Origin of the sequence: Paenibacillus sp. N3.4, from assembly GCF_008017805.1 — a bacterium.
In the GTDB taxonomy this organism is placed as follows: domain Bacteria; phylum Bacillota; class Bacilli; order Paenibacillales; family NBRC-103111; genus Paenibacillus_E.
The window spans coordinates 1-57,671 of the sequence record NZ_VRTT01000014.1 but is presented as its reverse complement, the minus strand read 5'-3'; the positions used below and the strand labels follow the sequence as shown (position 1 = coordinate 57,671).

Sequence of the window (57,671 nt, the reverse complement as noted above, 5' to 3'; positions counted from 1 at the left end):
TCTTATGAAAACGGCGTTCGAAGCGATTCCGGATGCTTTGGAGGAGTCGGCCAAGATGGATGGGGCGAACGACTTTGTCATTTTGTTCCGGATTATTTTACCGTTATCCATGCCCGTTATTGCCGTTATGTTATTGTATTACGGCGTTAGCCATTGGAACTCATGGTTTAATGCCATGATTTTCTTGCAGGATCGGTCACTGTATCCGCTGCAGCTTGTGCTGCGCGAAATTTTACTTCAAGGGGAAGCAAGCTCGAACTTAGGTGCCTCCGACGGTGCCTCTGCGATGCTCTCGGCTACTTTGAAGTACGCGACCATCATTGTGGCAACGGTGCCGATTCTGCTCGTTTATCCGTTCCTTCAGAAATATTTCGTCAAAGGTGCGCTTATCGGAGCGATTAAGGGTTAGAGGAAGGTGCTTGTTATGCACGACATGGAGACAGCGCGAATGGTGCTCAATGTGGAATGGGAACGTTTCATGGCAGAAAATGATATGGAATGGGTCGTCAAGCCAGTCAGTTGGGATGAAGGTGCCTTCATTGGCAATGGTTCGATCGGTTCGATGATATACGGGGAGGAAAATGCAAAGAAGCGGCATGTGCTGCGCTTTGTTGCGGGACGCACAGATGTGACGGCAAGCCGGACTGACCGACCGGGCTTCCCCCCACGCGTGCCGATTGGTGAGCTTGACCTGGAGATGGAAGGTATGATTTATCACCCGACGAGTATGCGAGTTGACTTATGGAACGCTGAACTTCGCGCCAATCTGACGACGACACGCGGTGAGGTTAATCTCCGTTCTATTGTTCATAGCGAGGTACCGGTCATGGCCGTCGAGATCGAGACATCGGAAGGAGAGAACGGCACACAATTTTCGTGGTATCCCTATCCAGAAGTCGATCACGTGCTGAAAAATGCCGACGGATTCAATTTAAATCAGTTTATACCTGCTACCGAAGTGGAAAAAGCGGATAAAGATGGCGTGAGCTTTTGCATTCAGCGATATTCTTCGGAGGAAGGGTGTGTAACAGCCTGGAGGGAAATTCAAACGTCTCCGAATTGTCGGGTATTCTTTATGACGATTATCAAAGGGCATGACGAAGCTGCAATGATAGAGGCTGTGGACGCGGTTAATCAAGCTTCTAATATGGACTTCGACGAATGGGTGCGAGCTCATCGCCAGTGGTGGCATCGTTATTATCGGAAAAGCTTCGTTTCGATTCCCGACGGGCGGCTCCAAAGCTTTTACTGGATTCAAATGTACAAATTGGCTTCGGCTACGAGAGCCGATCAACTGTTGATTGATAATCAAGGCCCATGGCTTACTTCGACACCATGGCCAGGCGTTTGGTTCAATATGAATGTACAAATGAGTTATTCCCCCGTCTATACGGCCAATCGACTGGACATCGGGGCCTCACTTGTTCGAACTTTAGAAGAAAACAAGGAAAATCTAATCAATAACGTTCCCGAGCCCTTCCGACACGACTCCGCTGGACTTGGCCGCAGCTGCAGCTACGATCTACGGGCAGAGGTGGATGATGAAATTGGGAATTTGAATTGGATTTGCCATAACGTTTGGCGGCAGTATCGGTATTCCATGGATGATGAGATGCTGAAAACCATCTTATTCCCCCTATTGCGCAGAAGTGTGAATTATTATCTTCACATCTTGGAAGAAGGCGACGACGGCTGGCTTCATCTTCCGCCAACCATTTCACCCGAGTATGGCTCATTTATGCGAACTAAGGTACGTGACTGCCATTACGATCTCGCTTTGCTGCGTTGGGGCTGCGAAACACTTCTGGAGATTTGTGATCGATTGACGGAGGAAGATCCGCTCCGCGTGAAATGGAAGGAAGTTCTGGAAAAGCTGACTCCTCTACCTGTAGATGAAACTGGTTTTATGATCGGGCAAGACACACCGCTCGCATACGGACACCGGCATTTCAGTCATCTTCTCGCCATTTTCCCGCTGCATTTGATTGGCTGCGAGCGTGAGGAGGACCGGGAACTGATTGCCACCTCACTTCGCCATTGGATCGGGAAGGAAGGCGACTTGCGCGGCTTCAGTATGACAGGCGCTGCTTCTATCGCTGCCACACTCGGCTGGGGCAATGAGGCTTTGCGGTATTTACAATCGCTGCTGATGATCATTAAACCGAATACGATGTATAAGGAAGCGGGTCCGGTTATCGAAACGCCGCTCGCCGGCGCCGAAGCGATCCACGATATGCTGCTTCAAAGTTGGGGTGGCAAGATACGGGTATTCCCGGCGGTGCCAGACGAGTGGCGAGAGACGGCATTTCATGATCTGCGGACTGAAGGTGCCTTCTTAGTCAGCGCGATGCGCCGAGATGGTGAAACCCAGTTTATCCGGGTGAAGAGCTTGGCCGGAGAGCCGTGCGTAATCAAGACGGGCTGGAACGGTATTGTTGGTTGGAAGATAATGCGTACTAACGTTATCGAGCACACCGTAGATTTGAAAGATGGTGAAGACGAAATCATATTGGATTTGGGTAAAGGGGAAGAAGCGATTCTGTACCCGGGCGAAGAGGTACCCGATCTGAAAATTCATGCTGTGGAATCGCACAGAAAGGTTGCCCGCTTTTTCGGAGGACACAAGCCTTGGCGTCTTTATGGATTGTAACGAGTGAGTATGCAGAGCTGGAATTGTTTAAGAGGGATTGGATTGGGGCTAACGCAATCTTGTGGGGTAAGGGTTTACGTGGCGAGTAATCCAAATCCGTTAAATTGACATGTATATGGTGCTGGCGAAGAATAGGTTTTCATAAGGCTTCGCCAGCACCACAATACGATTACACTTTTTAGTATCTCGTTAAGTTGATTTCAGGATGACTCTCCTGAATTTCTTTCAGTTTATTTTCATTTATTCCCTTTAAATTTTTATCAAAGAAGCCAAGTGCCATTTCATTAATCAATTGAAAAATCGAGTTTACATCTGCCTCGGGTTCATTAATAATGGGTGAAATAGCTGCTAAGTCCGTAAAACTGCCATGATTGGTTTTAGGAATTATAGTTGTATAAACACCAGGTCTTTCAATTGTCTTATTTCTCAAATAGGATTCTACAAATAATTCATCTCTATTTCCTGGTTCCCCGCCATACGCCTCCTTCATGAACTTAATAGAAGCCTCGGCATTCATCAACATAAATGGCTTTCCAGGTCCAGCTTCCGGCATAGGGTCACCATACAATCCGCCATCCATATCAATTGCTGCTTTTATTCTATCATCCTTTACCAACATTTGAGCTGAAGTAGCACCGCCAAAAGAATGACCTAACATACCGATATGGTCATAGTCTATTAATTTAGCAATTGGATTAAAGGTATGATCAAAATCAGCTTTGGTTACTTCATCTAAAACAAAAGCAGCATCCTGTTCCCAAAGCTTAATCCGATTGTTTAAAAAAGTAATTGTGTTTTCAATGGGTGTAAAATTAACTTGCTTCCCATCTGGGAAGACTGTTGTTGCCGCGTCACCGGTAAAGTTAAGTGCAACGATTACATAACCGTGACTCGCCAACTCCTCCAACTGGAAGGTGTTTTGTTGACTATACAGGCTCATGCCATGTGCAAATAAAAGAAGTGGAAACTTTTTAGATGCTTGTAAGGGTGTGGCATCTTTATAGGAATGTGTCTTTGTCAATCCTAAATGAGTTGTTGCGATATAGGGGAATCCTTGTGTAGCCGATAATTGTTGAGTTAATGCATGGATATTCTCAGAATAAGGGGCAGGTGTGCCTGTTCCTTTTTCAGCTGGATAATAAACCTGTACCATCAATTCACGATATACTTGACTATTTGGAACGACAAATTCTTTTCGATTGTGATCAACAAGATGAAAGGCTTGAGTACCTACCGCATACTCTCCCGTAGTCTTTGGAAATGTGAGTATGGGAAAAAGTGTTGGTACTGTTATCATGGCAATAGCTGCTACAGCAATACCTGCTCCTGCTGATAGTTGTACTCCCCATTTTTTGGATACATTGGTGTTGCGCGGTTTGATAAAAACCTGCAGTGTTAAAAGCACTGTTACGATATAAGCAGGTATCAAGCGCCAATTTGCCCCGATTGTAATAAGAGTTGATAATAAAAATAAATAGTTCAACGATAAATGATGATCGTATACTTTGTTAAACCACGTTGTTTAAAAACCATTAAAATGCTTGATAGTATCAGTATGACTACAAAAATAATCTCTATGTTTCTCATAATAGAAGCTCCATTCCATATACATACAATTGAATGTATGTGCGTAAATTTTTTTTTTTACATTCAAATGAATGTAAATTAACAAAATAATAAACTACCTAAAGTAGTCTATTGTTCCTGCGCGTTATCAAACAACTTCAGAAATACACCTTTCAATTCTTCATTGATAATTGGCATGCCAATTCCCTCAAACATTAAGCCGATATGCGCAATTTTTTGAACAAATTCTTCTCGGCTGACATGAAAGATTCCTGGATTCATCCAGATATCAAAAAGCATCGTAAAGATTTCTGCTGTTTGCTTTGGGTAAGCAACTTGGATTGAACCGTCTTTATTACCTTCTTCAATGATTTTGTGAATACCTGGCGCAACAACCCTCGTACCTTCTGTGATGCGGCTAAAAACAAATTCAGCTGAATTCATTTTGCGAGAAACGGTTGATAGGTCTTCGTTTTTGATACTTTGTAGAATCGAGTACGAAATTCCTTGTCGTAAACGATCTAGGGCATTCAAGTTTTCTAAATCATGGATATCTTTGAAAACATTTTGTTCGATCAACATCTCTTTGGTGATGGACTGAATGATATCTGAGATTGATTTGAAATGATGGTAGAAAGCACCTCGAGTAATGTCTCCTACATCATCTACAATATCTTGAATCGATACATTGTTCCAGCCATTCAGCGTAAAAAGTTTAACAGCAGACTCCATAATTCTCTTTCTTGTAATTTCCGGAAATTTGTTTCTGGCCATTTTAGTTCTCCTACACTTACATTTAAATGTATCTAAAATGATAAATGAAGCCATAAGATTAGTCAACACGGGCCCACCTACAAGAAGCTCTCAGGGACAAGAATGTCCTAGAGAGCTTTTATTTTGGATAAAAGATACGGGCTTAACCCACGGTTACCCAGTAAATTCCTGAACCCATTCACTGTTGTAATAAGCAATGCCGATATGGGTATAGCTGCTATTAAGTATATTTGCTTTGTGCCCTGGGCTATTCATCCAATCGTTCATAACCTGGGTAGGGGTGCTTTGCCCTTTTGCGATGTTTTCTCCCGCTGAGTTGTAGGTGATTCCGAACTCATTCATCATATCGAAAGGGGATCCATGTGTTGGAGAATTATGATCAAAGTAATTATTGTTGGACATGTCCTTCGCCTTGACCATAGCCATTTTTGACAATTCTCCACTCATACTGAGCGAACTTAATCCTGCTTTAGAGCGTTCTTGATTGACTAAGTCCAGAACCTGTTGCGCGAATTGGGTTGAACCTTGGTTACCTTGCTGTGCCTGTCCTGCTGGTTTTGTCGGTGCCTTTCCTTTAGGACTCCCGGTCGGCGCTTGATTTGCTGGATTTCCAGTCGGTGCTTGAACTGCTGGGTTTCCGGTCGGTGCTTGATTTGCTGGATTTCCGGTTGGTGCTTGATTTGCTGGATTTCCAGTCGGTACTTGAATTGCTGGATTTCCAGTCGGTACTTGAATTGCTGGATTTCCAGTCGGTGCCTGATATGCTGGATTTCCAGCTGGTGTTTGAATCAAATCCCACACATTCGAAGGAATTCCGTTTGGTGCTTCTTTTATTGTAATAGATTCTTTCCCTGTACGCGATGTAGCAGTTGATGATGCCTGTGTTAGGTTAGGTGTTGGTGCAGCAGTGTGAGCCTGAGTTGAACTTTGTGTTTGCTTAGGAGTCACTTGCTTTTCCGTCATTTTGTTATTGGCCGTACAGCCTGACACCATCACTAAAACTGCTAACAAGATAAACTTTACCATTAGTCAACCTCCTTGGTCCGTCAAATTAATGAAGTTACTGGATTTAAGGTTTCCGTTATGCCCCTTATTTATTCCTAAATCGTTTTAGCGCCATTTGGGCCAAAAGCATGATTCCCTTCCACTTTGTGGGGGTATTTGGAAGGGAATGAATCCCGGTCCCACAATTTCTTCTGTTATGTGCAGTATTTATAAAGTTTAAGGGGGGGATAGTGGAAAAGGGGGGTGCTATAATGGCGTTACCAATACAAAGAAGGGGGTCATACCCATGAATACTAGCGTGAAGCATTGGAGTTCCTCGTTGCTGCTGCGAGGCCTTCTGCCTGCAGATGGAGTAAAAGGAGGACAGAAGGGATGACTGATTTATCCGTAAAGTCTGACATCACTCCGGCTGTAAGTGTGAGAGCCCTAAACCCCTTTCGACTCTTTTGGAGAAAGTATGGCGCAGCTTACCTCATGCTGCTGATTCCTGTTTGCTTTTTTGTTCTTTTTTCCTTATACCCGATAGCTTGGGCGGTTAAATACGTTTTTTATTACTATGATGGGGTTAGACCGGAACGGTTTACAGGGCTGGCTAATTTCCGCAGACTAATGGATGATCAAATCTACTGGTCAAGTCTCTGGAAGCAGGCGCTGTTCTCCCTGAAAATTATCCTTGAGCTGCCTCTAGCCTTTATGCTGGCCTTGCTCCTCAGCTCGCAATTGAGAGGGAAAAATGCGTTTCGGGCTATGTTTGTTATGCCTTATATTTTGCCGGCCTCAACGATGGCCTTGGTGGTTTATATCCTGTTGAACCCGTACAATGGGGGGCTCAATCAACTGTTGCTCGCTCTAAACCTGATCGATCAACCCATTGCCTTCCTGTCAGGCGGGTGGACAGCTTTTGTTAGCGGGATGGTGTTAGACGCCTGGCAGAATTTTGGGATCAATATGCTGCTTTTACTTGTAGGTCTGACCAGCATTCCGAAGGATGTCTATGAAAGCGCTGATATCGATGGCGCTACAGGGTGGACCAGGGTGCGTTATATCTCCCTTCCGATGATGGGCCGGATTCTGCAGATGATTTTGTTCCTGTCTATTCTAGGAACCCTCAAGTCGATGGGACCCTTTCTCGTCCTAACAGATGGTGGACCGAACAACGCTACCGAGCTGACCTTCCTGTATATTTTTCATCAGTTTTTTGGAGGAGATGCTGGCACCAATTATGGCTATGGGGCGACGGTGGCGGTGTTTACCGCACTTATCCTGGTCGTGATATCGATAGGTTACTTTAAGTTAACCAAGAAAATGGATTATCATAATTAAGGAGGACAGCAAGGTGAAATATCTGTTAAAGTGGTTAAAGTATGTAATTTTGTCTGTCGTCGCTATCCTAACATTGATTCCGGTGCTTTACGTCTTGTTTTATTCCTTCAAATCCAATCAGGAGCTGATTACGGGTGGCGGCTTGCTACCCCGGAAGTGGGTATTCTCCAACTATTCGGAGGTATGGAAAGAGCTGAATTTCTCCCTGTATTTCTATAATTCGGTGATATTTGCTACGGTCAGCTCTGGGCTGAGTGTGTTTATGGGAGCGATGTCTGGGTATGTTTTTGCCAGAACCCAATTCCCCGGCAAACGGCTGCTCTCTCTGTTGATTATCGGGGTGATGTTCGTTAGCCTGGGTCCGATGACCTTGTTTCCCAAGTTCAAGCTCGCTGTGGATTGGGGGTTGACGAACAGTATTTTTACGATCCCTCTTGCTGCCTTGTATGGTTTGGGAGCTAGTGTTTTCCTATACGAAGGTTTCGTTAAATCACTCGGCAAGGAGATGGATGAGGCGGCAATTGTTGATGGAGCCTCCTATTTCAAGCGTTTTTACCGACTGACACTGCCGTTGATGGCTCCGATTACCGCTACTTTTTTCCTGTTGGAATTTATTGCGGAATGGAACAATTATATTTTCCCTTTAGTCATGAGTATCGGCAATCCGGATACCAAAACACTGACTGTAGGCGTGGTTGAACTGCGGAATATGGGTTCAGGAGCAGCAGCCTGGAATTTGCTGCTGGCGGGTTCGATGATTTCTGTCATTCCCGTACTCGTTGTATTTATTGTATTAAACCGGCAAATTGTAGGTGGACTTGCGCAAGGTGCTGTGAAGGGTTGACAGATCGGAGGATGCAGCATGTATAAAGTGTTGATTGTGGATGATGAGCATTTTATTCGGGAAAGACTAGTCACAATTATTCCTTGGGAAGAATACGATCTCGTTGTTGCCAGTGTAGCAGAGGATGGAGAGAGCGCACTCGAACAAATCCGGGCGGTATCGCCGGATATCGTCATCACGGACATCAGGATGCCGGATATGACAGGCCTAGAGATGATAGCCCGGGCTGAGGCTTATCGGCCGAATACCCAATTCATCATTCTCAGTGCTTACAGTGAATTCGATTATGCCCGCAGGGCACTCCAATTGGGTGTGACCGATTATCTGCTCAAGCCAACGAAGCCGGAAGAGTTGCTGCAGGTTCTTCTTAAGCAGGTGGACAGGCTGGAGCAGCTTAAGGTGTTAAGAAAACGTGACCGTCGCAATCGATATTACGAGGAATCCATCCGCTCCCAGTACATTCAGGAGCTCATATTAGGAGATCAACCTAGCTATGAGTGGAAAGAGGAATGTGTTCAGGTAGGGCTCAAATGGCTGCTGGAAGGCGAGTTGAGGCTGCACTTGATTACGTTGGATGGGGCTGATCAGCATGGTCATATGGAGTCTGCCAAAATTGACCAATTCGCCGTGCAGAATGTTATGTTCGAGCTTATAGCCGAATACGAGGCTATTTGCCCGATTCGCCTTTCCTTCGGCAAATGGCTGTTGGTTACAGGAGGCATATCCTCCCAAGAGGAACTCCTCAACTTTGCCCGGCGACTATATGACTCTATAGAACGGTTTACCAAGAAGAAAGTACATATTATGATTTCAGAGCCTGGACAAAGTCCGCTTCAGCTGTCTGGATTGTTCTGGGAAACAGAGAAAATGATGGAATATATGGGAGCGAATCCGGAAGATCCGGTTCGCTTTCTTTTGCCGTCCCGTGACGAAATGGCTTACATGCAATGGACGAAGCCTATGGGGGAGCTCATTGGTTGGATGCTGCAGGGAGATACAGACCGAGTGATCGAGTGGCTGAACCAATTGGCTCCTGCCTTCTTGGAATGGGAGCTGAAAGCCGCTGAACGCTGGTGTTTTGAATGGCTGTCCACAATACGGGAGCATGCTCAGGCCCAGGGTGAAGGTCTCTTGCCGAATACAGATGACCTCCGAATGCGCATCTCCGGACATACGAAAATCAAGGAGCTTCTGTATTTCTTTACCCATGAAATCCATCATTTGCTCCGTCAACGGCATGGCAAAGGAATCCATCGCTTGATTCGGCTTGCCCTGGAGCGGATTGGCAAGGAATACGAACAGGATCTCCAATTGACCACCATCGCCGAGGATTTGGGCCTTTCTCCCGTTTATTTGAGTGAGCTGTTCAAGCAGCAAACGGGGGTCACGTTCCGTGTTCACTTGCTTCGGGCCCGCATGGGCGCAGCGATCAGGCTGCTGAAGGATCCCACGCTTAAGGTGTATGAGGTTTCCTATAAAGTGGGGTACAACAAGGTAGAGCATTTTGTAAAGTTGTTCAAAAGGGAATATGGCATGACGCCTTCCGAGTATCGGGGGGCTCTTGTATGAAGCAGCGCCGCCCTCCTTTCCGCCGGTTTCACCAAAAGCTGTTCTTGCTTATGCTCGCTTTGGCCCTCCTGCCGCTTCTGGCTGTTGGCCTTGTTAATATTCTTGTGACCTCGAACTTATTTACCCGACAATTGGAAGAAAGTGCAGACTTAATCCTATCCCGCACAGCTGCCCCTCTGGGGCAGCTGTATCAGGAATTCCAAACAGCAGAGGGGCTGTTTCTTCAGGATGAAGAGCTGATGCAGGCATTTGCCAATCCGCAAGCCCCTATTCTCAGGCAGATAGAGGTGGCCAACCGGCTATCTCAGTACCTGACCAATATCAAGTATATTAACGCGGATTTTCGCGTTTCCTTTCTCTTGCCCCGAAATCACTATCTTTCCAGCTACGGACTTCCCGTAAAAGAAGATGCTGCACGTATTGAGAGCTTTTCCCTGGACAAACGAACGCTTGAACACGCTTATTGGCTGTCTGACGATAAAACAACGGGTGAATTCACATGGATCGTTCCTCTAGGCAGTGTTGCCGCTCAGCAATTGCACGGTTGTCTGTTGATTACCGTCCCTTACAGCTCCATGAGCGCGATGCTGGAGGAGCCACAGCATCTAGGTCAAAGCCAGTATCTCATTGTCGATGCCGGGAATGGAAAATTAATCCGTTCTCCAGGAACGGAAAAGAATTCGGAGCTCCAGTCGAGAATCCTTCGTCTTCCTAAAGAGAAGAGTCTCTACAAGCCGGAATACAGCTTTACAGAAGGGGATAGCTACTATTCCATACGGACGATTGGGTCGGAATGGATGCTGCTCGGCATTGTGCCACGGCATCAGGTGCTGCTGCCGCTCTACAAGGTTTATCAATGGACCATCGGTCTGGTGGGGCTGCTGCTGTTGGGGATGACGCTGCTCTCCATCCGGCTGGCACGGAATTTCTCACGGCCGATTGAACGGCTAGCCTCGCTCGTTGTTCGCAAGAAAAGCGACGGGGCCAATCTGCACATCCCGCCTTTGATGCGGGCGGATGAAATTGGAGTCCTCTATGACGGGATTCGTGAATTGCTAATGGAAATCCGCCAGGAGCAGGTGCTGAAGAAGGAGTACCGCCTGAGGCTGCTGCAGTATCAGATTAACCCGCATTTTCTCTACAATAGTCTGGATACTATTCAGTGGAAAGCGCTGGAGCACAAGGATCGGGAGCTCACGAGCATGATTGAATATTTAAGCGGCTTTCTTCGAGGGGGCTTGGATCAGGTCGATATCGTGACCGTTGAGCAGGAGCTAAGGCATCTGAATAACTATATTGGCATGCAGCAAATCCGCTACAAGGGGCAGTTTACGATATCCATCCAGATCCCTGAGGAATTCATGCAGCAGGAGATTGTGAAAATCTCGCTTCAGCCGCTGGTGGAGAACGCCATTATGTACGGAATGAGCCGTCAGGCGGGGGGAAGTCTTATCAAGGTTGAAGGCTGGCGTGCTGCAGAGGATGCCTTTTGCATTGGCGTCTTTGATGATGGACAAGTGCTGGACGAGGAGCGGGTACAGCGGCTGCTCAGCGAGCAGGTTCCCGATCCGGATTCCTTTGGCATCCGTAATGTTCATGAGCGGATCCGGCTCTATTTTGGTGAAAATAGCGGCCTGCGGATGAAGAAGCTGGAGCAGGGAAAATGCTTTGAGCTGCTGCTTCCCTTTGTGGAAAAGCTTCCATAATCACGGCTGGTTTGTCAGTAAATACGAGTTTTGAGGGGTTAACTGCGGGTGGATTCCTTTCTATAATGAGGTTGTAATTCAAATCATGGTGAGGGGTTGAAGCAATTGAATAGAAATAAATGGGGAAGCCGCAGTTTGATTACGATAGCTGCTGTGGCGCTGGCTCTGTCTGCCGGATGCTCGTCTGTTGCAAAAAATGGCAAGGATGCCAGCAGTACGCCAGCGGTAGACAATGCAAAGCCTAAGGAAAAAGTGACGATCAAGGTTTGGGCCAACACGCGGCATGATATTGAGATTAGGGAGAGCCTGATCAAAAAATTCAATGAAACGAATCCTGACAATATCCAGATTGACTATAAGGTTTACTCGGACAACTATGACGAGCAGCTGAAGCTTGCACTGAATGCCGGCAAGCTTCCGGATATTGCTTATAATATATCGGCCGATCTGGCCAATGCGGATTATCCACTGGATTTGAATCCCCTGATTACACCGGAAATTCGCAAACGTTTTGATAAATCCGCTCTTACGGCGCCGCCAACCTCCAAGAATGGTGAACTGGACCGTGTTTTTGAGAACGTCACCAATTTAAAATTAGTTTACAATAAGGATTTGTTCAAAGCATCGGGACTTGATCCAGAGAAGCCTCCAACGACTTGGCAGGAAATGCAGCAATATGCGAAACAGATAACAGCCAGTGGAGGCGGTAAGAAGTTCGGTCTTGGTCTGCCGATCAAACAGACCGTATTCTGGAGGTATTATGTCATTTATCCGGCAGCTGTTTCTGGAGACATTTATGGCAGGGAAGGCTGGAATGCCGTAACTGGAAAATTTGACTTTTCGCCTTTTGCTAAGTATGTGAAGTGGTGGATTGATGTGAATAAGGAAGGCAGCGTCTTTCCCGGCGTAGGCAACTATGACAACGATATGATCCGCGCCCAGTTCTCCGAGGGCAATATCGGCATGCTGTCCGCCGCTACGTGGGATATCGGGGTATTCAACGATCAGTTTCCAGCAAAAATCGATTGGGCCGTGGCAGACTTCCCTACCTGGGGAGGAAAAGTGTTGGGTGGTCCTGCCTACGAGACAGCGAGCGGATTCAGCATCAACAAAAAAACGGAGCATCTTAAAGAAGCACAGAAGGTATGGGAATTTTTCATCTCCGATGAAATGTTTGTGACGCTGGCCAAAAAGGGGCTCGGTTCCTTTACAAACCTTGCCGCTCAGGAAAAATCGATTCAACCAGCGGATCGCAAGGGATCAGAAGGTTTTGTCATCAATGGGAAGTCAATGAATTATCCGATGGCGCCACGGCTGGATTATTCTATTGTAAACCCACCGCTTAAAGTGGGCTCCATCGATGTCAAAAAATCAGGCGTTGTCAATGACGTTATGACGGAGCTGTTTATCAAGGGCAAGGAGCTTCCGGAAATTGAGAAGGGACTCCAGGAGCTGGGAGATGCGTTCAATAAACTGACTGCTGCCAATGTGGAAGCGAAAACGGTGGATTTAAACAAGTATCTGCAGCCGAATTTTAAGCCGATGAAGTAACTGCTGATAGCAGCGATTAACGTTTACAGAACTATACTTTGGTAAAATCTTACCTTACACACCCCCACGGTTCGCTTTGCTTAGCAAACAGCTTAGGGGGTGTTATTGAATAATTCAAACGCATGGAGATGTTTTGATGAGAACACACATCATGGAATTGATCAAGAGACATAAACTGATTGCCATTCTGCGCGGCATTGAAGATGAGCGTATTGTGCCCGTTTTGGAGGCGTTACATGACGGCGGGATCAGGTTGGTTGAAATTCCCTTCAACCACCGGCACCCCGAGGGGATAAAGAATACCCAGGCGGTTATTGCCGCGCTTTCCCAACACTTTGGGAGCCGCATGTCCATTGGGGCAGGCACAGTCATGACGGCGGAGCAGGTGGACATCGCCTGTGAGGCAGGAGCCACGTTCATTTTGTCACCAGATACCTGCGAATCGGTCATTGCGAGGACTAAGGAATTAAGCTTGCTGTCAGTTCCGGGAGCTGCGACTCCGACAGAGATCGCGCGGGCTTATCGTTTGGGGGCCGACCTGGTGAAACTTTTCCCCGCTGCAGATTTGGGTACAGGCTACATGAAATCGGTTCTGACACCGCTCGGGCATATTCCCATTCTGGCTGTTGGCGGGATCGATGACAGTAATCTGACCGATTGGCTGCAGGCAGGAGCCGTGGGCATTGGGGTAGGCGGGCAATTGGTGCAGGAGAAGCTGGTAAGGGAAAAACAATATGAAGCGTTGACAGCCTTAGCTGCCAAATACACAAGCCAAATCGACAACATGCATCTGGAGGACCGGAATTGGCAGGGGATTCTTGGAATAGAAAGAGAGGAAGCACAATGAGACCTAATTTTGATCTGGCATTGGAAGGGGCAACGATTCAGTCCGTGAGCGGGGATAGCTATCGAGTTCGTCAGTGGCAAGGAATCCCCGGTATCGAATACGCCCCGGACAACAGGTTGTGGGCGGCCTTCTACAGTGGAGGCACAGGAGAGGGCCCCAGTAATTACGTCGCTCTCGTCAAAAGCGAGGATCGCGGACAGTCGTGGTCGGATCTGCTCTATGTGATCGATCCGCCGGAACAGGTGCGAGCTTTCGATCCTTGCTTATGGAGGGACCCTTCAGGGCGCCTATGGGTATTCTGGTCCCAGAGTTATAGTTGGTACGACGGACGCTGCGGGGTATGGGCTTCAGTCTGTGCGGATCCGGGAGCTGACGCGGTTGTCTGGACGAGTCCAAGACGTATTGCGGATGGTATTATGATGAATAAACCAACCGTGCGGAAGAACGGGGAATGGCTGATGCCGATTGCCGTGTGGGCTTGCCATGAATCACCGCTGAATGAGCTGCCGGAACAAACCTTTTCGAATGTGTACGTTTCGACGGATGAAGGTGAAACCTTTGAGTTGAGAGGATCTGCGGATATCCCGAATCGTCACTTTGACGAGCATATGCTTGTTGAGCGGGGAGATGGAAGTCTATGGATGCTGGTCAGAACCTTCTATGGAATCGGAGAGAGCGTCTCTCTCGATGGCGGGCGCACCTGGTCGCCAGGCAAGCCGACTGTACTTGGCGGCCCCAGCTCTCGTTTCTTCATCCGTAGACTGCAATCCGGCCGCCTGCTGCTGGTTAACCACTATGGGTTCAAAGGGCGGAGTCACCTGACGGCGATGCTGTCCGAGGATGATGGACTTACGTGGAAGGGCAGTCTAATCCTTGATGAAAGAGGAGATATTTCCTACCCGGACGGTGTAGAGGATCGGGAAGGTCATATTTACGTGATCTATGATAGGGAACGGGACAAAGCCAAGGAGATATTAATGGCGGTGTTCACCGAAGAAGATATTGAGGCAGGGACATGCGTGTCCAAGTATGCTGCCTTGCGGCAAATCGTTAATAAGGCTAGCAATTAAGAGGGGCGCTAAAGGAGAAAGACGCTGCTGTTCCCTAATTCAAGGAAATAGGGGCAGCACATCTTCACTGAAGTGAAGACTCAGAATGAGCTGGTTGTTCTGTGTCAGCAATGATGTAAGCGCTTAATAATTTGATATGCGAGTGGGAGGATGGAAAATGAAGGTTTTCGAAAGATTTATTAGTGTATGTATGGCCTTCACTTTATTGTTGAGTGTTATGAGCGTAATACCCGCCGAAGTATCCGCACAAACATCAAATATTCCCGATGTAGATCAGGTATCAGCTTCATGGCCTGTGGTCTTTGAGGATGCTTTTGCCAGCCCCACAGCCAATTGGGATGCTCCTTCGGGTAACTACATGAATTATCAGTATTTAGATGGAAGGTTTGCAGCCAAGGATACAAATTCTAGTTCAAAAGCAAGGATCAAAGAAAAGTCGTGGTCATCATTTCTTTTAACGTTTACTCTGGTGATCCCCGATCTATCGACGGCTGGCTCTTTCTTTAGAGTTGACCTTGGCGACAGCCAAAGCAGCAACAATGATTCTTTGTTAGTGAAACAAAATAAAATATCGTTTTATAAATCAGGCATCGTCGGCGAAACCAAGCTTGCCGATTACGCCATGGAATCGGGGGTCAGTTACGATTTTAGAATACTTGTTGATGGCAACTCGGTCATCGTGCAAATCAAGAAGAAAGACCAAACCGTCTATCAAACCATGGGTATGTATACAAACTTGTTTGAAGCAGTGAAAAGGACGGTAACTTTCGGACATAACCTTTTAAAGCCTAGTCTGGATGATGTAAAGGTCTATTCTCCGACGGCTGATAATCCGCAAATTCCCAATGTAGATCAGTTGACAGCTTCGTGGCCTAATGTCTTTGAGGATACTTTTGGCGTCGCAACAGCCAATTGGGATGCCGCTTCAGGTAATTACATGAATTATCAATATGTGGATGGACGGTTTGTAGCCAAGGACGCAAACTCTGTTTCAAAGGCAAGGATCAAAGGGAAGTCATGGGCGAAATTTCTCTTAACGTTTAATCTCGTTATTCCCGATGTATCCACAGCAGGCTCCTTTTTTAGAGTTGACCTAGGTGACAGCAAAAGCAATAATTATGACTCGCTGTTAGTCAAACAAAATAAAATATCCTTTTACAAATCAGGCATCGTTGGCGAAACCAAGCTTGCAGATTACACTATAGAGTCGGGGGTCAGTTACGATTGTAGATTATTGGTTGATGGCAATTCGGTCATCGTACAAATTAAGAAAAAAGACGAAACAGCTTATCAAACCATGGGTTTATATAGCGGCTTATACACAGCCCAAAAAAGAACGGTGACATTCGGGCATAACTTATTAAAACCGAGTCTGGACGATGTACGGGTGTTTGCTTTAGCGGCAGATAATCCCTATACAGGTCCTATACTTAGCAGCTTGCAGTTTTACAAAACAACGATGAATCTTCGTGTGGGGGACACTGAAAATTTGAGAGTGATCTATGAACCCGATACTGTTGAGTTGGAAGATGATAGTGTTATATGGAGCAGCAGCAACGAACAAATCGTTAAATTAACAGGAAACGCTTCAAAAGCAAGGGCAATAACAGCCGTATCGCCTGGGAATGCCGTGATTAAAGCGATAACAGCAGATAACAAACTTATCGTAACTTGCCAGGTCATAGTAACTCCGGCCGCAGCATTGGAACATAGTACTGCCTCATTTGCCGTGTATGGGGAAAAGCAAGTAATCCCATCTGCCCTTTATGGCATGAATGATCCAAAGCTGAATGATCTGGGCCGAACCGATCAATGGTACAGTCCACGAAACATTTCCTTGATAAAGGATCTGGGCATAGAGCTCTTACGAGTACCTGACGGCACAGCGGCAAATTATTATCTGTATAAGGACGGCTCGCTAGTCAATGCGAATGACCCCCGTTATGCGAATGTGACTACCGGATTCGAGTACACCTCGGTAAACGGGAAAAATAATGGCAAAAAGGGCATTTTCCTAGACGATATATTTAAGAGCCCGAATGAGCTTAATCTGCCAAGCACTTTTGTACTCAATGTTGCCTATCAGTCCGTGGAGGACATCATTGAAGAGGTGAAGCAGATCCGTAGTCTTTCCCAGCAGCCGATTCGCATCGAAATGGGAAATGAATTTTATCTGAATCATTATGGCAATGCTTTTCCGTCGGTTACCGACTACGTTGTTAAAGCTCGAAATGTGTACACGGCGATCAAGCATATCGATCCAACGATCAAAGTGGGTATCGTCATTTTGGATAAGTGGCAAGAGACGATTATCGTCGGCAACCCGGACGCGCATAAACCCAATGACCCGCTTGATTTGGTCGACACAGCCCATAACCGGTATGTGAGATGGGAAGAGTGGAATAGGACGATTGCAGCCAATCCGGATATCTATGATGCAGTAATCCCACATGAATATACCGGCATCCATACGGTCGATGATTTGACGCAAGATAAATTCATGGACTTTCTTTATGTGAACAATGAAAACCGATATCAGCTAATTAAAGCTCAATCTCAGCAATTTCCGAATAAGGAGATTTGGATTACGGAATACGGCGGGATCAGCGGGCTTATTTTTGGCGGTGAAACCAATTTAACTGAAAAGGGAAGAATACATCTGGGCAAAACACCCGCGTTTGCGATGCATTATATGGAAAGATTCTTGAATTTTATAAAGACCGGAAACGTGCAGGTTTCAGCCTATCATTGTCTAATTGACAATCAGTTTTTTGGTGTCGTACAAGACCGGCTGGATGTCGCTAATAAGGCAGGAATGGTGGTGTTGCCCCCGTACTATACATTTAGAGAAATTGGGGAGTTACTGAAAGAAAATGCTTATTATTATGATATGAATATGACCAACGGCAATTACAGGATGATGAACAATGCAATGCCCGCTGACTATATTTATGGTAAAGACCTGAGAGTGAACGACGTAGGAGCCTGGGGTCTAGGTGATGAAAATGGTGTCAAAACCGTTGTGTTTAGCAATAGAACCAATAAGGAAATAGAGGTTTCTATACCTGGTCAACAAATGATGGCAGTTTGGAATTATGGAGGCGACCCGGTGCCCGATTTCCTTGTTAATGATTATACGATTTGGAGGCAAGAGCCAAAGAAAAATCCACTGCCTAACATACCTATCGATGGTTTTTCAGGAAAAACAACGTTAAAACCCTACACGATGACTGTGGTAAAGCTGCAGGGAAAGACATACGAGGATGTTAGTGAAAACTATTGGGCGAAACCGTATATCGATAATTTAGCTTCAAAGGGAATTACAACAAGCACGGATAAACAAAATTATTTGCCGGAGGAGCCTATTACCAAAGCAGATTTTACAGTCATGCTTGCAAAAGCTCTTCAAATCCCGAATGATTATTCAGATTTTCCAAAAACATTCAAGGATATACCTGATACCGATGCGAATTATGAGGCCATAACTGCTGCAGCGGGGAAAGGCATTGTGGACGGAGATCAGACAGGCAATTTTTATCCCAACGGAACAATAATGAAGCCAGATATGATGGCTATGGCGCAAAAAGCGGCCAGTGTGTTGGGGAAAGACGCTAATCACCTTGCTGATCATTTCAGCTTCAACGATAACCATAATTATGCGACACGTGCGGAAGCTGCCAAGATGGTATACGCATTGTTGGCCCTTGATTAAATCACATTACTTTGGTTCCGGCGATGTCATCCCTTTTTGGCCTTTTTGTCAATGCGCGGGATGCGTACCTGAGGTAAGATGAGTAGAAAGAGTCCCAAGGTGTAGGTTAAGTCGACACTCGTGGGACTCTTTTTGTCTTGCTTGAAGCTGCTCATTTGTTTTTTGTGTGAGCCAGCAGTAAGATACTTAAATAGTCAGTTAATTCGAGGCAGGTGAGGAAAATGCAAACGAAAGTACAAAAAGACAGAGGAAACGATATTTTCGAGCTAGCGATGTATGTGATTGCCGCCGTTTGTTTTGTTTACTTTTTAATAAAAGGCGTTCCGGCCAAAATAATGGAAGCTGCTTTAATAATTGGCGTGCTGGTGCTGATCCGAGTTGTGGTAAAATTCACGAAAACCCCGATGTTTGCTGCGCTACGATTCTCTATTTTATTGTTCATTTTTGTCACCATGATTCTTGCCAATGAGTTGGGATTCTATAGTGTGATTCCCTACTTGGATAAATTTGAGCATCTTTTTTCAGGTGTCATTTTGTGTTTCGTAGGTTTATTGATTTATAAAAAGGCTAATGGGAGTGAGGAAAAAAGCGTCCCCAATGCTCGTGTAGCTTTGTGGCTAAGTCTGTTTTTTTCCATCGCCATGGCTGGTGTGTGGGAAATATATGAATTCACGACAGATTATTTCTTCGGTCTCAACTCGCAAAATGGCAGCCTGGTGGATACAATGACGGATATAATATGCGGCACGGCAGGGGCTATAGCTACCACGATTTACTTAACCGTAAAGGCAAAACACAAGACAATGCCTCTGCTGGACGAGAAGTGAGGAACGGGATTTGCTACGTGTTCGAGAACGTGAGCAGCAAAAAGGAGTTAAGCATAGGAAATCGGCTTAACTCCTTTTATTGTTTGGGAAAAGTTTAAGCTGCTGCAACAGAGTCAGCGGCTGTTTTCGTACGGCTGCGTTTACGTGCATTGGCTTTGATACGCCATATGAAAAGTCCCGTAATCATAAGCACAAGTGGCGTCATGCCGAAAAAGAAGCTGATGATTTTGAGCGGTTCGCCGCCCCATGTCGCGAAATGGAGACCTTTTCTCCAGGCATTGTAAAAGTTAATGGCCAAGTTGGGATTCGTTTTATATAAAACAGAACCTGTGGCTGCATCCATATAAACCGTACTATTGCTGCCTTGGGAAGCGGCAAATCCTTCTTTGAGGCCGAATTGATAGGATTGGCCCGCTTTTTGCGGAATCTGGATTTTAATCAGTTGACTACCCGGGTAGGATTCTTTCACGATCTCAACAGCACGGTCTAGTGGAAGCGCGGCCGCATCTTTTGATTTGCTTTGCAAGGCTGTCGCTGGAATTTCTTCTTTGGCTTTGAAGCCAACCCAAGTGGGAATCGATTTCTCAAAGGCATTGAGCGTACCTGTTAAAGCCAGCACTAGCAAGAAGGGAATGGAAAGAATACCGATTGTTTTATGTAAACTCATATGTTTTAAAAGTTTTCCGCGTTTAAGAACGACTCGGAAGCCATTAGCTAATTTGCGAAGTCCCGGCCACCATAAGTAAATACCGCTCACGAGCATAAGAATCAACGCAATGCCTAGAATGCCTACAACGGATGCTGCCGGAATTTTCCCGATCACCGAAGTCAGCAAGAAATAGCGATGAAGCTGATAGATGGTAGCAAAAGGCTCCAGACGTTCCGTCTGCACACGCCCAAAAGTCTCCCCTGTACCTGGGTCCGCGTAGACGGTGAAGTTCTCTTTGCCGCCGCTAGCTTGAACCAAATGAACGTGATAGAACGAATCATTGTTTGGATACTCGATCCGATCCGCAGAAAACCCGGGGTGCGCTGCCTCGGCCTGCTGCTTAATCACAGCTGGACTGACGTTGCCTGGTGTTGATATGTGGTCAACAGGATGCATCCAGCTTTCTACCTCAGGCTCAATCAACAGAAGACTGCCGTCGTACATGTTAACACCACGAACAAACCTAAAGTCAGACTGAGCAAAAGGTGAATCGTTAATACTGCTTTTCTCATTACTTAAATCCCCCATGTTCGATGTAGATACTCTTTGTAATCGTTTTACTATGATAATGATAATCATTCCTAATCAAGGCATTTATAATGATAATCATTATCAATTTATATGTCAAGGATGTTTACATAAATATTGCGGGATATGGCAAACTCATGTTCAAAAGGTTGAAAATTTCACTGAAGAAGCAGGCAAAAGGGGGATGCATCATGGAGATCGTGAAAGCTACGCAGGGGATGAAGGCGAATTGGAACTTGATGTGAAAATCAAAGACAAGCATCAGAGGCAGTGCCTCTCCTGTTGGAAAATGCGATGAAGCTCTCGCTTGGGCAGTTAAGTCCGATATTCGAAGAAAACGGTGCTTTTTATATGATGAAGTGCGTGCAGCGTGTGGAAGGCGGATTTTGAGCCTGTTTGAACAAGTGAAGCGGCAGGTCAGTTCATTTTCCCCTTGCTCCAGAGTATTCTCTCTTTGAATCCTGCAATCTGGCGTACGGAGTAGTCTATGGGCTTATCTCGGTCGATTAAAATCATATTCTTCACGTCACTGGCTCCATCCGTGCTTAATAAGTACACTTTCGTATAAGCGAATGCCTCGCGAAGCGTCATTTGAATGGCATGAATGAACCGGCCCTGTTCGCCTTTGCCGAACAAATTCATGATGAGGGCTCCGCCCGTTTGAAGCTTTTCATGGGCAAGATGCCAGCGAGGTCAGATGCCACGGCGTGACTTTCTCGCCAAGCTCTGCAATCACAAAGCGGTGGGAGATGAGCAGCCCTGAAGTTAATCCTTATCGCGCTTAGTGACGCGGCTTGTCGGCGTCAAACTCCGAATTGTAGAGGCGAAGCTTTGCTATTTTGGATCGTCAATGTGTAAGATGCACCTTCGGTGAGTGGCTTTTAAAGCTTGTCTTTAAAGCATGCTTTAAAAACCTGCAAAAGTGCCGTTTTTTTCAATCAAATCAGCTACGCACAATATAAAACCTGCTAGAACGCAGGTATTTCAAGCTTTTCCCGCACGAAATCAAGGAAGAGCGCCAAATTCATGTATGTTAGCAGGAATTTTCGATTTAGGGAAGATTCGGCGAACAAAAGATGTACTTCCGCATGAATTTAAGACGATGGACTGTCATTTGAATTTTGACATTCAACAATCAGCACTGACACGGGTAGTTGGCATCCGCAACACGCATCCGCGATCCGAGTATCATCCTTGATGTCTAAACTTGCCTCAGGGTCTATGGGCTGGACGAGCAACAATAGTTTAACGACGAACCATACGGAGTCTGTTACTTGGATATGGGATCCAGCAAGACGATGGCCGAGGTAGACATTTATCCGCGAAACGATACAGGCAATGTGGGTCAAAATTTCCCCATCGACTTCACGATCAAGACGTCAACGGACAATGTGAATTGGACGACAGCTATGACTTGCACGGCGTATGCGCAGCCTGGCAATGCGGTGCAAAGCTTTAGTTTTTCAGCGGTAACAGCCCGATATGTGAAGGTAGAGGGAACGAATCTGCGGCCGAACCCGACGGATGCCAATCGGTACCGAATGGCGTTTGCAGAGATTGAGGTTTACTAATTGGAATACTGGGTTACCAACACATCATTGATATATGATGCTATGAAATTTTCCCAAATACCCCATAACTCGCTATAATTATAGGAAAGTAGATGCTAGAGAAAGGCGAGGAGCAACAAAATGAATACATCGGAGTTTCAAAGTATGTTAGTGAATACAGCAAGATTAAAGGGTTTGATAGCAGTACAATTGAACAAAGGATGATGTACCTAATGACAGAAGTTGGAGAGTTGGCAAAGGAGGTTCTATCTGTTTCTTTTCATCCTGATGAGGAATCTAAAGAAAACTTGGGTTACGAGATGTACGATGTTGTGTGGAATATCTTTGACTTGGCAAATAAGCTTAATATTGATTTAGAACATGCATTTAGAAGTAAGATGGAGATAAATGAGAAGAGATCTTGGAAGTAGGTTTCAAATACATAAAATGGAAGAGCCCCTTTAAGCTTGTAAACCAAGGCTTAAGGAGCTTTTCGATCATCATAGGATACCCGCGATAACACTAAAAAAAGCAGGAGACCCACGCCCGTTGGCTGGGTTCCTTTTTTGTTTATGATTTTGATCCAAGTCGACGATTGTACATGTGTTCCTATTCATAAAATAAGTCGACGTTCATTTTTAAGAAAACACATTAAAATATAAAGGATCAAGCAAACATAGATAAGTATGATTTCAACAATAGATTGGTAGGGAAGCTGAACAGCTTGAAATGCCATTCTGGTCAAAAACAAACTTACGGCAAAAATTAAATGATGAAGAATGTACCGGAAGTTAATCCTTTTTGAAACCCTTGCATATGGGTTCTCAGCTTGTTCAAATTCCATAAGGTAGCAATCAATTCCAATGAAATTATACCGATAGCCGCTCCTGCATAGGCGAAACCGGGAATGGCCAGTAAATAATAATTTAGCGCCAATGAGCAAATAACACCGATGACTAGCCCAAAGAGAGGTATTTTCTTTCTCCGATTCCCCACAAAGCAATCATAGAAAGTTCTCGAATCCCTGATAATAAGGGAACTAATGACATATAGCGAATACTGGTTTCCGCCAAACTGTTCGAAAATAACAAGTTCGAAAGATCCCCTGCGTAAAAGAACAAAACCAAAGCAGATCCGCATCCCCAGAGCCAAACGACATTCATGGCCGCTTTTGTACGCTGCGCAAATCTATCTTTCCTGCCTGCCTGCCAATCTGTTGTGAATTTGGTAGATAAGGTGTAAATCAAAGCAAATGTAACGAAAGAAGGCATATACGCGATCGTTGTAGCCATTCCTGTAATAATGCCGTAAACGGAAATTGCATCGGAGGCACTCATGCCTGCAGCTTGCAGCCGATTGGGAATAAGGATAGCATCGAGAAAATCAGATGTGGGAACAATTAAACGTGTGGCAAGGATGGAGATCGCGGTCAAAATAAACCAAAAAACACCGGGATTTTTCAGCTGCCGCCACGCAGGTGTTTTAAAGCTAAAGTCCAGTTTGCGAAAGGTAGAAACTACAAGTATGATCAGTAAAAAGCATAAAGCTGCGAAAGCACCTGCGGGAGCTCCCAGCATCGAAGCGCCGACAGCATAAGGAACACCGAAACGTAACCATGCGGTTGTAATCGTAATCATGACAGCAATGCGAAACAACTGTTCAATAATCTCTGATACCGCAATATAACTGTTAAATTCCATTGCTTGTAGATATCCGCGTAGCAAACTAAGGAACGGAACAATCGCTATAGCTGGGGCAATACATTGCAAGGCAAATTCTAGATGAGGATCACCCAGCAGGAGAGAGATTGGAGACGCAAGACGATAGCAATAAAACCCTAATACGATGCCGAACAAGGCAAGAAAAATGGCTGTTCCTTTAAATAACTGCCACCCAAGTTTGCGGTCTCTGGCTGTAGAAAGGAAGATTGCCGTAGGAAATCCTCCCACAATGACAGTAAGAATAAGCGCGTACACCGAATAGGCCATTTGATAAAGTCCTATACCTTCGGATCCGAGCATCCGGAATAACACAATTCGGGCAAAAAAACCTATTACCTTAACAAGGAAAATAGAACCCGTACGAAGAGCCATCTGTGTTGCCAGTTCGGGTAATCTCATGGTTTCACCTCAAATCAATACCTATAGCGCTTTGTCTTAATTATCTTATTGTACAAGTCGCCTAGATATGATTCGATGTGAACAAGTCAGTCTTAGTCATTGATGTGTATTAATAAATACTTCGTATTTTGATCCCAGCCGAGATCGAAGGGCACGCGATATCGGTCCGCGGTATGCGAATTGACAAGCGGATATCCATAATAGTCAAAACCAACGAAGATCGAAAAATGATCGATATCCCCATCCATTTCATAAGCAATTAGATCTCCCGGCTGTAATGCTGCAAGAGCTCCACCCGGATATTTTTCTGTAGGTTTAACTACATCTGTAAAGTACCCTTTGGCGACGAGGCTGCCATAACCGCTATGCAATAAGAAATTTTTGAAGGTATCCGTCCGTACCCAAGCTTGGCTTCCCTCTGAACGATAATGCCAGCCCGATTTCATTTTTAAGCCGCCGCCTTCGTCCTTATCCCCGAGCACTTGAGAAGCAAAGCTGGTGCAATCGCCCCCCTGATACGTATAATCCAAATACTTTTTGTTATAACGATGATCGTTGCCTGCACCCCATGCTGCCCCTGCATATTTATTTGCATATTGTACGGCCTGTTCTCTATTGTATCTCCGCTTTGCTTTTTCGCCGGTCTGTAGGGTAGTTGTTTGGTATTTCAAGAAAGCGGGATTTGGGAATCCGGTGAATTCCGGTATTAATTTCGGATTTTCCGAAAGCGGATCGGTGTACCATTCTCTTAGCACCACCCATTCGCCATTCATTTTTTTAAGGGTTAATCCATGCCTTGTTCCAATACCAAAAGATTGGGGATTATACTTGTCGGAAATGAAAACATAGCTTAATTGTAAGCTTTGGTTTAACGAAACCCTTGCTATATTTCCTTGTCTTTTAATGCGGTTAACTCGGATATTGCTTTTCGCAGCTGAAAAAGCGACGCCTCTTTTTTCGGCCCAGGAATTGATGTAGTTGCTTCGCAACAGTTCCTGCTCATATGCGTACTGACTCAATCTATCCGTTTTTTCATAAAAATGATGTATCGTTTCCGGTCGTTGATCAATTAAAAACCGTGATCTTTCGTTGAACAGTTTTATTAAAAAAGCTTGTATATTTTCAGTTTCATCGGTGGTGTCCTCAGCAAAAACGTGGATTGGACAAAGAAGTGCGACCAAGATGATCGTAAGCCATTTCAAACGATTTATTTTCATATCTTTAATAGCTACCTCCCGGCAAGAACCCGACATATATATAGATAATATCTATCTATTTTGACGCTTACCAAGGAATCTTATCCATGAAAAGGGCGCTGAGAAGAATTCCATCCCGGCTGCCCTTTGTCGATAAGGAATCTAAATGACTCTCCTAGCAAACAGATAATGCTGATACCAATATTCCCCTTCTTTTTTATCTTTATGAATATTACTGATGATTACTCCAGTTCCTTGCTCATAAGTGTGGAGAATTTGTCCCTCCCCCATATAAATGCCGACATGCCTAACTTTATTTAACCCAGTCTCGTTTGGAAAATCTTCATCGGAGAAAAACATAATATCTCCTTTACGTAAATTAATAAACGGTATCTCTTCTCCTTGCACAGCCTGTTCTCTTGCATTATAGCCTAAAGGAATACCGTGTTGACCGTAAAGATATTGCACGTAAGAAGAACAATCGAAGGCTTTATCATTAAATCTCTCCGTGCCGTAAACATAGGGAGTTCCCATATAACGCTTCCCCTCTGCAATAATCGCATCCGCAGTCTTTTCCCATTGAGTTTTATCTGCCGCTTCATTAACCTTAATGGGTCTCTCATTATCAGCGCTGTAGGGTTTAACTCTATCGGCTGTGTCAGATCCTTTTTTTAGACTGCAGGCTGACAATCCCCCAAAAAGAAGCGTGAGCATTAGAAGTTTCTTTAACGCATTTGAATAAAATCTTTTGTTCATATAGCCACCTCCCAGAGATAATTAAAGTATGATTTTTCAGGCTATTATCTATTCTAGGTAAATGGTGGAGGTTATATGGACAAAGATGTTGGTGTCATTCATTCGCAGTAATCGTTGCAAAGCTGTAGCTTCCCTCCAGCCTGGCATTTCGCTATATTTGAAGGATGAGGTGAGCTTGCGAAAGTGGACACGATTACGCATACATTATTCGGCCTGACGCTGTATGGGGCCGTCGACGCTCGATTTCATTAACAAGACGCGGTTGAACACGCTATCCATAGCCTGGAGCCGCAGGGTCAAAGAGAGCCGTTCAAAAGCATTGCTTTTGACGGCTTCTTTGTAGCTTAGGAAATTACGTTCATGAGGAATATATTGACAAACAACTATTACAAATGTAATATTAATTTCGTGGGGTTATTATTACATTTGTAATAGTTGAATTCGGAAAGGAGTAGAAGCATGGACAACGTTCCAAAAATATCGGAAGCCGAATGGGAAATTATGAAGGTTGTCTGGAAGCAAAGTCCCTTGACCGCGGAGCAAATCGTACTCCAGTTACCCGGCGGGATTGAATGGAGCGATCAGACGGTGCGGACGTTCGTCAACAGGCTTTTGAAAAAAAAGGTGATCGGCTTCAAGAAAGCGGGAAGAAGCTATCTGTACTTCCCGCTAGTAGCAGAGAAAGAATGCATTCGGGCCGAGAGCCAGTCGTTTCTCAAAAGGGTGTTTAACGGAGCGGCCGACATCATGGTAACGAATTTTTTGGAGGAAACCGATTTATCGCAGCAGGAGATCGACAAGCTTCATAAGCTTTTGACGGAGAAAAAAGAGAGAAGATCCAAGGAACGAGGATCCGATGAAGATCAATAAAGAGGTAAGCAGATGGATATGGTAAGCAGTATGTTTTTATGGTTTTGTTACTCGACACTGGCGGCAAGCGCCGTTGGGCTGTTGGTCATTGCAATCCAAGCTTTGTTTCATCGCCATATGAGTCCGCGTATGAGGCATGCGCTGTGGCTGATTGTGCTCATTCGGCTGCTTTTGCCCGATTTTCCCAACAGCCCTTTAAGCTTGTTTAATGCTGTGCAATATACGTCGCATATGGAAACCGAACCGAAGCTGTTATCCCAAAATAATGAGGGGATACAACCTTTTCAGAATGGGAATAACGTCCCGCTTCAGACCCATCTTCCGGTCACGGAAGCCGCATCGCCGCAAGAACCCGAAAGCCCGGTACTGTCTTCCGCAAACAAATATACGCTTGCTTTACAAATCGTTTCGGCCATATGGCTTGCGGGAGCGGTCGCAATCCTTCTCTACTTGCTCGTTTATATGCGGAAGCTAAGGAGCAAACGCAAGACGCTCCGGATTGTAACAGATCCTCGTATCCTATCCGTTATGAACGATTGCAGGAGGAAATTCGGCATTAAGCAGCCCATTCCGTTGTATGCAGGATACGAAATGAAAAGCCCTTATATTTCCGGGGCCATTGCTCCGTGGATTTATATTCCTGAAGCGCTGGGGAAGCAACTAAGCGATGACCAGCTTTACCATCTCTTTGCACATGAATTGGCTCATTATAAAAGAAAAGATATCGCCTGGAATTTGGTCGGCAGCTTCGTTCTGGCGATCCACTGGATGAATCCTTTCATATGGATATGCATCGCAAAAATGAAAGCGGACAGAGAGTTAGCCTGCGACGCCTATGCATTGGAGGTTCTTGGAGAAGACGAAGCGATACTGTACGGGATGACGATTATTGAATTTCTGAAGCTTTATACGACCAGCCGGAATCGGCCGAATCTGCTTTATTTCAACGGATCGAACCATCGCAATCTGGTGACGAGGAGAATTACGATGATCAAATCGTTCAAGAAAGGAACGTATAAGCTTTCAACCATGGCCGTTTTATGCGTCGCCGCCATGAGCGTCATGACGTTAACCAATGCAGCGGAGCCGACGGGGTTGAGTAAACTCGTTCAGCCCGTCTGGCAGAACATCGGGGAATCAGATGGAGACTCTAATCCACATGATTCAGAGCCTGCCTATAGAGGTGGGGGTCTTGACCCGATTCATAATGATCGGGATAAATATGCTGAAGGCGCGGCGGATACCGTCCAAAACGGAAATGCCGCTTCATCTCCCGTACTCAACCGGGATAATGCGGTTCAAGCAGCTGCAGCGGAAGCCGTTAAAGAAACGGTAGCCGTCGAAGAAGAAAAAGCTGCCCCTGTCCCTCTCCCTGCTCGGACCGTAAACCGTTTGGAGAAAGCGGTCAAGGATGCTGGCTTCAAATTTAAAATTCCGAATGCTTTGCCTGAAGAGTATCGCTTCGAACAGGTCCATCTTAATAAGAAAGAGGTTGATGGAAGCAAGCGTACAGAAGTAGCGATGCGCTTCGTTCAGCGTCAAGGAGAGGCTGTGTCCGGCAATTTGGAGTTTTTCGCTATTAATGGAGGCGACGACCTGAAAACGGTATACAAAAATATTGAACAATCAGCAACTAAAAGCGGAGAGTGGTCGGTGAGCTCCAACTTTTTGCGAATAAAGGAACAGTACGCAATGAAAGTGACGGAAGCTGTCTCGGGTCAAAGCGAGAAGAGATATTATATTTTGGAGGATCAAGGAGTCCAGTATCAATTTCAAGTAACGGGCAACGTAACGGATCAAGAAATCATAACGATAGTTTCCTCTATGAAACAACCGGATGCAAATGTGTATAAACAGTATGGAGACAATGTGCATTCCACTAAAGGGAATGAATAAGTTACCATCAAGCAAACCAATCGGGAAAGGATTGTTGTAAATGATGCCTGTATTTAATGCAATGAACAATAAAGTACGACGTTTGGCCGTAGTTTCTGCCGCTGCACTGATCGCCTTTACCTTATTTGGAGCCTCATCCGTTACACCCATGGCCGTGGCGGCAGAAGTTTCCGCCTCAGTGTCCCCGTATCAGTGTTTCTTCGAACGGGAACCAGTCGGCGAAAGCGGAACGGTGTCTCCATTTCTTCATTCCATGGATTGCGAGCTGAAACAAGCTGTCAAAAACGGTACGGTATCCCTGGTCAATCAAAGCATTACTAAAAACGACGTTACGATTACAGTGAAGGAAATATTGTTTGATGATGCGCGATTGTCCGTCGGTTATGTGGAGCATCATGGTCAAGAAAAGTCTTCGACCAACCCGGTGATTTCGCTCGGCGGCAAGGAAATCGGAAATCTTAGTCGCCATTGGTCCGAGCCGATTGACGAACAAACCACGATGCATAGCGTAACCTGGGCCAATGCGGGCCGATTTCCCGATGAGTTCGAGATGAAGTTCCAGGATTTCCGTTCTCTGCATCAAACTTCGCCCAACAGTACGCCAGTGCCGTGGGAACTGACGATTCCTGTCAAGAAATCCGTTTATAAAGAAACAAAGATACTTAAACCGATGATAACCAAGAAGTCAGGCGAGTTGACGTACACGGTCAAGGAGATTGCGATTACCCCGAACATGACGGCAGTCAGGTTTGAGCTTAACTTTCCGAAGCATCTGAATAGCGGTTTTTATCAAGATCACATGAGAATAGAAGATGAGGAAGGAACGAAGTACCTGCCGGGAGGAGAAGACTTGGTCAAGTTCGAACCTACAGAAACCGGATACTCCTATGAATTTATTGGTTCTTTCACCCCTTTCCAGACAGTTCCCGAATCGATCAAGATCGAATTTGCCCGTGAAGAATCGGTATTTACATTACCAGTGATTCACAAGGCGGCAGTAGAGCATATGCCGACAGCCGAGAAGCCGATTGTGCTGAAAAGAAGTGCGTCGGGATTGGTGAAAATTACGGATATCTCCTATGGCACCGATAAAACCGAGGTTCGTTTCCAAACTGAAGGTCTACACCCGTACTATTTGGATTTATTTATTGAAGATGGGGCTGGCCAGAAGATATACGGTGTGCTAAGAAAATTGGTTGATCGGAAAACCAATACGTATGTTGAGGACTTCCCTGTCATCGATCCCCAATCCAGTATAACGTTTGTTTCAACCTTCCAAGATAACCCTGAGCCGAAACATAACCCGGAGTTGGAAATAACGCTTCCTGTCAAACCTTAATCCGTTGGCTGTCCCATTTGCGGGGCAGCTTATTTTTGTTCAGGGAATTTACGCAGGATGGGACCTGGGGGACATTGTTCATTACGACAATATTTGAGGCTTTTCCGGCTTCATAATGAATCGAGTGCGCACTCGCGATTTTCTGAAAAGGAGAGGAGGATGCTGGGTAAAATCGTTTTCAACGATATAAATGAAGGCGGTTACTATCTTCTTGAAGCTATGCAATGTAAAATGCGGGTTTAATTTCTTTTGGTAGTTGATTGCACGGTTCCTTTTGCCTATCATATAAAGGACACCGCTTCTGTGTGGCAGTGTATTGCTCGACACAATCACTATACCGAACAGAAGCGGTGTTTTCTATATTGCAAGGGATTAATGATAATCCCGATTCAGCTATGTATATCAAGGCTTTGAAACCAATTTCGCTCTGCGAAGTTTGAGTTATTAATTCTATGTTGTCTCACGTTCGATAATTTCATCAAGTTCTGAATTTTGCTCATTGGCTGCAGCGATAATTTCTTGATCAACCTTATTTTTCCCTTGAATTTGCTCCGCTGCTTCAGCTTGATTGTTCAATTGTTCTTCAATTTGTCCAATTCCATGAGCCCCTTGATGTCCTCTGCTTGATGTCATTTCCACATAGCTCCTTTTTTAATGGCTGTATACTTCGAACTATATTATGACTTTGTAAGCTCGCTGTTATACAGAGATGATTAGATTAATGTTGGTTGGATCCAAATAAGAAGATATTAGCATTTGCATTTTGATCGTTTTTCAGGCAATTTAAATTCTTGACTTTATAAACAAAGGTGGTAATATTTAGTTTATATTTTACATTATTGAAATTAGCCGTAATGAACATGTCATTCATATTTGAATATTTTTTATGTCGTCTCATGTAAACGTTTACTTAATCAATTTATTAAATATCCGTAGCATTGTTTTCTCGTTCACCCCAACTGACACTTTGACAAAAGTATCTAAAAAAGGCAGTTTCCATACCAGGAATGGGAAGAGCGATTGAACAATTATGGTTTGTTAATTAAACATGTAAACGTTTACCTAAACAATGTATTGAAATATCCACAGGAACTGTTTTTTCGGTATCCTCCTGAAATATTAACAAGAGCAAGTAAGCAAACAGTAAGCAGTCTTTTGCATACCAAGAATGGTAAGAGCTTCTAAAGATTTGTGTAAGCTAACTGTATATGTAAACGTTTACCTTGGATGAAACGAATCCCCATGAATTTGTTTTTCTCGGTCTCTATCACTGAAATTAGAAAAGTGAATGTAAGAATTTCCTCAGGCATTCGTTTATTTAAAAAGGTTTCACAAAATGTTTAACATAGCGTAATCAAGTTTTTTTGGAGGTGATTTAATGGGGAATACGGATGTTATTTACTATGGAAACACAAGTTGAAAGAGGTGCGACGACAGAAATCAATCCCAAATAAGTACATGAGGAGTGAGCACGAGCACATGTATAAAAAAGCACATAGACTTCTGAGCATGATAATAGTAATCCTAATAGCGTTGAACTCGTTTCAAATGACTATGGGCACCAAGGTTCAGGCAGCCGGCAGCCCCGATACGTTTGAAGCTGCGACAGGGACGTTGACGCTGAATGGTTCATTTCCCGCTGGTGGGTTAAAGACTCAAATTGATACCGCTATTAACCCTTTAGGCAAAGCTTATGCGGATATTAAAGTATTAATTGTAAAAGCCGGCGTAGTCGGCGTTGGTAAATTAAGTGACGGTGGTAATGATACAACTGGAATAATTACGCAACTAACAGGCCTTATAGATTTCCAATTGATTGGTACCTCTACCGTACAAAGCTCATCATCCGCACCTGGGGATAACATTGTTGTGAAAAACTTTTTCACCACTACAAATTCCCAGCTAAAATCCGCTACGTTTCAAAATGCAACGACGATTAGTGCCAATGCATTCCAAAATATGAGCAGTATGACGACTCTCGTCATCCCTAAGGTGGTGACAGTAGCAAGTACAAACACCTTCACAGGCTGCTCAGGTCTTACTTCGATTACGCTTGGCGCAACTCCCCCTAGCTTGACATCCGGCACAATAACTCAGTTATTAAGTAACTTAGCCCCAAGCGCGATATTCTTTGTCCCTTCTGCCAATCTCTCAACATACCTGGCTACTGCCCCTTGGAACACGATTTCAACCCGCATAAGCGCCATCCCGTCAGGGGATGATCTAACCTTATCGCTCAGTTCCAGCCATCCGAACATTGTGAGTGTCGACGAGAGTACGCCTTCTATACAGGTGATCGAAAAAACAAGCCTTGAGCAGCTTGATGCGCAAGCCTCTTACGGCACTGGCACTGTCCTAAGGGTAATGGATGCAAACGGCATTCCCAAAAAGGAAGTAGCAGAGCTTGTTGCAGGCGATAAGTTTGTAGTGATTGTGGGGAGTACAAAAAAAGAATACACCGTTCAAGTGATCCATTATACGTTGGAAAACTTGGCGTTGAATCCGAATGCAAGCAACGTGAAAGTCAGCTCCTTCCGAAGCGGTAATGATCCTATGAACGCCTTTAATGGCGCTTCCACAGGCAACGCAGGCAGCGGATATCAAGTTGACGGCTCTCAAAGCACAACAGCCAATATTAATGCAGGCAAAAATACGTTCTGGCTTGCCCTGGACTTAGGCCAGGTGAAGAAAATCGACCAGTTTAGCGTGGCATGGGGCACGAATGTGGGCGATTTAACGACGAGGCTCAAAGATTCGACATATCGCGTTGAATATACCAACGACCCTGCTAAATGGTCTTCGCTGTCAAACGCGACCGTTGCTGGCTCGAACGGTATTGCGTCCGGTTACAGCAAACCATCGGGCTGGAGCCTTGCCTATGCGCAAGATGTGACGCAACTGCCGGATGCAAACGGAAACAAGGTATTTATGAGCAATCTTACATCTCCAATTAATGCTCGCTATGTGATGGTGACGGGCGAGTTGGCAAGCAACTGGATTGAAATTTATAATTTCTTTGTTTTCCAAAAGGAAATCAGCAATACTGTGCCTACACAGCCAGTCTACCCTACAGGGGATTTGGCAAGAATCATACCCGATTATGCAGGATTGAGCCTTACAGTCGGGCGGCCGGCTATTGTAAGGAAAGATACAACGGTTCCTAAGATCGATATTACAGCCACAGAAAACATTGCGGTTTCCGGCGTGCTGAAGGATCCCAATGGAGCAATCGTTTATACGCTCGCAAGCCAGAATATGGCAAGCGGCGCAACAAAGGTAATCACGCCTAATGTAACAGCTTCCGCGCTCGGTACTTATGTCTTTGAATTTACAATTGCGGGAAGCAAAACGGTATTTGATAAGATCTATTTCACGGCTGTAGATGATGACATTACAAATTACAGCTATACCAAGCCGTATCCTGCATTATCATTGAGTGGCGGCAAGCTGATCTATGTGCCGGATTATCGGGGCAATACCGTGATGGATTACTCCAATGCCGGGTATAAGGGCGGCGGCGTTGATATTCCGAATGTACCTGTAAAAATAATTCTTGAGCCTTCGGCAGACAGCAGCTCTGATGATACTGATCGCATTCAAAATGCAATCAACATGCTTGGACGCATCGACCCCGATAATACGGGATTTAGAGGCGCGATATTGTTAAAGGCAGGCACTTACAGAGTGAGCAGCTCGATTAAGATTTCCAGCAGCGGTATTGTCATTAAGGGCGAAGGTGATGATCATGAAGGCATCGAGACTCATAATACGCCTCTTAGCCCTACCAACTGGAAGGATTACACCCACTCTGAGGCACCGCAGCCTAACGTCACGAAGGTTGTTGCCACATGGATTGCCAGCTCGTACGACAAAAATACAGCCATATTCAACTTTGTCGGCGCAGGAACGTCCACTAGCGGCAGCGCAATCAAAGTTGTCGATCAGTATGTACCAGCAGGCGGACATACGATAAGACTTGAGAGTATCAGCGGGCTTAGCGTTGGAGACACGGTTAATGTTCGCAAAGCTGTTAACGCAGCATGGGCGCAGGATCTTAGAATGGACGTCATTACAGATGCGCCAGGCATACCGTCGGCCAATCAATGGGCGGTCAACGGAGTTGTAGACAGTTCGTATGCAACCACGGATGAAGAACGCACGATCAAGTCCATTAATCCCGCTACGAATGAGATTACACTTCTGGAGCCGTTGGCGGATGTGCTGGACATGAAGTATGGCGTTTCAACTGTTACAAAGTATAACCCGACAGGCAGAATTAACAATGTCGGTATTGAGAATATGCAGATGATCTCAAGGTTCGATGCATCGACGACAGCCATCAATACCGCATTTGGTGTAGACTATTTATCCTATAACGATGAGCTTCATGCCGAGCTGGCGGTTCGTTTCGGCAATGCGCAAAATGCATGGGCAAGAACCATAACCACGTACCACATCGACAGTGCCGTGGCTATTGCGAGCGGTGTCAGCAAGGTTACGATTCAGGATGTCAACTGCCTCGAGCCTGTCAGCGGCACGGGTGGGGAACGCAGGTACAATTTTTCAAACGCAGGCGGCACCTTAGTGCTCAATCAACGTAACTATTCGCGATATACGCGTCATGGATTTATTGTGATGGGTAATGTCGTTGGGCCGAATGTATTTTATAACGACAGGACCGATTATCAATTTGATGCGAACGAGCCTCACTTAAGGTGGTCGACTGGCGGGTTGTACGACAATGTCAACGGTCGAATTTACCTGCAAGACAGATGGAACAACGGAACGGCGCACGGCTGGTCGGGGGCGAACTATACGCTTTATAACAATACCGGTTTCTATATGATCAGCCAGAATCAGCTTGCTGCCAATTACCTGTTTGGCCAGTCGGGCGTCAGATTACCGTTTGTTATGGATGCGGTGGATCCAGGTAATGTTCCGAATTTCCGCGCCTATGAGTATAGCAACGGAAGTAAAATGACACCTGGAAGCTTGTATATGCAACAGCTGAAGGACAGGATGGGGCAACAGGCAGTTGATAATACGAATAGAAGCGCTATTCCTGCCTATACGGACCAGTCCGGCGATTTTGCTTCCCAATTCGCCACGTTGACGGGAATCTTCGTAGATGGCGCACCTCTCGCAAGCTTCAACAAAGATGTGCTTGTTTACACGGTGCCTGTCGCGTTGGATTATACGGTGCTGCCTGTCATTACGTACACGGCGGAGCCCGGTACGACGGTGACAACCTCTGCCAGCGGCAGTAATGCCGTTTTACTTACCGTGAGCAAACCGGGTAAAAAGGATAGCATTTATACGGTTAATTACGGCATTATCAACAAGTCCGTTTATATCACTTCAAGCACAGGCGGCTCATCGGTCAATAACCTGCTTGACGGATCCACAACGACCTCATGGTCGTCGTCAGGCACGCCTTGGGTTCAGTTCTATCTTGGCGACAAACCTGTGTTTATAGATAGCGTATCCCTTGGGTATTCCAGAGACACGCAAGTCAGAAGGTCATATTACTTTGATTTATTGATTTCAAACGACGGTTATAACTGGACGAAGGTGACGGCAAGCAATTGGCAGCAGGATAACCTTGGCAACGGGCATATAATGGGCAAAGAGGTTATGCCAGGATCAGACGGCGATTCGGCCTCTGACTATGAAACATTTATATTCCCACCCAACATTTCGGCTAGATTGGTGCGTGTAGCTATGTACGGCGCCAGAGCAGGCTCAGGCACGGGCACAACCAATACCAACAAGTATTGGGCCATTAATGTCGGAGCGGCAGTCAGCGGCGGACCGCTAACAGTTGCGAAGCAGCCTCAAAATGCAGCCAAAAGGGAAGGCTTCACTGCGACATATACGGTAACGATGTCCGGTGGCACAAGGCCATACAGCTACCAGTGGCAAGTGTCTAAGGACAATGGCGTGACATGGAGTAATGTTACGAGCGGCACTGGCATAAATACAGTGGCTTATACAACAGGCCCGATCACGGCAGATATGGATGGGTACAAATATAGATCAAAGGTAACCGACTCGGATTCCGGGAGCCCACAAATTACGTACTCAAACACGGCAACGCTCACAGTCAAGCAAGATACGGGCATCACCGTAACGCCCATCGATACAAGTGTCTCTGTATTTGACAATGTGATTTACAGCAGAACCGCAACCCTAAGGAACACCTCATTTGTGTACGGCTTATTGGGGTATGTCGATATTAAACCGGTCGGTTCAACGGTGTTTGTCATTCCTTCAAATGTAGCGCCTAAGACGGAGTCTGTGGCGGCATTTGAAGACGCACTCGCCACATATTGGCCTCCGGATGATGATAATTTGAGAGACAGTAAAAAGAGCTATATCCGAAAATCCGGCGAACAAATTCGGGATGGCGATCATCTTCTTATCATTAATCCAACAAGAACCGGCGTTGAAAGATATATTGTCAATTATGCCAAAATGGATGAGGCCAGCGTGGTGAGCGCGGATAAGTCGGTCCTTACGTTCGACAAGATCAAGGGTCAAAACACAGCGCCGGATAGTATCGTGGGCAATCTCATTCTGCCTACAACTTCGATCTACGGCTCGACAATCAGTTGGAAGGTCGACAGCAATACAAACTTAACGGCAACCGGAGTTGTGAAAAGACCGCTGCACGTAGCGGGAGATGCGAAAGTTACGTTAACGGCCACCCTTACAAGCGGAACTGTAACAGATACGGTAGTATTTAATCTGACAATATTGAAAAAAGAGGCGGATGAGCTCGCTAGCAGCAACGCAACAGTCAACGCAAAAGGAAGCTCGGAGGCAGGCTATCTTTGGGGTTTGACGGTTGATAACGCCTCGAAAACGATCACGGGATTGGCGGCTTCCATGAGTGTTGATGCGTTTAAGAATGGGCTTATCATGGATCCGGCCGCAAGGTTGAAAGTAGTGACAAGCGCTATAGGAAGCACTGTAACGGCTGTTACATTTGCAGATGCAGTAGAAACAACTAAAAACGTGGCAAATGGCAATCTATTAATCGTACTGGCAGAGGACGGCATCACGTTAAATAAATTCACAATCACGTTAAAACCGACTGCAGCAACGCCAACAGCGATAGCTGTGCCCGGTAAAAAGTACAATACGACAAAATTAACCGGATTATTGGCCGAAACAACCTATCAGTATGTCATTAGAACCGCAATAGGCGCTCCTTCGGCGTCGACGTGGAACACAGCTTCCGTACAATTTACAACTGGCGCAAAGGAAACAGAAAAAGATAATCTGTTTGTGGCCCAAGGCAGCTATCTATATATTCGAGCAGCGGAAACGGCAACGATATCTGCATCGAGTTCCATGTATATACTTATAGACGTAAGCCAAATAAACAAAACCGTTGATGCATCAGCCCCAACTGTAACGCTTCAGCCTGGTTCCAACCATTTGACAACCAAACTGACCGGCTTGCTTTCGGGAACGGCTTATGAGTATATCGTCAACACGAGCGCGCAAGAACTCGACAACTGGGATGCCGCCTTACTATTCACAACGGGTGCCAGCGAAATGACGAGGGACAATGTGCCGGTAACGACAGGTCAATACCTGCATATCAGGTTTTCCGCCACAGACAGCAAAGATGCTTCTTCTGAGAAAAATATCTATGTGACGGCAGATCTCGTAAAAGTGAAGCCTGCTAATACGATACCGCAGTCCAGTGCGGTTCCGGGAACGCTTGGGGGCACAACCAAGTTGACAGGTTTATTGCCGAACACAACGTACAAGTACATTATCAACACCAATAGCGACAACCCAGCAACAGACGCCTGGGATCATAAAGGGCAGTCAATTATAACGGGGAATGGCCAAACATCGTATGACAATATTGTTTCATCACCCGAGCTTTACATGCATGTAATGGCCGTTGAAAACAGCAGTAATGCCAATTCGCTGCCACAGAATTATTTGATAGGAGTCGGAGGCGTTAAAAGCTTGATGCAGGGTGTTATGCCCACAGCAGCAGCGGTGCCGGGAACGGCTGGCAGCACCATGAAGCTGACAGGATTATTGCCAGAAACAGCCTATGAGTTCGTGGTTACCGATGCACTTTCGTCGCCTAAGAACACCACTTGGGGCGAGGGAATCGTTATTAGAACCAAGACAGGTGTTGGTGAAACCGCAATCGATAATATTGACGTACCTGCGGATCTCGGTAATATGCACGTCAGAACCGGCGGAACCCTAACAAATTCGCCATCCGAGTCGCAAAACTTTGTTATTTTGAATGGATATGTGAATAACGCCGCAGGAACACTAAGCAATAATGCCTATGTGACAGCTTCGACAAGTGGTCCCGGCTATATTCCTGGCATCATCGTCAGCGGTAAAGCGCCGAACTTCACGATATTAAATGTGCCGGAAGGGGCGACAAAGGAGGCGTTGAAAGCGACACTTCTCAAAAACAGCAAAGCTGTCTGGAAAGTGGTCGCAAACGCAACCGTGTCGGCAACGGTGAAAGACGCTGCGACGTTTAACAGCGCAAGGGAAATTTCTACAAATGTATTAAATAACAATGTCCTTACTGTACTTGCCGAAGACGGTAAAACGGTTCAGCGGTATACGATTTCAACTATTCCTGCGAATGCCGTGCGCGTAACAAGTATAACGGTATCTAAAGCGACATTTAGCATTGTCAAAAACTCAACTCAACAGCTTACGGCAACCGTATTGCCAGCAGGCGCATATAATAAAGCTGTTAATTGGAACTCCTCCGACGAGAGCGTTGCCACTGTTGACGAAAACGGTGTAGTCACTGCAGTTGGAATGGGAACCGCGATGATCAATGCGATAACTGTGGACGGTGGATTTGTGGCCACATCGACGGTTACCGTAACGACATCCGCTCCAACGACCCCAACGGAGGATGGTACGGCAAACAAAGCAGGAACCGTTCAGAACGCCAACTTCAATATCATCGTGAATGCAGAAACGGGAGCAGCGGTAACGGCGAAAGTGGGAGGCGCGAACGTCCTGCAGTCAGGATTGAGCGTAACAGCTGAAAATAATAAAGCGACGCTGCCGATTGACTTCACCAAACTATCAGTTGGCACCAATGATATTGTGATTGTGGCTAAAGATGGGGCGGGTAACGTTTCGGGTGTATTGACGGTTACCGTAACGAAGGAAACAATTAAGCCAAGTTCGAACGCGGATTTGAGCGGCATTAGCTTGTCATCGGGTGCGTTGAATGAGACGTTTGCTGCAGCAGCAACAAGCTACACACAGAGCGTAGCGAACAATCTTGTGAGTCTGACAGTCACACCGACGACTGCAGATGCAAGGGCAAGCGTGAAAGTGAATGGTACAACCGTTACAAGTGGTCAGCCGAGCCCAGCAATTCCGCTTAGCGTAGGGGCAAATGCGATTACGATCGTCGTAACGGCGGAGGATAACTCGACGAAAACTTATACGATCCTTGTCACAAGACCCAGCAACAATGCGCAGCTATCCAGTTTGGCAGTCGATCGAGGTACGTTATCACCAGCGTTTTCGCCATCAAATCCGAATTATATGGTGGATCTGCCTAACTCGGATTCAAGCATCAAGCTTTTCTTAATTAAAGCTGACTCAAACGTAACGATTACGGTGACAGGTGCGGTTTATAACACGGTGACAGGCAATGTGTATTCCTATAGTGCTTCAAACTTGATTGTCGGATCTAACCTGATTGAGATTAAAGTAACGGCGCAGGATGGTACGACGGTGAATCCGTACTTTGTTACAGTGAACCGCGCACCAGAGATAAGCGGCAACGCAGACTTGAGCAGTATGACGCTGTCGAGCGGTGACCTAAGTCCTACGTTCGGATCCGAGACAACAGTTTACACATCCAGTGTGGTTAATGGTGTAACAAGCCTTACCGTAACGGGAAATGCATTTAACAGTAAGGCCACGATGACCGTAAACGGAAATCCTGTAGTAAGCGGTCAAGCTAGCAGTGCAATCAATTTAAATGTAGGCAACAATATAATTACCATCGTAGTGACAGCACAGAATAGCACAGCGAAGACCTATATCGTTACAGTGAACCGCGCAAATGCTGAAACGCCTTCAACGCCTGGCAGTAGCAGCGGAACATCCACGAGTAACACTGTTACGTCCTCAGATGGTAATTTAACGGTGCCTATAGGCAAAACCGGCGAGGTTAGTTTGGGTGATTTGGTCAAGATTTCGATACCTGCCGATGCTACAGACAAAGAACTGAAATTAACGGTTGAAAAAGTGCTGGATACTCAAAGGCTTCTAACGGATAAAGACGTCCTAGCCAGCCTGATCTATGAGATTTTGAAAAACTTCTCTGAAAACTTTAGTAAACCCGTATCGCTGGACTTTGTTTTCGATCCGGCAAGCTTGAAGAACAACCAAAAGCCGGCTGTATTTTATTTTGACGAAGCGAAGAAGGTATGGGTGGAAGTAGGCGGCAGTAAAGTAAACGGGGACCACATCACCGTTGAGGTCAATCACTTTACGAAATATGCGGTATTCGCCAAAGACCTAGCGGCGGAAAAGCCAATAGAGCCCGCTACAGATACTAAACCGACTGTTAACTTGAGCGATATCACAGGACATTGGGCAGAAGTGAGCATCAAGAAAGCGGTAAACAGCGGAATCGTCAATGGTTATCCAGATGGCACATTTAAACCGAATCATACGGTGACACGTGAGGAATTTGCTGTGATGCTTATGAACACACTAAAGCCGCAAGGAGAAGGAGCGGTACTGACCTTCACAGATACAGCAAAAATTGGTAACTGGGCGCAGAAAGCAGTCGCGCAAGCGTTCCAAGCCGGTATTATTAAGGGGTATGAGGACGGGAGCTTCCGTCCAGAGGCAGAAATTACACGCGCGGAGATGGCCGTGATGCTTGCTAATGCATGGGGTCTGGCTGTCGAAGCAGACACTGTAACCGGCTTCGCGGACGACAAAGATGTTCCGGCCTGGTCAAAAGGTGCTGTAGCTGCGATGAAAAAACAAAAAATTATCGAAGGTAAAGGCGCCAACGAATTCGCTCCAACGGCCGCAACAACGAGAGCAGAGGCTGTAACGGTGCTGCTGAACATGCTGGCCCAAAAGAGCAAGTAACGTTTAAATCATTTGGAGAGCGAAATTAGGGTTATTCTGCAGGTAGCGAACAGGCTGCTTGTGGAATAACTCTTTTCTTTGTTCCTAGAAATTAGCTCTTAAAAATGGTTCCAATGAGAGCTGTCAAGCCCAATCCAATGCATAGCGTTCATTCGAGTTGACTAGATGATACCATAGGCTTATAATACATGCATGAGCATGCATCTAAATGAATCATGTTAGAGTAACAGCAACTTATACAATGAACAAAAGGAGAATGAACATGATAGATTTATTTACCCCCTATCAACTTAAAGGACTTCAACTGAAGAATCGGGTCGTGATGCCCCCTATGTGCCAATACTCGGTAAGCAATAAAGACGGTATTGCCAATGACTGGCATTACAACCATTATCTCAGCCGGGCTGTTGGAGGCGCAGGTTTAATTATTATTGAGATGACCGACGTGGACCCCGATGGGCGAATTACCGATTATGATTTGGGACTTTGGTCTGATGATCAAATTCCGGCTCTCGCACGCATTGTAGAGGCCAGCCACTCACATGGAGCGAAGGTCGGGATTCAAATTGCTCATGCTGGACGCAAGGCGGAAGACGTCGCTGTTCCTGTAGCTCCTTCGCCAATTCCGTTTAATGCCAGTTCGCCAACCCCCCGTGAACTTACGACGCAAGAAGTGAAGAACATGGTGGAGAAATTCCGTCTGGCTGTGCGACGCGCAGTTATAGCGGGTGTTGATGTGATTGAGCTTCACGGTGCACACGGCTATTTGATCCACCAGTTCCATTCTCCGCTAACCAATCACAGAACAGATGAATATGGCAATGATTTGACCAAATTTGGTGTGGAAGTTATCCGTGCAGTAAAAAGTGAAATGCCGGCAGATATGCCGCTTATTATGCGTATCTCTGCACAGGAGTATGTAGACAACGGCTATGGAATCAACGAAAGCTTGGCGTTTAGCAAGGTTTATAAAGAGGCAGGAGTGGATATTTTCCACGTAAGTGCGGGCGGTGAAGGGCCAATCGCAGCAGCAGGGAAGCCCGGAACACATGTTGCATACCAAGTACCGTTGGCCAGACAAATCAAGAAGTCCCTAGACATTCCGGTTATAGCCGTAGGAAGACTCGATGAACCAGTCCTAGCGAATGCCGTTATTGGAAACGAAGATGCCGACCTCGTTGCCGTTGGCCGTGGCATGCTCAAAAACCCTTACTGGACTTTGAGTGCCGCATCTGAGCTTGGTAAAGAGACGACGATTCCAAAACAGTATGAATATGCGTTTCCCAAAAACAACAGATAACCATGTCAAAATCAAAACGAATCCATGAAAAAAATGATATAATAATGGGGAGTACTTAAAGGAAAGGGAAATTTTATGGAATTCGGTGGTTCAAATAACCTTGTGACCAACTGGTTGTCATTAACCCATATTCACATGCATATCGCCGGTGAATTAGAACAAGCCTTACAAGCGAAACATCAAATTTCTTTAAATGAATTTTATATGCTTTTGTTTTTGTCCGAAGCCCCCGATAAAAAGTTGCGATTGCAGCAGTTGGAATCGATGGTTGGATTGAGCCAGAGCGCTATGTCGAGACTTGTCAGCCGATTCGAAGCAAAGGGCTGCCAATCTTTGAAAAGATATAGCTGCGATGAAGATCGCCGGAGCATTTATACGTCACTGACTGTAATCGGGCAGCAAAAGGTCGACCAAGCTTATGTCACTTTTCAGGCTGAGCTTTCGAAAGCAGTGTCTGAAAAAAAGCTTGAAACCGTTTTGGAAAAGATGTTCCATCATAAACAAATGCCCTAACATGCAAAAAAACAAAAAGCCCCAACGCCTTGTCATTTAGGCATTGGGAGCTTTTTGCTACATTAGGAATTGGATAGTCGAAGAATGCGAGAAAGAATTCTTTATTAGTATGTCATTCCTTTACGGCGCCAATTACAATCCCTTTGACAAAGAAGCGCTGAAGGAAGGGATAGACGACGAGGATAGGAAGGGCGCCGATAAAAATCTGTGATGCACGGATGGTTCGTTGCGATAGATTGGCAACTGCCTGTGGATCTAACTTCGACATATCGGCTTGAACGATAATCGTTTGCATGAAACTGGCGAGCGGGAGTTTTTGAGAATCTTTCATATAGATCAAACCGTCAAAATAGGAGTTCCAATGTCCTACCATAATAAACAAGGAAACAGTCGCAATGGCCGGCATGGCCATGGGCAAGTAAATCATGAAGAAAGTTCGGAAATGGCCGGCTCCGTCGATAAAAGCCGCTTCTTCGAGATCTTTTGGGATGGCACGAAAGAAGTTCAGAAGCAGAATGATGTTAAAGACCACAACCAATCCAGGTAGAATAAGCGCAAGCATGGAATTCATTAGACCAAGTCGTAGGATAAGAATATAGCTTGGAATCAGACCTCCGCTGAATAGCATGGTAATGACAAAATACCAAAGATAAATATTGCGTGCACGGAAAACTCGGGCATCTTTGGAGAGGGCGTAAGCGGCGATCGTGTTAACGAACATGGCAAGCACCGTACCGATGACAGTCCGCTCAACGGATATCCACAAGGATGCAATGAAATTGTCGTTGTTAAACGTTTTTGCGTAGGCTTCAAAGGTAAAACCGATCGGCCAAAACGTAACCAACCCAGCGTTGGCGGGAGCGGATGAGCTTAAGGATACCATCAGCAAGTGCAGTAATGGCAGCATGCAGAGAATGGATACAGCAGCCAGCAGCATGTAGTTGAATAGGGCAAATACACGATAAGGCAGCGTTTTGTGGTACATGAGTGGTCACTCCCTTTTAGAAGATCCGGTATCCGGCGAATTTATAAGCGAGACGATAGGATATTACGATTAAGATTAAGCTGATCATCGATTTGAATAATCCGACCGCCGTAGCAAAGCTGAATTGTCCGCTGAGAAGACCCTGCCGATACACGAACGTGTCAATAATATCTCCCTGTTGATAGATCATTGGACTGTACAAGTTAAATACCTGATCGAAGTTGGCGTTCAGTACGTTGCCGAGTGCCAATGTGGCAACAACGATAACGATTGGCATGAGTGAAGGTACGGTGATATGTATCGTTTGCTTTAGGCGGTTCGCCCCATCAACTTCGGCTGCTTCGTAAAGCGCTGGATTAATACCGGCAAGCGCTGCAAGGAAGATAATCATATTAAATCCGAATTCTTTCCAGACATCGCTGAAAATAATGGTAAATCGGAACCAACTGCCATCGCCTAGAAAGAAAATCGCCTTCGTACCGAGCACATTTGTAAGGAATAGGTTAATGAGACCGGTCTGGGCAAGCATATCGATTAGAATGCCTGAAAGTGTGACCCAGGAAAGAAAGTGCGGCAGATAGACGAGCGTTTGAATGGATCTTTTGAATCCCATGTTCCTTACCTCATTCAGCAACAGAGCGAAAGTAAACGGAATGACTAGGTTCATCACGATCTTGGAACAAGCAAAGAACAGGGTATTCCAAGTAATCTGCATAAAATATTCATTTTCAAACATGTAGCGAAAATGTTTCAGGCCCACCCAGGGGGAGCCGGTAATTCCCAAAGAGGTTTTATAATCTTGAAAGGCCATCAGGACACCCGTCATTGGAATATAAGAAAAGATAAACACCAAAATGGCAGCCGGCAGCACCATGATATGCAGCATCCATGGTTGCTTATAGCGGCTTTTTCTTTTTACATGTTGAGGGGTCTCGAAGGTCGCATGCTTTACGGTATTCGCATCCATAGTTATCTCCCGTTCCATAATTTTGATTTGTTTAAAATAAGAAACCTTGCTATAAATAGTAACAGGAAGTTCGGCAACCGGACTATATGACATTGTTAGGATTGATATGGTTTTGTTAGGGAACCTGGAGGGATCGATGATGGAGTTAAGTAAAAGCATGGCATTTGTAAAAAAAGGGTGGGTATCCGATTTAGTCTGTTTGCCAAAATAAACAGCTTGATCTTAGTTTTGTTCATACCGATCATCATCGTATATTCGTATTCAAACGGCGTGGCATTCGATGTTGTAAGCAAAGAGCTTCAACTATCCAACACGAAGCAATTATCCTTTCTTTCCAGCCAAATTGATTCCCGAATTAATCAAATGATGGATTTTACGTTCACCTTTTCGAAAGATCCGAATGTTCAGAAATTTAATGGATTAAACATATGGGAAGATCGCTATGACCGGATGCAGACCCGATTTGCGGTCCAGGAAAAGATGGTGCTTCAGTCCAGTGTTACGAATATATGGCCAGTCAGATACGCGGTGTATTCGCAACAGAACAAAGAGGCCATTTCAAATTACAACAATACATTAGCCTACAATGAGGAGTATCTGAAAAGAAATTTGACCGGAAAATGGACGTACGGTGACGGTGAACCGATGTCTCCCAATCAACCAAAGGCTTTCTATTGGTTCTATACCGATTCTTACGGCCAGCAGGGTCATCTTACAGGGAGTAATTTGGTGATTGAAGCCAGCTTTAGTGATGAGAACATTCAAAACATGCTGGACACCTATAAAGCCGGAGGGCAAGGTGATCCTTTTTTATACCATAAGGGGAATACACCGATTTTGAACCGCAGCGCATCCAATCCCCTGTTTAGTCAGTTAATTCGTTATTTGGACGAGCAGTCACTCGAAGACACGATGCAAAGGGTAGTCAAATTGGAGGATAAAGACTATTTAGTCAGTGCTGTGAAGTCCCCTCTTTTGGATTGGCATTTGGTTGATATTGTGCCACTTGATCACATATTGGGACCGATATCGTTTAGCCGTAATTTATTTTATTTATCGATGGTTTTGCTGTTTGTCGTCGGTATATCTGCCTCCATATTGCTTTACCGAACCGTGCAGCGCCCAATCAAAAAGCTGATTAGGGGTTTGCAAAGCGTGCAGCGAGGCGATTATTCGGTACGGATCAACGCCAACGATCAAAATGAGTTTTCGTTTCTGTTTTATCGATTTAATGATATGTCGCGACAAATTCAAGACCTGATTGAAAATGTACTCAATGAAAAAATTCGAGCGCGGGAAGCCACTTTGAAGCAATTACAGGCCCAAATTAATCCGCATTTCCTCTACAATTGTCTCGGCTATATTATTAATATGGCCCAGATGAAGGACGAGGAAGCGGTCGTATCGATGGCTTATAATCTAAGTGCCTATTACCGTTACACAACTCGAATGGAGCGGCAAACGGCTTCCTTGAACGAGGAAATTCAACTCCTTGTCAACTACCTGGATATCCAGAAATTGCGAAATGGCAGAATTCATTACAACATCCATATTTCGGAGAATATGCTGACCCAGCTTATACCGCGCTTGATGCTGCAGCCGATCGTAGAAAATGCTGTCATTCATGGAGTAGGAAAGTCATATACATCGGGTGAAATTCGGATTAGCGGTGAAATATCAAACGGTTTCTGCAGGGTTTATATCGATGACGACGGTCCAGGCATGGAACCTGATTTGCTAAAAGCATTAAATCGTAAAATGCGGGAGCCTTTGCAAGAAGAAATGGGCTGCGGCCTTTGGAATACCAATCAGCGGGTGATGCACCAATTCGGCGATCAATCTTATTTGAATTTCACGAAATCGCCCTTAGGAGGATTTCGGACAGAGATTATTTGGGAAATAGGACATGAAGAAGTACAGAGCAAAGCATCTATCCAACAAGGAGGCATACCGCATGCAGATGATCATAGTAGACGATGAAGCTCATTGGGTAGACAACCTATCCATGCACAAACCTTGGCACACACTCGGCATTGAACATGTCCATAAAGCGTATTCCGCACATGAGGCGCTGCAAATTATCGAAACTCATCCTATCGATATCGTGTTATCAGATATTGTTATGCCCGAAATGACGGGGATGGAGCTGATCGAGCGAATCCGCATACACGATAAAAGAATTAAATGCATTATACTATCCGGTCATTCTGACTTTGAATATGCCAAAAAGGCGCTCCAGCATCAGACGGTGGATTACCTTCTTAAGCCCCCGACGGACAACGAATTATTCGGTGCAGTTAAAGCAGCAATCGATCAATTGAACATGGAATGGGAGAACATTAGCTCACATGAGCGTACGCAATATACGCTTCGGGAGAATCTGCCGCTATTGCGCGGTCAACTGCTCCTTGATGCATTGCGGGGCTATCGGATGTCGGCTGAAGCATGGAGCCGCAAACTTGATAACTACGGATTGCCTTTCCATGATGGGGACTGTGCTCTGCTGCTTGTCCGAATGGAGGAAGATTTTGGCCAATACAACAGTAACGATCAGCAATTGATGGAATACGCGATTATCAATATGGCCGAAGAGATTATCGGTGAGTATACAGAAGTATGGGGCGTTAAGGAGGAGCATGGATATCTTGTTTTTTTGCTTCAGTTCAAGGACCATGTTGCTGATATAGGAAAAGAAACCTTTTTGGAAAAGCTGGCTATCCAGCTTCAGTATAAAGTGAAACAATTCCTGAAAGGGTCCTTGTCGATCGTAATAACGGAGTTGTTTCAGTTTCCGGATCAGCTGCAGAGCCGCTATCAGCAAGCTTCGGCCTATTTCAGGCAAATTGTCGGGGATGAACGGGAATTCGTTATGCGGGTCGGAGATTTGGAACGTTCACAGGGACCCCTGAACGCGCTCTACATGCCCCCTTCTTTAATTAGCCTGCTTGAAGCTGGGCGTTGGGACGCAGCGGAAGATAAACTGTTGACCGTGTGCGCGGAGCTGGATGACAAATGGTCCGAGTCATGGGAGCACTGCATGGAGGCAGGATTTCTAATCGCTTCTTCTTTTACTCATCTTGCACATCGGAACGGCCATACGTTAGCTAAGTTAATAGATCCGGATATGGAACCTTTGCAAAGCGGAGAGGCATTCTCTTCGATCAGCAAGCTTCGCAAGTGGTCTCTGGGCGTGCTTGGCAAGTTGAAAGAAGGAACTTCAAATGAAATCAAAGATATACGTTCTCTGTATGTCAAAAAAATCCAAGAGTATGCGGAGAAAAACTTGCATAGCGACGTTTCCCTACGTGCACTTGCAGACCATGTGAACTTGCATCCGACCCATTTATCCAAAATTTATAAGATTGAAACTGGCGAAGGAATAAGCGACTACGTGTTCCGTCTCCGCATGGAACGTGCTTGCCATATACTAAAAACTTCCGAGAAAAAGGTTTACGAAATCAGTATGGAAATCGGATATTTGGATTCAGCTTATTTTATTAAAGTGTTTAAACGTCAGTTTGGGGTAACACCGCAAGAATATAGGGACGACAATTAATAGCCTAACAGAGTCCTATGAAAACTAATAAATTCATATAGATGCCATCCCCCACCAGTTGGTAAAGTAACACATGTAAGGATTTAACACAGTAGGGGAATCAATCATGAGTCATTTCAAAAATCATGGCTGCTGCTCGCAGCTGCTTCACTCATCGTGATCACGGCTTGTAATGGAACCTCCGGTGAGAAGTCGGCCGCTTCCGGTTCGAAAGATACGGCTGCATCCGATGCCGGATTTACCAACGGCAAATATGATCCGCCGATTGAGATTAGTACGGTCGTCATGTTCAATACGCCAAAGAAGTACGTGAAAGGTGATACCAAAGAAAACAATGTCCACGACCGTTGGATGCTGGATCAGCTCGGTATCAAGCACAAAGATACCTGGTATCCTGCCGGCGGGGATCAATATAAGCAGAAGCTACAGCTTGCTATTGCTTCCGGAGAGAAACTGCCTGATTTCGTATACGTACCAACCGATCCTGTATTAACGAATCAACTGATCGATTCCGGCCAGTTTCTTGCCATTGATACGCTGTTTGATAAGTATGCCAACAAAACTTGGAAAGACCATGCCATCCAACATCCGGAATTGTGGTACCCTTTCACCAGGAATGGCAAGAAATACAATCTGCCCATTCTTGAATATACCGACAATGACGATACGCTGCTATGGCTCCGGGAAGATTGGATGGAAAAGCTGAATCTTAAGGCTCCCAAGACGATCGCTGAATTAGAGAACGTGATGGACAAGTTCAAGAACCAGAACCCAGATGGGCTTTCACCGAAAGATGTCTATCCACTCTCGATGACCTTGAAAGATAAAACGAACACATGGTTGGGCGGACTCGATTGGCTTTTCGGGGCATACGGAACGATTGAGGAGCAATGGAACAAAGATTCTAATGGCAATCTGGAATATGGCTCAATCAATCCAGGAGCTAAGCAAGCGCTCGCCAAGCTGCAAGAATGGATGAACAAAGGTTATATTCATCCCGACTCTGCTTTATGGGACGAGAATAAAACGGCGGAGTTTTGGACAAAAGGGAATGCGGGCGTTTTGCCTGGAGCCAACTGGATACCGGACTGGCCAGGTCCCGATTTGCTGAAAAACGTCAAAGGTGCAAAGTTTAAAGCTTATCCGGTTCCAGCAGGCCCAGATGGGCTGGCGGGTACGAAATGGCAAAATACTGGCGTGAACAGCAGCTTTATGATTAATAAAGATGCCAAGCATCCCGAAGCCATTTTCCTATACTACAACTATATGCTTGATAACTTGGCCAACCCACCCACTGGAAGCAAATTCGAAAACGGCTTTGCAAAAGGCTACGACTGGGACATTGTGGACGGAAAACCGACCAGTGATAAAGACAAAATCAAGGACTTCAGCAATGATTTCACCTTCATAACCGGACCAGCGCGGATTCCAGATTTGTATATGAAGACGCTGGTAAAACTTGCGGACGGTAAAGCGCCGGAAACTCCTTACGAGAAGCAGATTGCGGATTTCCGCAAGCCTGAGAACTGGTATGCTGCGAAGGTCGTCATGTCCCAAATGGACATCCGCAAGCAAAACTATTTCACCGGTGCGGCGACGCCAACGATGATTTCCAAATGGAACCTTTTGCGCCAGTCTGAGCTGGAAACCTTCAACAAAATCATCTATGGCAAACTGCCGATCAATGATTTTGACCAATTTGTTGCCAGTTGGAAGGCTAACGGCGGAGAGCAAATTACAAAGGAAGTTAACGAGTGGTACAAGTCTGTATCCCAAAAATAAATGAAACACCAAAAACGGTAGAAAAATGATGGAGCAAGGATAGACCTTGCCCCATCATTTTTTTGTTTGAAACCTCATATGAATTTATCTACTTTGGGAAGATATCTCAAGGGTTTTCGGACCAGAAAGATTGTAAGTCGGCGCAGAATACTGTTCTTCCATATTAAAAAAAGATAAGTGTCCTTAATTCACGGTATCCCTCTTTCCCGCCTCCTAAGGTACACTTCAATCATAACAACGATGATAGGGTGATGAAAGATGAACTATACAGAGGTCAAGCCTGGACTGAAAAAGAATCAAGGACAAACGTCGAAAAAACCAGGGTTATTTTCGTACTACACTAGGTTTAAGGTGCTGTACTTATTGTCGATTCCGGGCATTGTTTACTTCTTGATTTTCAAATATATCCCGCTGACTGGCTCGGTAATGGCGTTTCAGGACTACAGTATTTTTACCGGAATATGGAAAAGTGAATGGATCGGTCTGGCGAATTTCCGACGCATGGTAGAGTACGCAGACTTCTGGCGCATCTTTAAAAATACGATGGCCATCGGTTTCTACACCCTGTTCTTCGCGTTCCCGATTCCGATCCTATTGGCATTGATGATGAACGAGCTGCGCAATCAAGTGTTTAAGCGTTTTGTGCAAACGGCCGTTTACTTACCGCACTTTCTGTCTTGGGTCGTGGTCGGTGGGATTGTCATAGAAATTCTGAATCCGACAAGCGGTGTTGTCAATTACATCGTAACGCTGTTTGGGCATGAGCCGATTTACTTCATGGGCGAGGATTCTTACGTGCGGACGATTATCGTCAGTTCTAGCGTTTGGCGCGATGCTGGCTGGAGCACGATTATATATTTGGCGGCGATGAGCGGGATCAATCCCGATTTGTATGAAGCCGCACAAATCGACGGTGCCAGCCGATGGAGACAGACATTCTCAATAACGATTCCTAGCATATTGCCTACAATAACGATTCTGTTTCTGCTGCAAATCGGCAATTTTCTGGATTTAGGCTTTGAGAGGGTTTTCGTCTTCTTAAACCCGTTAAATAATGCCCACGGCGATATTTTAGATACGTACATTTATCGGGTCGGCCTCATTCAAAGGGAATATAGCTACACGACAGCAATCGGTCTGTTCAAGTCGGTTATCGGACTCATTCTAATCGTAACGGCTAATCTGTTCAGCAAAAAAACAACCGGTGAAGGTTTATACTAAGAGGAAGGAGCTGGACCACCATGTCATCATTGAATAAACCAAGCCGGTTGAGCCTGCTTAACCCAATAGGGTTGGTGTTAATCAGTTTAATTTTGGTTTTGCCAATTATTAATATTGTTTCCCAATCTTTTAGTGGTCCTGTAGCACTTAGTACAGGGAAGGTCGTGCTATGGCCCGTGCAATTTACTGTTGATAACTACACGATGGTGCTCAAGCAGGCAGCTATATGGAGAGCTTTTGGCGTCAGTGTAATCGTTACTTTCTTCGGTACATTGATCAGTCTATTCATGACAGCAAGTCTGGCTTATCCTTTATCCAGACACGAGTATAGGGAGCGCAAGTACATTTTACTGTTGGTTTTAATTACAATGATTTTTCACGCTCCTTTAATACCTAACTATTTGCTTGTCCGTTCACTTGGACTGCTCGACAGCTTGTGGGCTTTGATGCTGCCCGGCGCGATTAGTGCTTTTAATTTGTTCGTAATGCGTTCCTTCTTTCTGTCTATTCCCAATGAACTGATTGAATCAGCACGTATTGATGGAGCAGGAGAGGCTCGAACGATATGGAGCATTATTTTGCCGCTGTCAAAGCCTGCTATGGCGACGATGAGCATTATTTATTCCGTTGCGTTGTGGAACAATTATTCCAATGCGCTTTATTTTATTAATAAACGTGGGCTGTTTCCGCTTCAGGTTAAGCTTAGGGAATTCGTTGTCACTGATTCGTCGGATTTAGCCAATACGGCAGGCGATATTGCCAATTTATCACCAGAAGGACTCAAGATGGCTGTTATCGTTATCGCGACGATTCCCATCATGCTTGTATACCCTTTCCTGCAAAAGCATTTTATTAAAGGGATGTTAATCGGTTCGATTAAATCGTAAAAGCTGTATAATAAAGATCAACTCAGCTTAAAAAACACAATGTTCCGACTTTATCTTTCACGATAAGATGATCACGAAACAACTACATACCATATAGGGGGATAATACAATGAAAGCATGGCTGAAAACAGGTCTTGTATCAACGCTAGCATGCTTGGTTATAGCTGGTTGCTCCAATTCTTCAACCAGGACAGGAACCACGACAGAGACACAGAAACCGCAAGCGCCGGCGAAGATTTCAATTTCCATGAGCGACTCCTTAAACAAATACGCGCTTGGAAGCACGGATATCAACAATGACAAATGGGTAAAGAAGCTAGGCGAGTTAACGAATACGCAGCTTGACCTGCGCCTTGTTCCGCATGCGGAATTCAAACCGAAGACCGCTTTAATGTTCGCCAGCACGGATCTTCCAGATGTGATGCACACGATTCAAGGGATGTTCCCGGAAGGACCGGATATGAGTGGCGCAATTAAAGGCGGACTGTTTATGCCGCTCGACGATCTGATCAAGGAGTATGGCAAGGATTTATTGAAAGCGATTCCTCAGCAGGCTTGGGACGAAGTGAAGTATAACGGGAAAATTTATGCGATTCCGGAATATTTATCCCATCCGAGCCGCCGGGCAACGTTCATCCGCAAAGATTTGCTGGATCAAACGGGGTTGCCGGTTCCGAAAACGGTGGATGATTTCCTGAACGTACTGCGCGCGATGAAGAAAAACGGAGTCGCCGAGCCTTACGCGTTCCGCAAAGATTTTGTGTATTCCGATGTCATTTTTGGAGCCTATGATGTCATGCCTTACAGCACGATGTTCGAGAAGATTGGCGATCAGGTCGTTCCTAAATTTTTCAAAGTGGAAGCGATGCAAAAGGCTTTGACGGTTTATAAGACAATGTACGATGAAGGCTTGATGGCGAAGGATTTTGCCAGTCTAGACGGTAACAAATGGACGAATAACATTAATGCGGGTAAATCGGGCGTTTGGAACCATAATGCGAACCTGATGACGAACTGGGTCAACACGACCAAGCCAGCTAATCCGAAAGCCGTGGTCATGATCATTCCTTCTCCGGTCGGCGATGATGGCAAGGGCGGTATGATGAAGTACAGCTACACCGGCGGATTGTCTTATATCAATAGCAAAGTTAGCAAAGAAAAGGCGATCGCGATCGTGAAAATGATGAACTACATGGTCACAGAAGCGGGAGATAAATTTTTCAACTTCGGTATTGAAGGCGATACGTATACGATGCAGGATGGCAAGGTGGTCTATAAGCAGCCTACAACACCGGAAGCGACGCTTGAGGAGCAGTTCCGCTCCGTTATGCTGAGAATGGTTGAGGATACTGCGCTGAACAGAACGCTGCTGAACACAACGGAGGACGGCAAAAGATTGATTCAACAATTCGATTCGATCGTAACCAAGGAAGGTCGCAATGGTATCTCCTTCGCGCCGGAGCTTGCATCTAGCGGCAAGTTTACGGATGCAGGTCTGAAGTTCTCCGATATGCCTCCGGTTATTCTGGATCATATGTTGAAGATGGTGTACGGCAAGGAGCCGATCTCCGATTGGCCGAAGGCGCTGGAGGATTGGAAAGCCAAAGGCGGTAATGAGATCATTAAGGAAGCTACTGAGCGCTACAATAAAAAAGAAGGCGTCAAGATGGGTGACTAAAAAAACAGCTTGTGATATTGGCGGAAAGCATTTATCCTCTGGGTGGGGGATAAATGTTTTTTGCCATAGAGGGAGGGCGGCTTGATGAAGCATATTCTGGTTGTAGACGACGAACCGCTTATTCTTAGAGGTCTGGTTTTGATGCTGAAGCAGCATCCGTACAACTTTGAATCCATACGAACGGCGAGTAACGGTGTTAAAGCCCTGCAAATGATCGAGGAATCGACACCGCAGCTGTTATTTACAGATATCCGCATGCCCAAAATGGGTGGACTCGAGCTGTGCAAACAAGTTCATGACAAATATCCCTTGATTCAAAAGGTGATTATTTCCGGATACGGAGACTTTGAGTATGCCCAAACCTGCATGTCCTATGGCGTGAAGGAATACTTACTGAAACCGTTTACGCCTGCAAAAATTAACGATCTGTTGAATAAAATCATTTTACAGAGCAACCATACAGTGTTTTCCATATCTAAATATGAGGATTGGATCGAGAAAATTGTGGAGGCGATGTGGTTGCTGCGTATTGACGATGTGGAGGCTCATCTGGAGGAATTGAGATCATATTGTATGTCGGCTTCCACGTCGGATTCCGATTTCATACAGCTGCTTAAGGACTGCTTGCCGATGCTGAAAAAGCGCTTGTCGCTCCGCAGCTTTCATCCTAGGACCGAAGAGCTCGCCGACACGACCGATAAGCTTCAATATTTCATGCAGATGCAAGTGCAAATCTTGAAAATAATCGACGAGCTGGCGCTGCAGCGGGGCGGGAAGGATTTAATGCAGAAGGCCAAGTCCTATATGGATGAGCATATTACGCAGGATCTATCGCTTGAGGATGTTGCTGAATATCTCGGCATTACTCCGCCTTATTTAAGCCTGCTGTTCAAGAAAGTGCACAAGGAAACATTCGTGCAATACAGAATTATGAAGCGAATCGAGTTGGCGAAAAAGATGCTGGAAATGCCGCACTACCGGACGAACGATATCGCTTACGAGGTCGGCTATGAGAATTACCCGCATTTTTCTAGAATGTTCAAGAAAGTGACCGGACTTTCACCGCTCGAATACCGGCATACGATGGGAATCAAATAATGAAGCCATCCTTAGCCCGCAGCATTTTTGCCTATATTGCATCTGTCGTTCTGATCTCGGTCATTTCGATCGGCTTTTTCTCCTATTACATTTCATCAAATAAGCTCCGGGAGCAAAGTGAACAGCATCTGACTGAAATCGTGTCTAATGCCGTAAACCATACAGATTTATATTTGAAAATTTACGAGCGGGCGCATTTGTCCCTTTTTACCAATGGCGATGTGAAGAAATTTCTCGATGACCCGCCGACGGGTGATTATGAGTATTATAAGTTTACGGATAACCTGATGTATCACGTGATTAATCCGCTATTTATCAAATCGCCGGAGATCATGACGGTATATTTGACCGATTATAATAACCACATGGTCTACTATGAGAACCCGGCTTTGCGGCCCATCGTGGATCCGGTGCCTGCTTTTACATTGGAAGAGCTGGACCAAGAGGCAGATCCCCAAGGGAATTTAACGATTATTAGCAACAGCGTGTTCTCGGAGAGCAACAATCAATTCATTACGTTGGCCCGCAAAATCCATGGCGCCGTGTTCAACGAGTTCAAGGGGATACTCGCAATTGAGATTAAGGCAGATGAGTTCTCAACCTTGTGGAAGGGGATCAACCTGGGGCCTAACGGTTTTTTTGCTATCGTGGATAATGATGGACGCATCGTTTATCATCCGGACAAAAAGCGGATAGGTACCTCGGTGAATGCGGAACTGTTAACAAAAATGGAAGGGAATCCCCTGAGATCGTTCAAGGATTCGTCGTTCGGAGATGAGCGATTGATCGTTAGCTCGAAGTCTGCGTATACAGGCTGGAACCTGATGGTTTCCATCCCGACCGCGGACATCAATAAGCCATTATCCAGCATTCGTTACTCTTCCTTCTGGGTAGGGGGAGTCACCTTGTTGATTGCCCTGCTGCTTTCCTATCGATTTGGCCGAAATATTACGAAGCCGATACAGATTTTGAAAAATGGCATGCGCCAGACAGAAAAGGGAAACTGGGTCAAGATTCCGCAACTGCAAACGAGAAATGAGCTTGATGAGCTGATTCATCGCTACAATTTGATGGTCGTGAGTCTGTCAGAACTCATGGACACCCTGTATCGAACTGAACTAAGCAAGAAAGACGCCGAGCTGGAGCGTCAAAAGGCGGAGCTGCAATCACTGCAGCTGCAAATTAATCCACATTTTCTCTATAATACATTGGAAAATATTATTGTGTATGCCGTGATTCAACAGTCATCGGAAATTACCGAAATCGTAGACGCAATTGCCTCGATGTTTCGTTATTCCGTGCAGACACATATTGAGGAGACGGCGATTGTTAATGAGCTCAAGCATGTGCTGAACTACATGACCATTATGAAACATCGGGTAGGACGAGAGTTCGAGCTGGATGTGCGGATTCCACCTGCATATTTCTTAAAGAAAACGGCTCGGCTGACCCTTCAGCCGCTCATCGAAAACATCTTCCAGCATGGGTTCTCTGATGGGATCGAAGAGTACCATTACATTCGCCTCGATGCGTCGATTCAGGACGATGATCTGATCATTGTCCTGGAGGACAACGGCGTCGGCATCTCGCCGGAACGCCTTGCCGAACTGCAAAATCAGCTCGACGCCAATCAATTGGCCGAAGCCAAGCCGCATAGGGGCATGGGCAACAGCGGCGGCATCGGGCTGATGAACGTGCACCGTCGTATTCAGCTCGTGTTCGGTGAGAATTACGGCCTGCGCATCGATAGCGAACTCGGCCGAGGCACGCGCATCTATATCCGTTTCCCGGATATAGGCACATAAACGTCCCCTCCCCCTTACCTGAAGTGGGGGGGCTTGGCTGCCTGTCATTGATCCAGCTATGCCAAGCTCCCTAATTCAAATCCGAACCCGAACCTGAGCCCGAACCTGAACCTGAACCTGAACCTGAGCCTGAGCCTGAGCCTGAGCCTAAACTAACTTAAAACCCGCGCATCCATGCCTTCCAATCTCCAAGACTTTCAAGTAGCCAATTACTCCAGTTTTAACCCGTACTGTCACCGACACCCGCATCCTACAACGTATAAGCACCCGCACCAGAATACACACTCCAACTCCAACTCCAACTCCGAACCCCGAACCCCGAACCCCGAACC

General features: G+C 45.5%; 40 protein-coding genes and 1 pseudogene (1 of these 41 running past the window's edge). 29 read left to right on the top strand and 12 right to left on the bottom strand.

Annotated features, from left to right (window positions below; genetic code table 11):
* Both FU659_RS09535 and FU659_RS09530 read left to right on the top strand, forming a co-directional pair.
* On the top strand, positions 1 to 409 hold the final stretch of the coding sequence (locus FU659_RS09535) for a carbohydrate ABC transporter permease (protein ID WP_187274036.1). It extends 470 nt beyond the left edge of the window; only the last 409 of its 879 coding nucleotides appear in the window; its start codon lies off the left edge, out of view; the stop codon is at positions 407 to 409.
* A gap of 15 nt (positions 410 to 424) precedes the next feature.
* Positions 425 to 2,650 (top strand): glycosyl hydrolase family 95 catalytic domain-containing protein, encoded by a 2,226-nt coding sequence (locus FU659_RS09530; RefSeq protein ID WP_147947361.1) that lies wholly within the window; start codon positions 425 to 427, stop codon positions 2,648 to 2,650.
* Between the two features lie 178 nt (positions 2,651 to 2,828).
* Here the strand turns inward: FU659_RS09530 and FU659_RS09525 are convergent, their stop codons facing one another.
* The 3 genes from FU659_RS09525 to FU659_RS35315 all read right to left on the bottom strand — a co-directional run bounded on the left by FU659_RS09525 (position 2,829) and on the right by FU659_RS35315 (position 6,016).
* Positions 2,829 to 4,133 (bottom strand): alpha/beta hydrolase family protein, encoded by a 1,305-nt coding sequence (locus FU659_RS09525; RefSeq protein WP_261807723.1) that lies wholly within the window; start codon positions 4,131 to 4,133, stop codon positions 2,829 to 2,831.
* 212 nt (positions 4,134 to 4,345) lie between these two features.
* Positions 4,346 to 4,990 (bottom strand): TetR/AcrR family transcriptional regulator, encoded by a 645-nt coding sequence (locus tag FU659_RS09520; protein WP_187274035.1) that lies wholly within the window; start codon positions 4,988 to 4,990, stop codon positions 4,346 to 4,348.
* Positions 4,991 to 5,143: 153 nt separating this feature from the next.
* Positions 5,144 to 6,016 carry a CAP domain-containing protein gene (locus tag FU659_RS35315; protein ID WP_187274034.1) on the bottom strand — a complete coding sequence of 291 codons (873 nt, stop codon included), beginning with the start codon at positions 6,014 to 6,016 and terminating at the stop codon, positions 5,144 to 5,146.
* 351 nt (positions 6,017 to 6,367) lie between these two features.
* Here FU659_RS35315 and FU659_RS09510 point away from each other — a divergent pair, with 351 nt between their 5' ends.
* The 9 genes from FU659_RS09510 to FU659_RS09470 all read left to right on the top strand — a co-directional run bounded on the left by FU659_RS09510 (position 6,368) and on the right by FU659_RS09470 (position 19,444).
* Positions 6,368 to 7,318 carry a carbohydrate ABC transporter permease gene (locus FU659_RS09510; RefSeq protein ID WP_147947359.1) on the top strand — a complete coding sequence of 317 codons (951 nt, stop codon included), beginning with the start codon at positions 6,368 to 6,370 and terminating at the stop codon, positions 7,316 to 7,318.
* Between the two features lie 13 nt (positions 7,319 to 7,331).
* Entirely contained in the window at positions 7,332 to 8,162 is an 831-nt protein-coding gene (locus FU659_RS09505) for a carbohydrate ABC transporter permease (RefSeq protein ID WP_147947358.1), read from the top strand.
* A gap of 18 nt (positions 8,163 to 8,180) precedes the next feature.
* A complete protein-coding gene (locus FU659_RS09500) occupies positions 8,181 to 9,731 on the top strand; it encodes a response regulator transcription factor (RefSeq protein WP_147947357.1) in 1,551 nt (516 codons plus the stop codon).
* Entirely contained in the window at positions 9,728 to 11,437 is a 1,710-nt protein-coding gene (locus tag FU659_RS09495) for a sensor histidine kinase (RefSeq protein ID WP_147947356.1), read from the top strand. Before FU659_RS09500 ends, FU659_RS09495 begins: the two co-directional genes overlap by 4 nt.
* Before the next feature lie 105 nt (positions 11,438 to 11,542).
* Positions 11,543 to 12,988, top strand: a complete 1,446-nt coding sequence (locus FU659_RS09490) for an ABC transporter substrate-binding protein (protein ID WP_187274033.1) — start codon at positions 11,543 to 11,545, stop codon at positions 12,986 to 12,988.
* Between the two features lie 136 nt (positions 12,989 to 13,124).
* Positions 13,125 to 13,835, top strand: coding sequence for a bifunctional 4-hydroxy-2-oxoglutarate aldolase/2-dehydro-3-deoxy-phosphogluconate aldolase (locus tag FU659_RS09485; RefSeq protein WP_147947354.1), 711 nt, complete (start codon positions 13,125 to 13,127; stop codon positions 13,833 to 13,835).
* Complete coding sequence (locus tag FU659_RS09480; RefSeq protein ID WP_147947353.1) at positions 13,832 to 14,905, top strand: sialidase family protein; 1,074 nt, start codon at positions 13,832 to 13,834, stop codon at positions 14,903 to 14,905. Before FU659_RS09485 ends, FU659_RS09480 begins: the two co-directional genes overlap by 4 nt.
* A 157-nt stretch (positions 14,906 to 15,062) precedes the next feature.
* Complete coding sequence (locus FU659_RS09475; RefSeq protein WP_187274032.1) at positions 15,063 to 18,617, top strand: S-layer homology domain-containing protein; 3,555 nt, start codon at positions 15,063 to 15,065, stop codon at positions 18,615 to 18,617.
* A gap of 221 nt (positions 18,618 to 18,838) precedes the next feature.
* On the top strand, positions 18,839 to 19,444 hold the full coding sequence (locus FU659_RS09470) for a DUF2238 domain-containing protein (RefSeq protein WP_147947351.1): 606 nt from the start codon (positions 18,839 to 18,841) through the stop codon (positions 19,442 to 19,444).
* 94 nt (positions 19,445 to 19,538) lie between these two features.
* Here FU659_RS09470 and FU659_RS09465 read toward each other — a convergent pair whose 3' ends face one another.
* The gene (locus FU659_RS09465; protein ID WP_187274031.1) at positions 19,539 to 20,681 is read right to left on the bottom strand and encodes a PepSY-associated TM helix domain-containing protein; all 1,143 of its coding nucleotides are present in this window, start codon (positions 20,679 to 20,681) and stop codon (positions 19,539 to 19,541) included.
* Between the two features lie 71 nt (positions 20,682 to 20,752).
* Between FU659_RS09465 and FU659_RS36295 the strand changes: the two genes are divergently transcribed.
* Positions 20,753 to 20,926, top strand: a complete 174-nt coding sequence (locus tag FU659_RS36295; RefSeq protein WP_222708515.1) for a hypothetical protein — start codon at positions 20,753 to 20,755, stop codon at positions 20,924 to 20,926.
* 172 nt (positions 20,927 to 21,098) lie between these two features.
* On the opposite strand, the gene FU659_RS09460 is transcribed toward FU659_RS36295, so the two are convergent.
* A complete protein-coding gene (locus FU659_RS09460; RefSeq protein WP_147947349.1) occupies positions 21,099 to 21,323 on the bottom strand; it encodes a hypothetical protein in 225 nt (74 codons plus the stop codon).
* A 388-nt stretch (positions 21,324 to 21,711) separates the two neighbouring features.
* Here FU659_RS09460 and FU659_RS36290 point away from each other — a divergent pair, with 388 nt between their 5' ends.
* The 3 genes and pseudogenes from FU659_RS36290 (at position 21,712) to FU659_RS09450 (ending at position 22,662) form a co-directional block, all read left to right on the top strand.
* On the top strand, positions 21,712 to 21,879 hold the full coding sequence (locus tag FU659_RS36290) for a hypothetical protein (RefSeq protein WP_222708514.1): 168 nt from the start codon (positions 21,712 to 21,714) through the stop codon (positions 21,877 to 21,879).
* Between the two features lie 82 nt (positions 21,880 to 21,961).
* Positions 21,962 to 22,252 carry a discoidin domain-containing protein gene (locus tag FU659_RS09455; protein ID WP_261807728.1) on the top strand — a complete coding sequence of 97 codons (291 nt, stop codon included), beginning with the start codon at positions 21,962 to 21,964 and terminating at the stop codon, positions 22,250 to 22,252.
* A gap of 120 nt (positions 22,253 to 22,372) precedes the next feature.
* A pseudogene (locus tag FU659_RS09450) lies at positions 22,373 to 22,662 on the top strand (MazG nucleotide pyrophosphohydrolase domain-containing protein).
* 334 nt (positions 22,663 to 22,996) lie between these two features.
* Here the strand turns inward: FU659_RS09450 and FU659_RS35305 are convergent.
* The 4 genes from FU659_RS35305 to FU659_RS09430 form a co-directional block, all read right to left on the bottom strand.
* On the bottom strand, positions 22,997 to 23,167 hold the full coding sequence (locus FU659_RS35305; RefSeq protein WP_483874504.1) for a hypothetical protein: 171 nt from the start codon (positions 23,165 to 23,167) through the stop codon (positions 22,997 to 22,999).
* A 20-nt stretch (positions 23,168 to 23,187) separates the two neighbouring features.
* Positions 23,188 to 24,351 carry an oligosaccharide flippase family protein gene (locus FU659_RS09440; protein WP_147947345.1) on the bottom strand — a complete coding sequence of 388 codons (1,164 nt, stop codon included), beginning with the start codon at positions 24,349 to 24,351 and terminating at the stop codon, positions 23,188 to 23,190.
* 92 nt (positions 24,352 to 24,443) lie between these two features.
* The gene (locus tag FU659_RS09435) at positions 24,444 to 25,568 is read right to left on the bottom strand and encodes an amidase domain-containing protein (protein WP_147947344.1); all 1,125 of its coding nucleotides are present in this window, start codon (positions 25,566 to 25,568) and stop codon (positions 24,444 to 24,446) included.
* A 141-nt stretch (positions 25,569 to 25,709) separates the two neighbouring features.
* A complete protein-coding gene (locus FU659_RS09430) occupies positions 25,710 to 26,303 on the bottom strand; it encodes a C40 family peptidase (protein ID WP_261807722.1) in 594 nt (197 codons plus the stop codon).
* A 459-nt stretch (positions 26,304 to 26,762) separates the two neighbouring features.
* Here FU659_RS09430 and FU659_RS09425 point away from each other — a divergent pair, with 459 nt between their 5' ends.
* From FU659_RS09425 to FU659_RS09415, 3 genes are all read left to right on the top strand, one after another.
* On the top strand, positions 26,763 to 27,173 hold the full coding sequence (locus tag FU659_RS09425) for a BlaI/MecI/CopY family transcriptional regulator (RefSeq protein WP_147947343.1): 411 nt from the start codon (positions 26,763 to 26,765) through the stop codon (positions 27,171 to 27,173).
* Between the two features lie 12 nt (positions 27,174 to 27,185).
* Positions 27,186 to 29,069: a M56 family metallopeptidase gene (locus FU659_RS09420; protein WP_147947342.1), complete on the top strand. Its 1,884-nt coding sequence runs from the start codon at positions 27,186 to 27,188 to the stop codon at positions 29,067 to 29,069.
* Positions 29,070 to 29,130: 61 nt separating this feature from the next.
* Positions 29,131 to 30,408 (top strand): DUF4179 domain-containing protein, encoded by a 1,278-nt coding sequence (locus FU659_RS09415; RefSeq protein ID WP_187274028.1) that lies wholly within the window; start codon positions 29,131 to 29,133, stop codon positions 30,406 to 30,408.
* Between the two features lie 450 nt (positions 30,409 to 30,858).
* Here the strand turns inward: FU659_RS09415 and FU659_RS09410 are convergent, their stop codons facing one another.
* Positions 30,859 to 31,041, bottom strand: a complete 183-nt coding sequence (locus FU659_RS09410) for a hypothetical protein (RefSeq protein WP_147947340.1) — start codon at positions 31,039 to 31,041, stop codon at positions 30,859 to 30,861.
* An 876-nt stretch (positions 31,042 to 31,917) separates the two neighbouring features.
* Here FU659_RS09410 and FU659_RS09405 point away from each other — a divergent pair.
* The 3 genes from FU659_RS09405 to FU659_RS09395 all read left to right on the top strand — a co-directional run bounded on the left by FU659_RS09405 (position 31,918) and on the right by FU659_RS09395 (position 43,360).
* Positions 31,918 to 41,547: an S-layer homology domain-containing protein gene (locus FU659_RS09405; protein WP_187274027.1), complete on the top strand. Its 9,630-nt coding sequence runs from the start codon at positions 31,918 to 31,920 to the stop codon at positions 41,545 to 41,547.
* 262 nt (positions 41,548 to 41,809) lie between these two features.
* A complete protein-coding gene (locus tag FU659_RS09400; protein ID WP_147947338.1) occupies positions 41,810 to 42,847 on the top strand; it encodes an NADH:flavin oxidoreductase/NADH oxidase in 1,038 nt (345 codons plus the stop codon).
* Between the two features lie 75 nt (positions 42,848 to 42,922).
* Positions 42,923 to 43,360 (top strand): MarR family winged helix-turn-helix transcriptional regulator, encoded by a 438-nt coding sequence (locus FU659_RS09395; RefSeq protein ID WP_147947337.1) that lies wholly within the window; start codon positions 42,923 to 42,925, stop codon positions 43,358 to 43,360.
* A 112-nt stretch (positions 43,361 to 43,472) separates the two neighbouring features.
* Here FU659_RS09395 and FU659_RS09390 read toward each other — a convergent pair whose 3' ends face one another.
* Together FU659_RS09390 and FU659_RS09385 are read right to left on the bottom strand one after the other, a co-directional pair.
* Positions 43,473 to 44,345 (bottom strand): carbohydrate ABC transporter permease, encoded by an 873-nt coding sequence (locus FU659_RS09390; RefSeq protein WP_147947336.1) that lies wholly within the window; start codon positions 44,343 to 44,345, stop codon positions 43,473 to 43,475.
* Positions 44,346 to 44,361: 16 nt separating this feature from the next.
* On the bottom strand, positions 44,362 to 45,231 hold the full coding sequence (locus FU659_RS09385) for an ABC transporter permease (protein ID WP_261807727.1): 870 nt from the start codon (positions 45,229 to 45,231) through the stop codon (positions 44,362 to 44,364).
* A 258-nt stretch (positions 45,232 to 45,489) separates the two neighbouring features.
* Between FU659_RS09385 and FU659_RS09380 the strand changes: the two genes are divergently transcribed.
* The 8 genes from FU659_RS09380 to FU659_RS09345 all read left to right on the top strand — a co-directional run bounded on the left by FU659_RS09380 (position 45,490) and on the right by FU659_RS09345 (position 57,339).
* Positions 45,490 to 47,292, top strand: coding sequence for a sensor histidine kinase (locus FU659_RS09380; protein WP_261807721.1), 1,803 nt, complete (start codon positions 45,490 to 45,492; stop codon positions 47,290 to 47,292).
* The gene (locus tag FU659_RS09375) at positions 47,267 to 48,868 is read left to right on the top strand and encodes a response regulator transcription factor (protein ID WP_147947334.1); all 1,602 of its coding nucleotides are present in this window, start codon (positions 47,267 to 47,269) and stop codon (positions 48,866 to 48,868) included. The genes FU659_RS09380 and FU659_RS09375 overlap by 26 nt, the downstream gene beginning before the upstream one ends.
* 156 nt (positions 48,869 to 49,024) lie before the next feature.
* Positions 49,025 to 50,650 (top strand): extracellular solute-binding protein, encoded by a 1,626-nt coding sequence (locus tag FU659_RS09370; RefSeq protein ID WP_261807720.1) that lies wholly within the window; start codon positions 49,025 to 49,027, stop codon positions 50,648 to 50,650.
* 258 nt (positions 50,651 to 50,908) lie between these two features.
* Positions 50,909 to 51,871: an ABC transporter permease gene (locus FU659_RS09365; RefSeq protein ID WP_147947332.1), complete on the top strand. Its 963-nt coding sequence runs from the start codon at positions 50,909 to 50,911 to the stop codon at positions 51,869 to 51,871.
* A 20-nt stretch (positions 51,872 to 51,891) separates the two neighbouring features.
* Positions 51,892 to 52,758 (top strand): carbohydrate ABC transporter permease, encoded by an 867-nt coding sequence (locus FU659_RS09360; protein ID WP_147947331.1) that lies wholly within the window; start codon positions 51,892 to 51,894, stop codon positions 52,756 to 52,758.
* 109 nt (positions 52,759 to 52,867) lie between these two features.
* A complete protein-coding gene (locus tag FU659_RS09355; RefSeq protein ID WP_147947330.1) occupies positions 52,868 to 54,436 on the top strand; it encodes an extracellular solute-binding protein in 1,569 nt (522 codons plus the stop codon).
* 84 nt (positions 54,437 to 54,520) lie between these two features.
* Positions 54,521 to 55,534, top strand: coding sequence for a response regulator transcription factor (locus tag FU659_RS09350; RefSeq protein WP_147947329.1), 1,014 nt, complete (start codon positions 54,521 to 54,523; stop codon positions 55,532 to 55,534).
* Positions 55,534 to 57,339 carry a cache domain-containing sensor histidine kinase gene (locus tag FU659_RS09345; protein ID WP_147947328.1) on the top strand — a complete coding sequence of 602 codons (1,806 nt, stop codon included), beginning with the start codon at positions 55,534 to 55,536 and terminating at the stop codon, positions 57,337 to 57,339. The genes FU659_RS09350 and FU659_RS09345 overlap by 1 nt, the downstream gene beginning before the upstream one ends.
* Positions 57,340 to 57,671: the final 332 nt, after the last annotated feature.

Coding starts and splice junctions, on each gene's coding strand:
- FU659_RS36290 (WP_222708514.1), top strand. CDS start 21,712: ATGTTAGCAGGAATTTTCGATTTAGGGAAGATTCGGCGAACAAAAGAT.
- FU659_RS09485 (WP_147947354.1), top strand. CDS start 13,125: ATGAGAACACACATCATGGAATTGATCAAGAGACATAAACTGATTGCC.
- FU659_RS09530 (WP_147947361.1), top strand. CDS start 425: ATGCACGACATGGAGACAGCGCGAATGGTGCTCAATGTGGAATGGGAA.
- FU659_RS09395 (WP_147947337.1), top strand. CDS start 42,923: ATGGAATTCGGTGGTTCAAATAACCTTGTGACCAACTGGTTGTCATTA.
- FU659_RS09360 (WP_147947331.1), top strand. CDS start 51,892: ATGTCATCATTGAATAAACCAAGCCGGTTGAGCCTGCTTAACCCAATA.
- FU659_RS09495 (WP_147947356.1), top strand. CDS start 9,728: ATGAAGCAGCGCCGCCCTCCTTTCCGCCGGTTTCACCAAAAGCTGTTC.
- FU659_RS09405 (WP_187274027.1), top strand. CDS start 31,918: ATGATAATAGTAATCCTAATAGCGTTGAACTCGTTTCAAATGACTATG.
- FU659_RS35315 (WP_187274034.1), bottom strand. CDS start 6,016: ATGGTAAAGTTTATCTTGTTAGCAGTTTTAGTGATGGTGTCAGGCTGT.
- FU659_RS09375 (WP_147947334.1), top strand. CDS start 47,267: ATGCAGATGATCATAGTAGACGATGAAGCTCATTGGGTAGACAACCTA.
- FU659_RS09385 (WP_261807727.1), bottom strand. CDS start 45,231: ATGCTGCATATCATGGTGCTGCCGGCTGCCATTTTGGTGTTTATCTTT.
- FU659_RS09520 (WP_187274035.1), bottom strand. CDS start 4,990: ATGGCCAGAAACAAATTTCCGGAAATTACAAGAAAGAGAATTATGGAG.
- FU659_RS09400 (WP_147947338.1), top strand. CDS start 41,810: ATGATAGATTTATTTACCCCCTATCAACTTAAAGGACTTCAACTGAAG.
- FU659_RS09465 (WP_187274031.1), bottom strand. CDS start 20,681: ATGGGGGATTTAAGTAATGAGAAAAGCAGTATTAACGATTCACCTTTT.
- FU659_RS09425 (WP_147947343.1), top strand. CDS start 26,763: ATGGACAACGTTCCAAAAATATCGGAAGCCGAATGGGAAATTATGAAG.
- FU659_RS09480 (WP_147947353.1), top strand. CDS start 13,832: ATGAGACCTAATTTTGATCTGGCATTGGAAGGGGCAACGATTCAGTCC.
- FU659_RS09390 (WP_147947336.1), bottom strand. CDS start 44,345: ATGTACCACAAAACGCTGCCTTATCGTGTATTTGCCCTATTCAACTAC.
- FU659_RS09500 (WP_147947357.1), top strand. CDS start 8,181: ATGTATAAAGTGTTGATTGTGGATGATGAGCATTTTATTCGGGAAAGA.
- FU659_RS09430 (WP_261807722.1), bottom strand. CDS start 26,303: ATGAACAAAAGATTTTATTCAAATGCGTTAAAGAAACTTCTAATGCTC.
- FU659_RS09420 (WP_147947342.1), top strand. CDS start 27,186: ATGGATATGGTAAGCAGTATGTTTTTATGGTTTTGTTACTCGACACTG.
- FU659_RS09460 (WP_147947349.1), bottom strand. CDS start 21,323: ATGAATTTGTTCGGCAAAGGCGAACAGGGCCGGTTCATTCATGCCATT.
- FU659_RS09455 (WP_261807728.1), top strand. CDS start 21,962: ATGGGATCCAGCAAGACGATGGCCGAGGTAGACATTTATCCGCGAAAC.
- FU659_RS09475 (WP_187274032.1), top strand. CDS start 15,063: ATGAAGGTTTTCGAAAGATTTATTAGTGTATGTATGGCCTTCACTTTA.
- FU659_RS09350 (WP_147947329.1), top strand. CDS start 54,521: ATGAAGCATATTCTGGTTGTAGACGACGAACCGCTTATTCTTAGAGGT.
- FU659_RS09345 (WP_147947328.1), top strand. CDS start 55,534: ATGAAGCCATCCTTAGCCCGCAGCATTTTTGCCTATATTGCATCTGTC.
- FU659_RS09470 (WP_147947351.1), top strand. CDS start 18,839: ATGCAAACGAAAGTACAAAAAGACAGAGGAAACGATATTTTCGAGCTA.
- FU659_RS09435 (WP_147947344.1), bottom strand. CDS start 25,568: ATGAAAATAAATCGTTTGAAATGGCTTACGATCATCTTGGTCGCACTT.
- FU659_RS36295 (WP_222708515.1), top strand. CDS start 20,753: ATGATAATCATTATCAATTTATATGTCAAGGATGTTTACATAAATATT.
- FU659_RS09510 (WP_147947359.1), top strand. CDS start 6,368: ATGACTGATTTATCCGTAAAGTCTGACATCACTCCGGCTGTAAGTGTG.
- FU659_RS09410 (WP_147947340.1), bottom strand. CDS start 31,041: ATGACATCAAGCAGAGGACATCAAGGGGCTCATGGAATTGGACAAATT.
- FU659_RS09355 (WP_147947330.1), top strand. CDS start 52,868: ATGAAAGCATGGCTGAAAACAGGTCTTGTATCAACGCTAGCATGCTTG.
- FU659_RS09365 (WP_147947332.1), top strand. CDS start 50,909: ATGAACTATACAGAGGTCAAGCCTGGACTGAAAAAGAATCAAGGACAA.
- FU659_RS09440 (WP_147947345.1), bottom strand. CDS start 24,351: ATGAGATTACCCGAACTGGCAACACAGATGGCTCTTCGTACGGGTTCT.
- FU659_RS09415 (WP_187274028.1), top strand. CDS start 29,131: ATGAACAATAAAGTACGACGTTTGGCCGTAGTTTCTGCCGCTGCACTG.